The sequence below is a fragment of the Pseudomonas sp. Ma2-10 genome (genome assembly GCF_054330215.1).
This window is the reverse complement of record NZ_JBTEYL010000005.1, coordinates 110,246-167,916: the sequence shown is the minus strand read 5'-3', so window position 1 is coordinate 167,916 and position 57,671 is coordinate 110,246. Positions and strand designations below refer to the sequence as shown.

General features: G+C 59.2%; 48 protein-coding genes and 2 pseudogenes (2 of these 50 running past the window's edge). 21 read left to right on the top strand and 29 right to left on the bottom strand.

Annotated elements, in window-relative coordinates:
* The 3 genes from ACXPVS_RS09455 to ACXPVS_RS09445 form a co-directional block, all read left to right on the top strand.
* Positions 1 to 130: the end of an efflux transporter outer membrane subunit gene (locus ACXPVS_RS09455; RefSeq protein ID WP_458509685.1), read on the top strand. Its footprint begins 1,340 nt before the window's first position; 130 of the gene's 1,470 nt are visible here — the last part of the coding sequence; its start codon lies off the left edge, out of view; the stop codon is at positions 128 to 130.
* Positions 131 to 145: 15 nt separating this feature from the next.
* The gene (locus ACXPVS_RS09450) at positions 146 to 1,348 is read left to right on the top strand and encodes an HlyD family secretion protein (protein ID WP_458509684.1); all 1,203 of its coding nucleotides are present in this window, start codon (positions 146 to 148) and stop codon (positions 1,346 to 1,348) included.
* A 65-nt stretch (positions 1,349 to 1,413) separates the two neighbouring features.
* On the top strand, positions 1,414 to 2,943 hold the full coding sequence (locus ACXPVS_RS09445) for a DHA2 family efflux MFS transporter permease subunit (RefSeq protein WP_458509683.1): 1,530 nt from the start codon (positions 1,414 to 1,416) through the stop codon (positions 2,941 to 2,943).
* 62 nt (positions 2,944 to 3,005) lie between these two features.
* Here the strand turns inward: ACXPVS_RS09445 and lpxH are convergent, their stop codons facing one another.
* Both lpxH and ACXPVS_RS09435 read right to left on the bottom strand, forming a co-directional pair.
* Entirely contained in the window at positions 3,006 to 3,758 is a 753-nt protein-coding gene (lpxH, locus tag ACXPVS_RS09440) for a UDP-2,3-diacylglucosamine diphosphatase (RefSeq protein ID WP_458509682.1), read from the bottom strand.
* Positions 3,755 to 4,258 (bottom strand): peptidylprolyl isomerase, encoded by a 504-nt coding sequence (locus ACXPVS_RS09435; RefSeq protein ID WP_458509681.1) that lies wholly within the window; start codon positions 4,256 to 4,258, stop codon positions 3,755 to 3,757. Before ACXPVS_RS09435 ends, lpxH begins: the two co-directional genes overlap by 4 nt.
* 250 nt (positions 4,259 to 4,508) lie before the next feature.
* On the opposite strand from ACXPVS_RS09435, the gene ACXPVS_RS09430 reads away from it, so the two are divergent.
* Together ACXPVS_RS09430 and cysS are read left to right on the top strand one after the other, a co-directional pair.
* Positions 4,509 to 6,206 (top strand): glutamine--tRNA ligase/YqeY domain fusion protein, encoded by a 1,698-nt coding sequence (locus ACXPVS_RS09430; RefSeq protein WP_458509680.1) that lies wholly within the window; start codon positions 4,509 to 4,511, stop codon positions 6,204 to 6,206.
* A gap of 18 nt (positions 6,207 to 6,224) precedes the next feature.
* Positions 6,225 to 7,607 carry a cysteine--tRNA ligase gene (gene cysS, locus ACXPVS_RS09425; RefSeq protein WP_458509679.1) on the top strand — a complete coding sequence of 461 codons (1,383 nt, stop codon included), beginning with the start codon at positions 6,225 to 6,227 and terminating at the stop codon, positions 7,605 to 7,607.
* Between the two features lie 47 nt (positions 7,608 to 7,654).
* Here cysS and ACXPVS_RS09420 read toward each other — a convergent pair whose 3' ends face one another.
* A complete protein-coding gene (locus ACXPVS_RS09420; RefSeq protein WP_458509678.1) occupies positions 7,655 to 9,490 on the bottom strand; it encodes a sigma-54-dependent Fis family transcriptional regulator in 1,836 nt (611 codons plus the stop codon).
* A gap of 272 nt (positions 9,491 to 9,762) precedes the next feature.
* Here ACXPVS_RS09420 and ACXPVS_RS09415 point away from each other — a divergent pair, with 272 nt between their 5' ends.
* Genes ACXPVS_RS09415 through ACXPVS_RS09390 form a run of 6 tightly spaced genes read left to right on the top strand, consistent with a single transcriptional unit; the run spans position 9,763 to position 15,699 of the window.
* Positions 9,763 to 10,857: an ABC transporter ATP-binding protein gene (locus ACXPVS_RS09415; protein ID WP_458509677.1), complete on the top strand. Its 1,095-nt coding sequence runs from the start codon at positions 9,763 to 9,765 to the stop codon at positions 10,855 to 10,857.
* The gene (locus ACXPVS_RS09410) at positions 10,857 to 11,948 is read left to right on the top strand and encodes an ABC transporter ATP-binding protein (RefSeq protein WP_458509676.1); all 1,092 of its coding nucleotides are present in this window, start codon (positions 10,857 to 10,859) and stop codon (positions 11,946 to 11,948) included. The genes ACXPVS_RS09415 and ACXPVS_RS09410 overlap by 1 nt, the downstream gene beginning before the upstream one ends.
* 2 nt (positions 11,949 to 11,950) lie before the next feature.
* Positions 11,951 to 12,817, top strand: a complete 867-nt coding sequence (locus ACXPVS_RS09405; protein ID WP_458509675.1) for a carbohydrate ABC transporter permease — start codon at positions 11,951 to 11,953, stop codon at positions 12,815 to 12,817.
* Between the two features lie 8 nt (positions 12,818 to 12,825).
* Entirely contained in the window at positions 12,826 to 13,626 is an 801-nt protein-coding gene (locus ACXPVS_RS09400; protein ID WP_266017097.1) for a carbohydrate ABC transporter permease, read from the top strand.
* Between the two features lie 10 nt (positions 13,627 to 13,636).
* Positions 13,637 to 13,909 carry a DUF2160 domain-containing protein gene (locus ACXPVS_RS09395; protein WP_458509674.1) on the top strand — a complete coding sequence of 91 codons (273 nt, stop codon included), beginning with the start codon at positions 13,637 to 13,639 and terminating at the stop codon, positions 13,907 to 13,909.
* Positions 13,910 to 13,956: 47 nt separating this feature from the next.
* Positions 13,957 to 15,699 (top strand): ABC transporter substrate-binding protein, encoded by a 1,743-nt coding sequence (locus ACXPVS_RS09390; protein WP_458509673.1) that lies wholly within the window; start codon positions 13,957 to 13,959, stop codon positions 15,697 to 15,699.
* A 125-nt stretch (positions 15,700 to 15,824) separates the two neighbouring features.
* On the opposite strand, the gene ACXPVS_RS09385 is transcribed toward ACXPVS_RS09390, so the two are convergent.
* Positions 15,825 to 17,234: a heavy metal sensor histidine kinase gene (locus tag ACXPVS_RS09385; RefSeq protein WP_458509672.1), complete on the bottom strand. Its 1,410-nt coding sequence runs from the start codon at positions 17,232 to 17,234 to the stop codon at positions 15,825 to 15,827.
* Positions 17,231 to 17,905, bottom strand: coding sequence for a heavy metal response regulator transcription factor (locus ACXPVS_RS09380; protein ID WP_458509671.1), 675 nt, complete (start codon positions 17,903 to 17,905; stop codon positions 17,231 to 17,233). The genes ACXPVS_RS09385 and ACXPVS_RS09380 overlap by 4 nt, the downstream gene beginning before the upstream one ends.
* A 464-nt stretch (positions 17,906 to 18,369) precedes the next feature.
* Here ACXPVS_RS09380 and ACXPVS_RS09375 point away from each other — a divergent pair, with 464 nt between their 5' ends.
* The 5 genes from ACXPVS_RS09375 (at position 18,370) to ACXPVS_RS09355 (ending at position 24,855) form a co-directional block, all read left to right on the top strand.
* Positions 18,370 to 19,641: a TolC family protein gene (locus tag ACXPVS_RS09375; protein WP_458509670.1), complete on the top strand. Its 1,272-nt coding sequence runs from the start codon at positions 18,370 to 18,372 to the stop codon at positions 19,639 to 19,641.
* 49 nt (positions 19,642 to 19,690) lie between these two features.
* Positions 19,691 to 20,890, top strand: coding sequence for an efflux RND transporter periplasmic adaptor subunit (locus ACXPVS_RS09370; protein ID WP_458509669.1), 1,200 nt, complete (start codon positions 19,691 to 19,693; stop codon positions 20,888 to 20,890).
* A 64-nt stretch (positions 20,891 to 20,954) separates the two neighbouring features.
* Positions 20,955 to 24,107: a CusA/CzcA family heavy metal efflux RND transporter gene (locus ACXPVS_RS09365; RefSeq protein ID WP_458509668.1), complete on the top strand. Its 3,153-nt coding sequence runs from the start codon at positions 20,955 to 20,957 to the stop codon at positions 24,105 to 24,107.
* Positions 24,108 to 24,241: 134 nt separating this feature from the next.
* Positions 24,242 to 24,442: a co-regulatory protein PtrA N-terminal domain-containing protein gene (locus tag ACXPVS_RS09360; protein WP_458509667.1), complete on the top strand. Its 201-nt coding sequence runs from the start codon at positions 24,242 to 24,244 to the stop codon at positions 24,440 to 24,442.
* Between the two features lie 80 nt (positions 24,443 to 24,522).
* Positions 24,523 to 24,855 carry a DUF2790 domain-containing protein gene (locus ACXPVS_RS09355; protein WP_458509666.1) on the top strand — a complete coding sequence of 111 codons (333 nt, stop codon included), beginning with the start codon at positions 24,523 to 24,525 and terminating at the stop codon, positions 24,853 to 24,855.
* 130 nt (positions 24,856 to 24,985) lie between these two features.
* On the opposite strand, the gene ACXPVS_RS09350 is transcribed toward ACXPVS_RS09355, so the two are convergent.
* Entirely contained in the window at positions 24,986 to 26,311 is a 1,326-nt protein-coding gene (locus ACXPVS_RS09350; protein ID WP_458509665.1) for an OprD family porin, read from the bottom strand.
* Between the two features lie 480 nt (positions 26,312 to 26,791).
* Between ACXPVS_RS09350 and ACXPVS_RS09345 the strand changes: the two are divergent.
* From ACXPVS_RS09345 to ACXPVS_RS09330, 4 genes and pseudogenes are all read left to right on the top strand, one after another.
* Positions 26,792 to 27,067 (top strand): annotated as a pseudogene (locus ACXPVS_RS09345) (transposase); the annotation flags it as partial.
* 303 nt (positions 27,068 to 27,370) lie between these two features.
* Positions 27,371 to 28,741 carry a flavin-containing monooxygenase gene (locus ACXPVS_RS09340; protein ID WP_458509664.1) on the top strand — a complete coding sequence of 457 codons (1,371 nt, stop codon included), beginning with the start codon at positions 27,371 to 27,373 and terminating at the stop codon, positions 28,739 to 28,741.
* The gene (locus tag ACXPVS_RS09335; RefSeq protein ID WP_458509663.1) at positions 28,738 to 29,829 is read left to right on the top strand and encodes a hypothetical protein; all 1,092 of its coding nucleotides are present in this window, start codon (positions 28,738 to 28,740) and stop codon (positions 29,827 to 29,829) included. Before ACXPVS_RS09340 ends, ACXPVS_RS09335 begins: the two co-directional genes overlap by 4 nt.
* Before the next feature lie 15 nt (positions 29,830 to 29,844).
* Positions 29,845 to 30,138, top strand: coding sequence for a hypothetical protein (locus tag ACXPVS_RS09330; RefSeq protein ID WP_458509662.1), 294 nt, complete (start codon positions 29,845 to 29,847; stop codon positions 30,136 to 30,138).
* A 267-nt stretch (positions 30,139 to 30,405) separates the two neighbouring features.
* On the opposite strand, the pseudogene ACXPVS_RS09325 reads toward ACXPVS_RS09330, so the two are convergent.
* From ACXPVS_RS09325 to ACXPVS_RS09215, 23 genes and pseudogenes are all read right to left on the bottom strand, one after another.
* Positions 30,406 to 31,047, bottom strand: a pseudogene (locus ACXPVS_RS09325) (IS66 family transposase); the annotation flags it as partial.
* 63 nt (positions 31,048 to 31,110) lie between these two features.
* The gene (gene nuoN / locus ACXPVS_RS09320; RefSeq protein ID WP_458509661.1) at positions 31,111 to 32,574 is read right to left on the bottom strand and encodes an NADH-quinone oxidoreductase subunit NuoN; all 1,464 of its coding nucleotides are present in this window, start codon (positions 32,572 to 32,574) and stop codon (positions 31,111 to 31,113) included.
* A 7-nt stretch (positions 32,575 to 32,581) separates the two neighbouring features.
* Positions 32,582 to 34,114 (bottom strand): NADH-quinone oxidoreductase subunit M, encoded by a 1,533-nt coding sequence (nuoM, locus tag ACXPVS_RS09315; protein WP_458509660.1) that lies wholly within the window; start codon positions 34,112 to 34,114, stop codon positions 32,582 to 32,584.
* A gap of 39 nt (positions 34,115 to 34,153) precedes the next feature.
* A complete protein-coding gene (gene nuoL / locus ACXPVS_RS09310) occupies positions 34,154 to 36,007 on the bottom strand; it encodes an NADH-quinone oxidoreductase subunit L (RefSeq protein WP_458509659.1) in 1,854 nt (617 codons plus the stop codon).
* The gene (gene nuoK, locus ACXPVS_RS09305) at positions 36,004 to 36,312 is read right to left on the bottom strand and encodes an NADH-quinone oxidoreductase subunit NuoK (protein WP_007946416.1); all 309 of its coding nucleotides are present in this window, start codon (positions 36,310 to 36,312) and stop codon (positions 36,004 to 36,006) included. The genes nuoL and nuoK overlap by 4 nt, the downstream gene beginning before the upstream one ends.
* Positions 36,313 to 36,314: 2 nt before the next feature.
* Positions 36,315 to 36,818: an NADH-quinone oxidoreductase subunit J gene (nuoJ, locus tag ACXPVS_RS09300; protein ID WP_458509658.1), complete on the bottom strand. Its 504-nt coding sequence runs from the start codon at positions 36,816 to 36,818 to the stop codon at positions 36,315 to 36,317.
* A 9-nt stretch (positions 36,819 to 36,827) separates the two neighbouring features.
* A complete protein-coding gene (nuoI, locus tag ACXPVS_RS09295) occupies positions 36,828 to 37,373 on the bottom strand; it encodes an NADH-quinone oxidoreductase subunit NuoI (protein WP_458509657.1) in 546 nt (181 codons plus the stop codon).
* Between the two features lie 12 nt (positions 37,374 to 37,385).
* Positions 37,386 to 38,393: an NADH-quinone oxidoreductase subunit NuoH gene (gene nuoH, locus ACXPVS_RS09290; protein WP_028623953.1), complete on the bottom strand. Its 1,008-nt coding sequence runs from the start codon at positions 38,391 to 38,393 to the stop codon at positions 37,386 to 37,388.
* Positions 38,390 to 41,104 carry an NADH-quinone oxidoreductase subunit NuoG gene (gene nuoG, locus ACXPVS_RS09285; RefSeq protein ID WP_458509656.1) on the bottom strand — a complete coding sequence of 905 codons (2,715 nt, stop codon included), beginning with the start codon at positions 41,102 to 41,104 and terminating at the stop codon, positions 38,390 to 38,392. The genes nuoH and nuoG overlap by 4 nt, the downstream gene beginning before the upstream one ends.
* A 138-nt stretch (positions 41,105 to 41,242) precedes the next feature.
* Positions 41,243 to 42,598 carry an NADH-quinone oxidoreductase subunit NuoF gene (gene nuoF, locus ACXPVS_RS09280; RefSeq protein WP_458509655.1) on the bottom strand — a complete coding sequence of 452 codons (1,356 nt, stop codon included), beginning with the start codon at positions 42,596 to 42,598 and terminating at the stop codon, positions 41,243 to 41,245.
* A complete protein-coding gene (nuoE, locus tag ACXPVS_RS09275) occupies positions 42,595 to 43,092 on the bottom strand; it encodes an NADH-quinone oxidoreductase subunit NuoE (RefSeq protein WP_162438560.1) in 498 nt (165 codons plus the stop codon). Before nuoE ends, nuoF begins: the two co-directional genes overlap by 4 nt.
* 2 nt (positions 43,093 to 43,094) lie before the next feature.
* Entirely contained in the window at positions 43,095 to 44,879 is a 1,785-nt protein-coding gene (gene nuoC, locus ACXPVS_RS09270) for an NADH-quinone oxidoreductase subunit C/D (protein ID WP_348123403.1), read from the bottom strand.
* A gap of 72 nt (positions 44,880 to 44,951) precedes the next feature.
* Complete coding sequence (locus ACXPVS_RS09265; protein WP_458509654.1) at positions 44,952 to 45,626, bottom strand: NuoB/complex I 20 kDa subunit family protein; 675 nt, start codon at positions 45,624 to 45,626, stop codon at positions 44,952 to 44,954.
* Between the two features lie 10 nt (positions 45,627 to 45,636).
* Complete coding sequence (locus ACXPVS_RS09260; RefSeq protein WP_133100244.1) at positions 45,637 to 46,050, bottom strand: NADH-quinone oxidoreductase subunit A; 414 nt, start codon at positions 46,048 to 46,050, stop codon at positions 45,637 to 45,639.
* Positions 46,051 to 46,659: 609 nt separating this feature from the next.
* The gene (gene aceA / locus ACXPVS_RS09255) at positions 46,660 to 47,985 is read right to left on the bottom strand and encodes an isocitrate lyase (protein WP_235571037.1); all 1,326 of its coding nucleotides are present in this window, start codon (positions 47,983 to 47,985) and stop codon (positions 46,660 to 46,662) included.
* A gap of 474 nt (positions 47,986 to 48,459) precedes the next feature.
* Positions 48,460 to 49,221, bottom strand: coding sequence for a secretin N-terminal domain-containing protein (locus ACXPVS_RS09250; RefSeq protein ID WP_458509653.1), 762 nt, complete (start codon positions 49,219 to 49,221; stop codon positions 48,460 to 48,462).
* 159 nt (positions 49,222 to 49,380) lie between these two features.
* Positions 49,381 to 49,806: a GNAT family N-acetyltransferase gene (locus tag ACXPVS_RS09245; protein WP_458509652.1), complete on the bottom strand. Its 426-nt coding sequence runs from the start codon at positions 49,804 to 49,806 to the stop codon at positions 49,381 to 49,383.
* Positions 49,799 to 50,968: a ribosomal protein uL16 3-hydroxylase gene (locus tag ACXPVS_RS09240; RefSeq protein ID WP_458509651.1), complete on the bottom strand. Its 1,170-nt coding sequence runs from the start codon at positions 50,966 to 50,968 to the stop codon at positions 49,799 to 49,801. Before ACXPVS_RS09240 ends, ACXPVS_RS09245 begins: the two co-directional genes overlap by 8 nt.
* 86 nt (positions 50,969 to 51,054) lie before the next feature.
* Entirely contained in the window at positions 51,055 to 52,425 is a 1,371-nt protein-coding gene (purB, locus tag ACXPVS_RS09235; protein ID WP_458509650.1) for an adenylosuccinate lyase, read from the bottom strand.
* 126 nt (positions 52,426 to 52,551) lie between these two features.
* Entirely contained in the window at positions 52,552 to 53,175 is a 624-nt protein-coding gene (gene hflD, locus ACXPVS_RS09230; protein ID WP_458509649.1) for a high frequency lysogenization protein HflD, read from the bottom strand.
* The gene (gene mnmA / locus ACXPVS_RS09225) at positions 53,172 to 54,317 is read right to left on the bottom strand and encodes a tRNA 2-thiouridine(34) synthase MnmA (protein WP_458509648.1); all 1,146 of its coding nucleotides are present in this window, start codon (positions 54,315 to 54,317) and stop codon (positions 53,172 to 53,174) included. Before mnmA ends, hflD begins: the two co-directional genes overlap by 4 nt.
* Positions 54,318 to 54,376: 59 nt before the next feature.
* Positions 54,377 to 54,823 (bottom strand): NUDIX hydrolase, encoded by a 447-nt coding sequence (locus tag ACXPVS_RS09220; RefSeq protein ID WP_458509647.1) that lies wholly within the window; start codon positions 54,821 to 54,823, stop codon positions 54,377 to 54,379.
* Between the two features lie 90 nt (positions 54,824 to 54,913).
* Positions 54,914 to 57,139, bottom strand: coding sequence for an NADP-dependent isocitrate dehydrogenase (locus tag ACXPVS_RS09215; RefSeq protein ID WP_458509646.1), 2,226 nt, complete (start codon positions 57,137 to 57,139; stop codon positions 54,914 to 54,916).
* Positions 57,140 to 57,648: 509 nt separating this feature from the next.
* Here ACXPVS_RS09215 and icd point away from each other — a divergent pair.
* Positions 57,649 to 57,671 carry the 5' portion of an NADP-dependent isocitrate dehydrogenase gene (icd, locus tag ACXPVS_RS09210; protein ID WP_283180862.1) on the top strand. The gene runs 1,234 nt beyond the window's last position, so only the first 23 of its 1,257 coding nucleotides appear in the window; it begins with the start codon at positions 57,649 to 57,651; the stop codon falls past the right edge of the window.

The window sequence follows — 57,671 nt, the reverse complement described above, 5'->3', positions numbered from 1 at the left end:
GCGTCAGTTGGCCAATCTGAATGCCGAGCAGATCGACCTGTCGATCCAACTGATGCAGGCGCTGGGCGGCGGCTTCCAGGGCGAAACCCTGACCGCAGCCAACGCAACCCCAGCCACGCAGCACAACTAATTCAAGGTACTTGTCATGGCCACTGCCGATAAAACCCAATCCTCTGACAACGCTCAAGACACCAGCAATCCGCGCAAACGCAAAGTCATGCTGGTGCTGCTGGCGATCGTGGTGCTCCTCGCCGGTGTCGGCGTCTGGGGTTATCACCAGCTCTACGGTCGCTGGAACGAAAGCACCGACGATGCCTATGTGAGCGGCAACGTGGTGGAAATCACTCCGTTGGTCACCGGTACCGTGGTCAGCATTGGTGCCGACGATGGCGACCTGGTTCACGAAGGCCAGGTGCTGATCAACTTCGACCCGAACGACGCCCAAGTCGGTCTGCAAAGTGCCCAGGCCAACCTGGCCCGCACCGTGCGTCAGGTTCGTGGCTTGTACAGCAACGTCGACGGCATGAAAGCCCAGGTCAACGCTCAACAAGCTGAAGTGCAAAAGGCTCAGGACAACTTCAATCGCCGGAAAAACCTTGCCGCTGGCGGCGCGATTTCCCAGGAAGAACTGTCCCATGCTCGCGACGACCTGACCTCGGCGAAAAACGCCCTGGCCAACGCCAAACAGCAATTGAAAACCGCCAGTGCGCTTGTGGACGACACCGTGGTTTCGTCGCACCCGGACGTGATGTCCGCTGCCGCGCAACTGCGTCAGGCTTACCTGAATAACTCACGCAGCACGTTGATCGCGCCGGTCACCGGTTATGTCGCCAAGCGTTCCGTGCAACTGGGCCAACGCGTCCAGCCGGGCACCGCATTGATGGCGGTCATTCCGTTGGATCAGCTGTGGATCGACGCCAACTTCAAGGAAACCCAGCTGCGTGACATGCGCATCGGTCAGCCAGTGGAGATCGAAGCCGACCTCTACGGCAGCGACGTGAAATACAGCGGCACCATCGACAGCCTCGGCGCCGGCACCGGCAGCGCGTTTGCCTTGCTGCCCGCGCAGAACGCCACGGGTAACTGGATCAAGATCGTCCAGCGTGTGCCCGTGCGGATTCACATCAATGCCGAAGAACTGGCCAAGCACCCGTTGCGGGTCGGACTGTCGACTCAGGTCGATGTGAGCCTGCGTGACCAGAGCGGCCCGGTGCTGGCGCAACAGCCGCCGCAAAAGGCCTCGTTCAGCACCAATGTCTATGACCGTCAGTTGGTTGAGGCCGACGCGATGATCACTCAGTTGATCCACGACAACAGCGCCGCGGTCAGCAAAACCGTTCAACGCTGATTCGCCAATCCCTCAGCGGCGCCCGTGAAAAGGCGCCGCGCCCGCCGAGTTCCAAAGGATTCGCGATGAGCAATAACGCCTCTTTTACGCCGCCCAGCCTGTTGCTTAGCACTATCGGCCTGTCGCTGGCGACCTTCATGCAAGTGCTCGACACCACCATCGCCAACGTGGCGCTGCCGACCATTTCCGGCAACCTCGGCGTGAGTTCGGAGCAGGGCACGTGGGTGATCACGTCGTTCGCGGTGAGCAACGCTATCGCGCTGCCGCTGACCGGTTGGCTCAGCCGGCGCTTCGGCGAGGTGAAGCTGTTTCTGTGGGCGACGATTCTGTTCGTATTGGCCTCATTTCTTTGCGGTATCTCGACCTCGATGCCGGAGCTGATTGGCTTTCGGGTGCTTCAAGGTCTGGTGGCCGGTCCCCTCTACCCGATGACTCAAACGCTGCTGATTGCCGTCTATCCGCCTGCCAGGCGCGGCATGGCCCTGGCGTTACTGGCGATGGTCACGGTGGTGGCGCCGATTGCCGGTCCCATCCTTGGTGGCTGGATTACCGACAGCTATAGCTGGCCGTGGATTTTCTTTATCAACGTACCGATTGGTGTTTTCGCGGTGATGGTGGTGCGCCAGCAACTCAAGGCGCGGCCGGTGGAAACCAGTTACCAGCCGATGGATTACGTCGGTTTGATCAGCCTGATCATTGGCGTCGGCGCCTTGCAGGTGATCCTCGACAAGGGCAACGACCTGGATTGGTTTGAGTCGAACTTCATCCTCATTGGTGCAGCCATTTCGGTGATTGCGCTGGCGGTGTTCGTGATCTGGGAAATGACCGATAAGCATCCGGTGGTCAATTTGCGGCTGTTCGCTTACCGCAACTTTCGAATCGGCACCATCGTGTTGGTGTTGGGTTACGCCGGGTTCTTCGGGATCAACCTGATTCTGCCGCAATGGCTACAAACCCAGATGGGCTATACCGCCACCTGGGCGGGGCTGGCGGTGGCGCCCATCGGCATTCTGCCGGTGTTGATGTCGCCGTTTGTCGGCAAATACGCACACAAAGTCGACCTGCGGCTATTGGCCGGTCTGGCGTTCCTGGCGATAGGCCTGAGCTGCTTCATGCGTGCCGGGTTTACCAATGAAGTGGACTTCCAGCACATCGCCCTGGTACAGCTGTTCATGGGCATTGGCGTGGCGCTGTTCTTCATGCCGACCTTGAGCATTTTGATGTCGGACCTGCCGCCGAACCAGATCGCCGATGGCGCGGGCCTGGCGACGTTCCTGCGCACATTGGGCGGTAGCTTTGCGGCGTCGTTGACGACGTGGATCTGGATTCGCCGGGCCGATCAGCACCACGCCTATATGAGCGAAAGCATCAGCACCTATGAGCCAGCTACCCGCGAGGCGCTGAACAGCCTGGGCGGGGCGAGCAGTCCGGCGTATGCGCAACTGGATCATGTGCTGACCAGTCAGGCGTACATGCTCTCCACCGTGGATTACTTCACGTTGCTGGGGTGGGCATTCATGGGCTTGATTGTGCTGGTGTGGCTGGCGAAACCGCCGTTCTCGGCGAAGGCAGGGCCTGCGGCCTCCGGCCATTGAGTCAACCGCAGTCCCCGTGGGAGCGAGCAGGCTCGCTCCCACAAGGGTTTCGGGCTTGGCAGTTAGTTTGTGGGTGCCGCCAGTTGCGGCGGCGGGGTGAAGTCGAACGGTGCCAACGCAAACCCATTCTCATCCACCTGCAACGCCCACCCCTGACGATCCCAATCACCCAACACAATGCGCTTGGCCGCCTGTTCGCCAATCTGCAACTTGTGGATGGCCGGGCGATGGGTATGCCCATGGATCAAGGTCTTCACGCCATAGGCCTGCATGATCCGCGGCACTTCTTGCGGCGTGACATCAACAATGTCATTGGCCTTCATCCGCGTCTGCGCACGGCTTTCACTGCGCAGCTTGCGCGCCAGTTTATGGCGAGTCCGCAAAGGCAAGTGCCGCAGGATGAACAGGGTGATCGGATTACGCAGATAGCGACGCAGCTTCATATAAGCCTCGTCGCGGGTGCAGAGGCTGTCGCCGTGCATCAATAGCACCGGCTCGCCGTAGAAGGGCACGACACTCGGGTCTTTCAGCAATGTACAGCCGGCCTGTTCGCAGAAGGCCTGGCCGAGCATGAAGTCGCGATTGCCGTGCATCAGAAAAATGGCCGTGCCGCTGTCGCTAAGATTGCGCAGGGCCTGGCAGATGGAACGCTGGAACGGCGTCATGGCATCGTCGCCAATCCACGCCTCGAAAAAGTCGCCCAGGATGTACAGCGCACTCGCCGAGCGGGCGCGTCCGGCGAGCAAATCCAGAAACGCCCGGCTGATGTCCGGGCGCTCCTCTTCCAGATGCAAGTCTGAAATCAGCAGTATCACCCAATGATCTCGGCTTTCTCGATGATCACGTCTTCTGCTGGAACGTCCTGGTGGCCGGACTTCATGGTGGTGGAAACACCTTTGATCTTGTCGACCACGTCGGTGCCTGCAACGACTTTAGCGAATACCGCATAGCCCCAGCCCTGAGTGGTCTTGGCGCTGTGGTTCAGGAAGCTGTTGTCAGCCACGTTGATGAAGAACTGGGCGGACGCCGAATGCGGCTCCATGGTGCGCGCCATGGCCACGGTGTACTTCTCGTTCGGCAAGCCGTTGTCGGCTTCGTTCTGGATGCTCGGGCGCTTGTCTTTCTTTTCTTTCATGCCTGGCTCGAAACCGCCGCCCTGGATCATGAAGTTACCGATGACGCGGTGGAAAACAGTGTTTTCGTAGTGACCGGCGGTGACGTACTCGATGAAGTTGGCAACGGTCAGCGGTGCCTTTTCAGCGTTCAGTTCCAGGACGATGTCGCCATGGTTGGTGGTCAGTTTGACTTGGGTCATGATCGTACTCTTTCTATGAATTCGTGGGTTTCGGGGCGCTTGGGCCCGCAACCGGTCTGGCCTCTAACAGCCAAGGTACGCAGTTTAGCGCGACAGCCGCCAATTTCGAGGCTGTTTTTCATTTGCAGCCGATTAAATACAGCCGTTTGCAGGCCTGCTCTGTCAGCGACTTGACAGCATCGGCTATGATAGCGGCTTTGTTTTGTCAGGCCTTTCGTTCCGGCCACGCACTTGTACGTTCAAGGATCCTATGAGCAAGCCCACTGTCGACCCTACCTCGAATGCCAAGACCGGCCCAGCCGTGCCGGTCAATTTCCTGCGCCCGATCATCCAGGCGGACCTGGACTCGGGTAAGCGCACGCAGATCGTCACCCGTTTCCCGCCTGAGCCCAACGGCTACCTGCACATCGGTCATGCCAAGTCGATTTGTGTGAACTTCGGCCTGGCCCAGGAATTTGGCGGCGTCACGCACCTGCGTTTCGACGACACCAACCCGGCCAAGGAAGACCAGGAATACATCGACGCGATCGAAAGCGACGTCAAATGGCTGGGCTTCGAATGGTCCGGTGAAGTGCGCTACGCCTCGCAGTATTTCGACCAGTTGCACGACTGGGCGGTTGAACTGATCAAGGCTGGCAAGGCCTATGTCGATGACTTGAGCCCTGAACAGGCCAAGGAATACCGTGGCAGCCTGACCGAACCGGGCAAGAACAGTCCGTTCCGCGATCGTTCCGTGGAAGAAAACCTGGACTGGTTCGCCCGCATGAAGGCCGGTGAATTCAAGGATGGCGCACGCGTGTTGCGGGCCAAAATCGACATGGCCTCGCCGAACATGAACCTGCGCGACCCGATCATGTATCGCATCCGTCACGCTCACCACCACCAGACCGGTGACAAGTGGTGCATCTACCCGAACTACGACTTCACCCACGGTCAGTCGGACGCCATCGAAGGCATCACCCACTCGATCTGCACCCTGGAATTCGAAAGCCACCGTCCGCTGTACGAGTGGTTCCTCGAGAACCTGCCCGTGCCGGCGCAACCGCGTCAGTACGAATTCAGCCGTCTGAACCTGAACTACACCATCACCAGCAAGCGCAAGCTCAAGCAACTGGTCGATGAAAAGCACGTTTTTGGCTGGGACGACCCGCGCATGTCCACGCTGTCCGGCTTCCGCCGCCGTGGTTACACGCCGAAATCGATCCGCAACTTCTGCGAAATGGTCGGCACCAACCGTTCCGATGGCGTAGTGGACTTCGGCATGCTCGAATTCAGCATCCGTGACGACCTCGACCACAGCGCCCCGCGTGCCATGTGCGTGCTGCGTCCGCTGAAAGTCGTGATCACCAACTACCCGGAAGGCCAGGTCGAGCACCTCGAACTGCCGTGCCACCCGAAAGAAGACATGGGTGTACGCGTTCTGCCATTCGCCCGTGAGATCTACATCGACCGTGAAGACTTCATGGAAGAGCCGCCAAAAGGCTACAAGCGCCTGGAACCTGCTGGCGAAGTGCGTCTGCGCGGCAGCTACGTGATTCGCGCCGACGAAGCGATCAAGGATGCCGATGGCAACATCGTCGAACTGCGTTGCTCCTATGATCCGGAAACATTGGGCAAAAACCCTGAAGGCCGCAAGGTCAAAGGCGTGGTTCACTGGGTGCCGGCAGCGGCCAGCGTCGAGTGTGAAGTGCGTTTGTACGATCGCCTGTTCCGTTCGGCCAACCCTGAGAAGGCCGAAGACAGCGCCAGTTTCCTGGACAACATCAACCCTGACTCGCTGCAAGTGCTCACCGGTTGTCGTGCTGAACCCTCGCTGGGCAATGCACAGCCGGAAGACCGTTTCCAGTTCGAGCGCGAAGGTTACTTCTGCGCGGATATCAAGGACTCGAAACCAGGTCAGCCGGTATTCAACCGTACCGTGACCTTGCGTGATTCGTGGGGCCAGTGATTCAAGGAAACAAATAAAGTGCTAACGATTTACAACACGCTCACCAAGAGCAAAGAAGTCTTCAAGCCGCTGGATGGCAACAATGTGCGCATGTACGTCTGCGGGATGACCGTGTACGACTACTGCCACATTGGCCACGGCCGCAGCATGGTCGCGTTTGACCTGGTGACCCGCTGGTTGCGTTTCAGCGGCTACAACCTGACCTACGTACGCAACATTACCGATATCGAAGACAAGATCATCAATCGGGCCAAGGAGAACGGCGAGCCGTTTGACGTGCTGACCGAGCGCATGATCACTGCGATGCATGAGGACGAGGCACGCCTCAATATCCTCAAGCCCGACATGGAACCACGGGCCACCGATCATATTCCGGGCATGCTGAGCATGATCCAGACCTTGATCGACAAGGGTTATGCCTACGCCCCGGGCAATGGCGACGTGTATTACCGCGTCGCCAAGTTCATGGGCTACGGCAAGCTGTCGCGCAAGAAAATCGAAGACCTGCGCATCGGCGCGCGGATCGAAGTCGACGAGTCGAAACAGGACCCGCTGGACTTCGTGCTGTGGAAGGGCATCAAGCCGGGCGAGCCTAGCTGGCCTTCGCCTTGGGGCGCCGGTCGTCCGGGCTGGCACATCGAGTGCTCGGTGATGTCCACCTGCTGCCTCGGCGAGACCTTCGACATTCATGGCGGCGGCAGCGACCTCGAGTTCCCGCACCACGAAAACGAAATCGCCCAGAGCGAAGCGGCCACCGGCAAGACCTACGCCAACGCGTGGATGCATTGCGGCATGATTCGTATCAATGGCGAGAAGATGTCCAAGTCCTTGAACAACTTCTTCACCATTCGCGACGTGCTGGAAAAGTACCACCCGGAAGTCGTGCGTTATTTGTTGGTGTCGAGCCACTACCGCAGTGCGATCAACTATTCGGAAGACAACCTCAAGGACGCCAAAGGCGCACTCGAGCGTTTCTACCATGCGTTGAAAGGCCTGCCGAGCTTGGCGCCGGCTGGCGGCGAAGCCTTTGTCGAGCGTTTCACTCAGGTGATGAACGACGACTTCGGCACGCCGGAAGCCTGCGCGGTGCTGTTCGAGATGGTTCGCGAAATCAACCGTCTGCGCGAGAGCGATCTCAACGCGGCGGCGGGTCTGGCGGCACGCTTGAAGGAATTGGCTAGCGTGCTGGGCGTGTTGCAGCTTGAGGCGGATGACTTCTTACAGGCCGGCGCCGAAGGGCGTGTCGATGCGGCTGAGGTTGATGCGCTGATTGCCGCGCGCCTGGCCGCTCGTGCGGGTAAAGACTGGGCCGAATCCGACCGTATCCGCGACCAACTGACCGCGATGGGCGTGGTGCTGGAAGACGGGAAGGGTGGCACGACCTGGCGCCTGGCTGACTGATTGCTTCGTTGCTTGTGCCACTGATCGTTCCCACCGCGTGGGAACGATCAGTGGCCTGACTGGCGCAACCGCTTGTACAGGGTATTACGGCTAACCCCCAGTCGTCGGGCCAGGTGCGAGATATTGCCTCCCGCCGCCTGTAACTGCCGATTCAAGTCGTCGGCATCATTCAAATCCACCGCTAATGGCTCCGGTAAATCCACCGGCTCCATCTCCAAATCAACAAAGAAGTCATCCGGCAAATGCTCCGGCCGCACCGGTTGTTCCTCGGCCATGGCCAGCGCCACCTGCATCACGCTGCTGACCTGGCGCAAATTCCCCGGCCACGGGTGGCGCCCGAACAACGCCAATACCTCTCTGCTCAAACCGGCCCATTGGCTCGGCTCGCGGTGCTGTTCCCACAGGCGTTTGAACAAGGCCTCTTTATCACTGCGTTCTCTTAAGGGCGGCAGTTCGAGGGTCAAGCCACCAATCCGGTAATACAAGTCCTCGCGGAAGCGGCCGAGCTGAACCTGCTCGCGCAACGAGCGGTTGGTTGCCGAAATAATCCGGATATCCACCGGGAACAATTCGCTGCTGCCTACCGGTTGCACGCAACGCTCCTGTAACACTCGCAGCAGCCGGGCCTGAGTCGGCAACGGCATATCGCCGATTTCATCAAGGAACAGGGTGCCTTGGTCGGCCTTGCGGATCAGCCCGATGCTGCCTTTCTGGTTGGCGCCAGTGAACGCGCCTTTCTCGTAGCCAAACAGCTCAGACTCCACCAGTTCGGCGGGGATGGCTGCACAGTTGACGGCAATGAAAGGGTTTTTACTCCGAGAGCTGGCCTGATGCAGGGCTTTGACAAAGACTTCCTTGCCGACCCCGGTTTCGCCGTGGATCAACAATGGAATGTCTTTTTCTAGCAACCGCTCGGCCTGGCGCACGGCTTTTTCCACGCGGTTGTCACCGAAATGCAGGGAGTTGAGGCTGATCGCTGCCGGTGTCGCAACCGTGGGTTCTGCAAACAGCCGCGCCTGAACCCCTGTCTGTTTCGGTCGCTTCAACAGGCACTGGAAGCGGTTGCGTCCTGAGGTTTGCAAGGCGAAGGGCAGGCCGTCCGGCTGGTTCAACAACGCCAGCAGCGAGACCTTGAACAGGCTTTCGACACTGACCCGCGTCAGACTGATGCCCAGCAGGTTGTCGGCCCGCCGATTGGCCGACAGCACCTGACCGGTTTCATTGAAGATCAGCAACCCGGCCCATTGGCTGTCGAGATTGTTCAAGCCGGTGTTGAAGGTCAGCTGGAAATGCTGTCCATGGAACAGGTTGAGGATCAGCCGGTTTTCCACGGTCTGACTCATCATCTTGACCATGCCGAGCGTGTGGGACGGCGGCAGGTAGCTGTCGCTGGACACATCCAGCACCGCGATCATCTTGCGTTCGGCATCGAAAATCGGTGCGGCGGAACCGGTCATGAAACGGTTGGCCTTGAGGAAATGTTCGTCGTGCTCGATGTGCACGGCCTGTTCACAGGCCAGGGCGGTGCCGATCGCATTGGTGCCGCTGCAGCGTTCTATCCAGCTGGCACCGGCGCTGAAACCGCGGGTCAGGTTCGGCTCGATAAAACGCTGGGTACCCCAGGACGTCAGCACCTGGCCCTGATTGTCGGCGAGCATGATCAGGCAATTGGAGTTGCTGAGGATGTTCTCGTAGTACGGCAGGACTTCCTGGTGAGTGGTTTGCACCAGTGAGTGCTGGCTCTCCAGCAATTGCGCAATGCCCTCGGCCGGCAACTGATCGAACGCCGGCGCGCTCTGATGATTGAGGCCGAACGCGCGGCAACGGGACCAGGAGTCCTGGATGATGGCGTCGTGGGAGAGCGGCAAGGCGGGTGCGGCCATGGTCGGCAGTCTCTGAAAATGCTTTGTTGTTTTTGTTATGCGCCCGTCGTTGCGAGCCCAAAGCATCAGTAGAGTGTTGTTCACTATTGTTCATTGTCAACCGCCGGGTTGTTCAATTGTTCAGTCGAGGTTGTTCATTTCTGTTCAGCAACGAACGCGGTTTTTCTTCCTCTTCAAGGATTCTCAAGCCGGATCAACGGCTTGCAGTTTCTGGCACGAAAGTCGCTCTGTAGCTCCGGTCGCTTGACTCCAAAAATAAAAAAGGCCGAGCCATGTCATTAACCCTGGAGCACGTCACCCGCACCGTCGAAGGCCAGACCTGGATTGACGATGCGTGCCTTAGTTTCGAAGCCGGATCCTTCAACGTTTTGCTCGGGCGCACGCTGTCCGGCAAAACCAGTCTCATGCGCCTGATGGCCGGTCTGGACAAGCCCGACAGCGGCCGCATCCTGATGAACGGCGTCGACGTCACCCAGCGCCCTGTGCGCTTGCGCAACGTGTCGATGGTCTATCAGCAATTCATCAACTACCCGACCATGACGGTGTTCGAGAACATCGCTTCGCCATTGCGCCAGGGCGGCGTTTCCAATGAGCTGATCCAGAGCAAGGTGCTGGAAACCGCGAAGATGTTGCGCATCGAGAAATTCCTCCAGCGCCATCCGCTTGAACTCTCCGGCGGTCAGCAACAGCGCACGGCGATGGCCCGGGCGCTGGTCAAGGATGCCGAACTGATCCTGTTCGATGAGCCGTTGGTGAACCTCGATTACAAACTGCGCGAAGAATTGCGTCAGGAGATGCGCGAACTGTTCAAAGCTCGCCACACCATCGCCCTCTACGCCACCACCGAACCCAACGAAGCCCTGGCGCTGGGCGGCACCACCACCATTCTTCACGAAGGCCGGGTGATTCAGAGTGGCAAGTCTCCCGAGGTTTATCACCAGCCGCAAACCGTGCTGGCGGCGGAGCTGTTCTCCGAGCCGCCGATCAACCTGATGCCGGGGCGTATCGCCGGCAACGAAGTCAGCTTCGCCAATTTCGTGCACTTCCCGCTGAACGTCGACCTGCGGCCGGTGGGCGAGGGCGAATTCCGCTTTGGCGTTCGGCCCAGCCATATTTCGCTGGTGCCGAGCAACGACGATGACCTGGAACTGGCGGTGACCGTTGAGGTGGCCGAGATCAGCGGGTCGGAAACGTTCCTGCACGTGCGCAACGAACATTTCCTGTTGGTGCTGCACTTGCCCGGCGTTCACGAATACGACGTAGATGCACCGATTCGCATCTATATCCCGACCCATAAACTGTTTGTCTTTGATACGCAGGGGCGGCTGGTCCAGGCGCCCGGCCGCCGTATCGCGAGGGTTGCCTGATGGCCGAGATCCGCTTGCAGCACCTTGCTCACAGTTACAGCCGCACGCCGACGGGCCCCGAGGATTATGCGATTCGCGAAATGGATCACGTCTGGGAGCAGGGCGGTGCCTATGCCTTGCTCGGGCCTTCGGGCTGCGGCAAGTCGACGTTGCTCAACATCATTTCCGGGTTGCTGAGCCCGTCTCAGGGGCAGGTGCTATTCGACAGCAAAGTGGTCAACGAGCTGACCCCGGAGAAGCGCAACATCGCTCAGGTTTTCCAGTTTCCGGTGGTCTACGACACCATGACGGTGTTCGATAACCTGGCCTTCCCGCTGCGTAATCAGGGGATGGCCGAGGCGAAAGTTCACAGCAAGGTGCAGGAAATCGCCGAAGTCCTCGACCTCCAGACGCTGTTGAGCAAGAAGGCGCGCAACCTCAGCGCCGATGAAAAGCAGAAAGTCTCCATGGGCCGTGGGCTGGTGCGTGATGACGTGTCGGCGATCCTGTTCGATGAGCCGCTGACGGTGATCGATCCGCACCTGAAGTGGAAGCTGCGGCGCAAGCTCAAGCAGATCCACGAGCAGTTCAACATCACGATGGTCTATGTCACCCACGATCAGCTCGAAGCCTCGACCTTCGCCGACAAAATTGCGGTGATGTACGGCGGACAGATTGTGCAATTCGGTTCGCCGAGAGAACTGTTCGAGCGGCCGAGCCACACCTTTGTCGGCTATTTCATCGGCAGTCCGGGGATGAATCTGATCGAGGTACAGCCGCAGCCTGGCGGTGTCGGTTTCGCCTCGACCCATTTACCGCTTTGCGATGCTCAGCAGAAACGCGTCGCCGAGTCCGAGTGGAAAACCCTGAAAGTCGGCATCCGTCCGGAGTTCGTTCACGTGTGGGATGAGCCGTTTGATGAGGCGATGCAGGCACAGGTCGTACACGTCGAAGACCTTGGCACCTACAAGATCATCAGCCTGAACCTCGATGGCGCCCCTTTGAAAGTGCGCCTGGCCGAAGACAAGCCAGTGCCTGAGGGAACCGCCTACATCAGCTTCCCGGCTCAATGGTTGATGGTGTATGCCGACGAATATCTCTTGGAGACGTAGCCATGAACAAGGTGCAGAACAACAAGGCCTGGTGGCTGGTGTTGCCGGTGTTTTTGCTGGTGGCGTTCAGTGCGGTAATCCCGATGATGACCGTGGTCAACTACTCGGTGCAGGACATTTTCGACCAGTCCAGCCGCTACTTTGTCGGCGCCGACTGGTACAGGCAAGTGCTGCTCGATCCGCGCCTGCATGACTCATTGCTGCGCCAGTTCATTTACTCCGGCTGTGTGCTGCTGATCGAAATCCCGCTGGGCATCGCCATCGCCCTGACTATGCCGACCAAGGGCCGCTGGTCGTCGCTGGTGCTGATCATTCTGGCGATTCCGTTGCTGATTCCGTGGAACGTGGTCGGCACCATCTGGCAGATCTTCGGCAGGGCCGACATCGGGTTGCTGGGGTCGAGCCTCAATGCCATGGGCATCAGCTACAACTATGCGGCCAACACCATGGACGCCTGGGTCACGGTGCTGGTGATGGACGTCTGGCATTGGACCTCGTTGGTGGCGCTGTTGTGTTTCTCGGGGCTGCGGGCGATTCCGGATGTGTATTACCAGGCGGCACGGATTGATCGGGCATCGTCCTGGGCGGTTTTGCGACACATTCAGTTGCCCAAGCTCAAGAGCGTGCTGTTGATCGCGGTGATGTTGCGGTTCATGGATAGCTTCATGATCTATACCGAACCGTTCGTGCTCACGGGCGGTGGGCCGGGCAATGCCACGACGTTCCTCAGTCAGACCCTGACGCAAATGGCGATCGGTCAGTTCGACCTCGGCCCGGCGGCGGCTTTCTCGCTGGTGTACTTCCTGATCATCCTGTTGGTGTCCTGGCTGTTCTATACGGCCATGACTCACTCTGACGCCAACCGCTGAGGCCCGCCATGAGCAAGAGAAAGCTGATTCCGTTGCTGATCTACATCCTGTTCCTGCTGGTGCCGATCTACTGGCTGCTGAACATGTCCTTCAAGAGCAACACTGAAATCCTCAGCGGCCTGACGTTGTTTCCGCAGGATTTCACCTTCGCCAACTACAAGGTGATCTTCACCGATCCGGCCTGGTACACCGGTTACCTCAACTCGCTGTACTACGTGAGCCTGAACACGGTGATTTCGCTGAGTGTGGCATTGCCGGCCGCGTATGCGTTCTCGCGCTATCGGTTCCTCGGTGACAAGCACCTGTTTTTCTGGCTCCTGACCAATCGCATGGCACCGCCGGCGGTGTTTTTGCTGCCGTTCTTCCAGCTGTATTCCTCGATTGGATTGTTCGACACCCACATCGCCGTGGCACTGGCTCACTGCCTGTTTAACGTGCCGTTGGCGGTGTGGATCCTCGAAGGTTTCATGTCTGGCGTGCCCAAGGAGATCGACGAAACCGCCTACATCGACGGCTACAGTTTTCCCAAGTTCTTCGTGAAGATTTTCATTCCGCTGATTGGTTCAGGAATCGGTGTGACGGCGTTTTTCTGCTTCATGTTTTCCTGGGTCGAACTGCTGCTGGCGCGAACGCTGACCTCGGTCAATGCCAAACCGATTGCGGCGGTCATGACGCGCACGGTCTCGGCGTCGGGCATCGACTGGGGCGTGCTGGCGGCGGCCGGGGTATTAACCATCCTGCCAGGCATGCTGGTGATCTGGTTTGTTCGCAACCACGTGGCCAAGGGCTTTGCCCTGGGCCGGGTCTGAGGAGCTGATGATGGAATGGATGAGTTGGACCACCCCCACAGCGACGTTCTTTGTTGTCATTGGCCTGATTCTGGCGGGTATGACGACTTGGGAACTGTGTTCGCCGAGCATTCTTCGGCGTGGTTTGTTGCCGATTGCCACCACCCGTGGCGATCGGTTGTTTATCGGTCTTCTCGGCAGCGCCTACCTGCATTTGCTGGTAATCGGCGTCACCGACTGGAGCATCTGGGTGGCGTTCGCGTTGTCCCTGGTGTGGCTGTTGGCTGTGATGCGTTGGGGCTAGTCGAATCGCTCGGCAAAGTTGCTCCGAAACCCTAAAAGGAGGTCTCTATGTTCGACAAAAACAATAAGCTGCGACATAGCATTTCATTGGCAGCCCTGCTGGCACTCAGCGGTTTGAGCGCAACTGCCTGGGCGGATGCCTACGAAGACGCGGCGAAAAAATGGATCGGCAGCGAATTCAAACCGTCCACCCTGACGGCCGATCAGCAGCTTGAGGAATTGAAGTGGTTCATCAAGGCCGCCCAGCCGTTTCGCGGCATGGACATCAAGGTCGTCTCGGAAACCCTGACCACCCACGAATATGAGTCCAAGGTGCTGGCCAAGGCCTTTACCGAAATCACCGGGATCAAAGTGACCCACGACTTGCTGCAAGAAGGCGACGTGGTGGAAAAACTGCAGACGGTGATGCAATCGGACAAGAGCATCTATGACGGCTGGGTCAACGACTCGGACTTGATCGGCACGCACTTTCGATACGGCAAGACTGAATCGATCACTGACTTGATGGCGAACGAAGGCAAGGATTTCACTTCGCCGACCCTGGACATCAAAGACTTCATCGGCATTTCCTTCACGACAGCTCCCGACGGCAAGATCTACCAATTGCCCGATCAACAGTTCGCCAACCTCTACTGGTTCCGTGCGGACTGGTTTGAGCGTGCGGACTTAAAAGCCAAATTCAAGGAAAAGTATGGCTACGAGTTGGGCGTGCCAGTGAACTGGTCGGCCTATGAAGACATCGCCAAGTTCTTCAGCGAAGACGTCAAGGAAATCGACGGCAAGCGGGTCTTCGGGCACATGGATTATGGCAAGAAAGATCCGTCCCTGGGCTGGCGCTTCACCGATGCCTGGTTCTCCATGGCCGGTGGCGGCGACAAAGGCTTGCCTAACGGTTTGCCAGTGGACGAGTGGGGCATTCGTGTCGAAGACTGCCATCCGGTCGGTTCCAGCGTGACGCGCGGCGGCGATACCAACGGCCCGGCAGCGGTGTTTGCCACCACCAAATACGTCGAGTGGCTGAAGAAGTACGCGCCACCGGAAGCGGCAGGCATGACCTTCTCCGAGTCCGGTCCGGTACCGTCCCAGGGCAACATCGCCCAGCAGATTTTCTGGTACACCGCATTCACGGCCGACATGACCAAGCCAGGTCTGCCAGTGGTGAATGCCGATGGCACGCCGAAATGGCGCATGGCGCCATCGCCGCGCGGGCCGTACTGGGAAGAGGGCATGAAACTGGGGTATCAGGACGTGGGTTCCTGGACGTTCATGAAGTCCACGCCTGAGAAGCAGAAACTGGCGGCCTGGCTCTATGCGCAATTCGTGACGTCGAAAACCGTGTCGCTGAAGAAAACTATCGTCGGCCTGACCCCGATTCGCGAATCGGACATCAACTCGCAAGCGATGACGGATCTGGCGCCGAAACTCGGTGGCCTGGTCGAGTTCTACCGCAGCCCGGCCCGCGTGCAATGGACGCCGACCGGGACCAACGTGCCGGACTATCCGCGTTTGGCGCAACTGTGGTGGAGCCACATCGCCGAAGCGGCCAGCGGCGAGAAAACCCCGCAACAGGCGCTTGACGGCCTGGCCAAGGACCAGGACGCAATCATGAGCCGCCTGGAACGCTCCAAGGCCCAGGCCACCTGTGCGCCGAAAATGAACCCGGAACGCGACGCGCAATATTGGTTCGATCAACCGGGCGCGCCAAAACCGAAACTGGCCAACGAGAAACCGAAGGGCGAGACCGTGAACTACAACGAACTGCTGAAATCCTGGGCGGATGCGCGTAAGTAAAGGCTAAACCGCAAAAGGCGAATGGCACCGTGAGGTGCCGTTTTTTTTGGCGCCTGATCCATTGCAATTGCGAGCAAACCTGCGAAGGGTCCTGCCTGGACAATGGAGGTCTGGAGCCTGACACCTCAGTGCGCCACTCCCTCAACCGCAGGAAATCCCAACCTGAACACTGTCATCGCCCCCGGCAAGCTCTTCACCTCGGCCACTCCCTGATGCAGGCTCATGATCGATCGCACAATCGCCAACCCCAGCCCGGTGCTGCCTTGTGAACGCGAGCGGCTGCTGTCGACCCGGTAGAACCGATCAAACAGGTGCGGTAGATGCTGCGCCTCAATCCCTGCGCCAGGGTTGCTGACCAACAATGAAACCTGGGTCGCGCCGCGCTCAATCAGCAGCGTCACGGTTTGCCCGACCGGGCAGTGGCGCAGCGCGTTGGACAGCAAATTCGAGATCGCCCGTTGAATCATCAGCCGGTCACCCATCACCCGCGCGCTGCCGACCACGTTCAGATGGATCTGCTTGTCCTGCGCCGACAGGGAAAACATCTCGGCGACTTTCCAGGCTTCTTCTTCCAGGGCAATCGACTCGAACGGCGCGAGCGCCGACGGGTGAGTGACCTGTGCCAGAAACAGCATGTCCGAGACAATGCGCGCCACGCGCTCCAGCTCTTCAGTGCAGCAAACCAGCACATCCTTGTACTCATCCACGCTGCGTTCGCGGGACAACGTCACCTGTGCCTTGCCCATCAAATTGTTGATCGGCGTACGCAACTCATGCGCCAAATCATCAGAGAACTGCGATAGCTGCTGCACGCCGGCGTCGAGGCGGTGCAGCATGAAGTTGATGCCCTGCGCCAGTTCGCTCAGCTCCTGGGGCATGTTCACCACCGACAGCCGATGAACCAGATCCTGGGTCGAGACCATCGCTGCCACTTTGCGAAATTCGCGCATCGGTGCCAGGCCGCGCTGGACCGCCCCCCAGGCACTCAGTCCGATAAAGATCAGCAGCAACGGTAAGGCAATCAGGGTCGAGCGCAGATAGGCGCTGAGCAGAGCCTCATCGTGGGCGTTGTCGATCGACAGCAGCACCGGAACGCGGGTGCCGTCCTTGAGGCTGATCAGCCTGGACGCCGTGAGGAATTTCGCCCCTTTGGCGTCAGTGCTGGTGGTGTAGGCCAACTCATCGCTGACTGCCCGCACCGCCTTCAATTCAAGTCGTGGATCGGCCATGCCGCTGCCGGATTTAAGCAGTGGTGCGCGCAGGTTGGCGTGGTCGTAAATCGTTAGCGTGAGGTTGTCATGCCCCATGACTTGATCAAGCAGGATGTGCGGTTTCGTGCTGATTTCGCGGGTGTCGGTGTACAGCGACAGGCTGTGTTCAACCTGCTCCATTTTCTTTTCCAGACTGTCCCTGGATAACGCGTTCAGCTCATGGGTCAGGGCGAAATACGCCAGGATCGCCAGGAACACCACCAGCAGCGCGCCGAGAATACTGACCGTCAGCCCCAGCCGCATCGACAGGCTGGCCGGCTTCATTCCCGCGACTCCAGCACGTAGCCGACACCGCGCAGGGTGTGGATCAATTTGTTGTCGAACGGGTCATCGATCTTCGCCCGTAAACGCCTGATCGACACTTCGACCACGTTGGTGTCGCAGTCGAAGTTCATGTCCCACACCAGCGAGATGATTTGGGTACGGGTCAGCACTTCGCCGGACTGGCGCATCAACAAATGCAGCAGGGCGAACTCCTTGGTGGTCAGGTCGATGCGCTGTTCGCCACGAAATGCACGATGACGGCAAGGGTCGAGTTCCAGGTCGGCGACTTTCAGTACCTGCGGCGCCGGGATGTTCTCGCTGCGGCGCATCAACGTGCGTACCCGTGCCAGCAATTCCGGAAACTCGAACGGCTTGAGCAGATAATCGTCGGCGCCCAGATCGAGGCCACGAATCTTGTCAGCCAGGCGACCGCGTGCGGTGAGCATCATCACCCGCGTGGAGTGAGTGCGCCGCAGTTGTTCCAGTACGCCCCAGCCGTCCAGTGCCGGCAGATTCACATCCAGAATGATCAAGTCATAAACCTGTTGTTGTGCCAGATGCAATCCATCGGCGCCATTGGCGGCGTGATCAACGATATAACCACTTTCCGTCAGTCCCTGATGTAAGTATTCGGCAGCTTTAAGCTCGTCCTCGACGACAAGGATTCGCATGATCAATCACCACGTTCATTGAATGGATATTTAATTAAGGTGGTCGGGAAAGTTATTGTTTTTGTAAGGGCTTCCGGACGGGTTTGAATAACGAACAACTATTTTCCTACAGTGTTTTCTCCGTTTGCAGGCGGGCAAGGTAAAGGCTGTAGTGACTACAGGGTCAACCGGTAACTCGGTATTGAGGCTTTAAAACAGCGGTCTGCGACAGCCTGTCGCAGAGGGCGGGAACAAAATTCCATCTGCCTCATGAGTGCTGAGCTGAGGCAAGTACTGTTCGGCGGATGAAGGTGCATCATTTGTTTCTTTGTATTGCTAGTTAGGTGTTTGCACTTTGCATGCTAGAGCAAAATAACAGGGCGCAACCGTGGATAACGGATTTGTAATGTTTCAGTCACCTTGTCGATAAGTTCAAAACTCTACCGTGGCAGTCTCGAAAACGCTTGATTAAAGGAAGTACTCCATTGCCCGGTTTAAGAGAACTGACGGCGCGCTCACGTCTGAAAAAAACTGCGTGGGTGGTCATGGTCGGCGGCGGTTTGTTGCTGGCCTGCGTGCCTCTCGCGAATGCATCGACCCTGACCCTCGATCAGGCCCTGCAAACCGCATTCGCCGGCAACCCGGATCTGGCAGCGGCGCAATGGGAAATCGGCATCGCCGAAGGTGACCGCCAGCAGGCCGGTCTGATCCCCAACCCCGAAGTATCATGGGAAGCCGAGGACACCCGCCGCGATTCGCGCACCACCACAGTGATGCTCAGCCAGCCGATTGAACTGGGCGGCAAGCGCCGCGCGCGGATAGATGTCGCCAGCCGCGCCCAGGACGCCGCCGGGATCGAACTGGAGCGCAAGCGCAATGCCTTGCGCGCCGATGTGATTCAGGCGTTCACCAGCGCCCAGACTGCGCAGCAACGCTTGCAGTTGTTTGGCCAGTCACTGCAACTGGCCGAGCACGGTTTGCGCGTGGCGTTGGGGCGGATCGAGGCGGGCAAGTCGTCGCCGGTCGAAGGTACACGTGCGCAAGTGCAGCGCGCTGAAGTGCGACTGGCACTGGGTCGCGCGCAGCGCGATCGGGCCAACGCCTATCAGCAACTGGCGCAGGTCATGGGCGCACCGTTACCGACTTCGACCACCGTGCAGACGGGCACGCAAAGCATGCCCGCCGTGCCGCCGCCGACCCGCTTGCTGGAGCGCTTGAACGAGACCGCCGAGCTGCGGTTGGCCACGTTGCAGATCGATCAGCGCCAGGCATCGTTGGGACTGGAGAAGGCGCAACGGATTCCCGACTTGACCGTGAGCATCGGCAGTCAGTACCGCGAACTGGAGCGCGAGCGGGTCAACGTGGTCGGGCTGTCGATGCCGATTCCGCTGTTCAACCGCAATCAGGGCAACGTGCTGGCGGCAGCACGCCGTACCGATCAGGCGCGGGATCTGCGCAATGCCACTGAGCTGCGCTTGCGCACCGAAATCCAGACCAGCCTTGAGCAATGGCAGACCGCCAACGGCGAAGTCCAGGCGTTCAACCAGACCATCCTGCCTGCCGCACAAAGTGCAGTGGACAGCGCCACGCGCGGCTTCGAAATGGGCAAGTTCGGTTTCCTCGACGTGCTCGACGCCCAGCGCACCCTGATCAGCGCCCGCACCCAATACATCCAGGCTGTTGCCGAGGCAACGGAGGCGCGGGTGCGCATCGAACGCATTTTCGGTGACCTCGGCACACTCGCCGTCAGCCCTTGAATTTCACCTTTCAGAACACTGCGCGATGACAGGGCGCAGAGGAGTTTCCATGGATAAAAAACTGATCGTTGGCGCGGTGGCGACGTTGGCGCTGGGCCTTGGTATTGGCTCGATGTGGGCGGGCAACGGGCCCATCGATGCCCACGCCGATGACGCGGCGGAGCATGCGGACCACGCCGAAGAAGGCGCTGCAGCCGACGGTGAACATGCCGAAGGCGAAGAGGGGCATTTGACGTTGAGTGCCGAGCAGATCGCGGCGGCGGGCATTCAACTGGCCGAAGCGCGGGCGCAAAGCATCCGCCTCGGTTTGTCGTTCCCCGGCGAAGTGCGCTTCGACGAAGACCGCACCGCTCACGTCGTACCGCGGGTACCAGGGGTGGTCGAGTCGGTGTCGGTCAATCTCGGACAGTGGGTGAAGAAGGGCCAACTGCTGGCGGTGATCGCCAGTCAGCAGATATCCGATCAGCGCAGCGAACAGGCTGCGGCGCAACGGCGCTTGGCCTTGGCGCGCACCACCTACGAGCGCGAGAAGCAGTTGTGGCAGGACAAGATTTCCGCCGAACAGGATTTGTTGCAGGCGCGTCAGGCGCTGGAAGAGGCCGAAATCGCCGTGAACAACGCCCGGCAAAAAATCAGTGTGCTCAGTGGCAGCGTGGTTGCCACCGGCGGCAATCGTTATGAACTGCGCGCGCCGTTCGACGGCATGGTGGTGGAAAAACACCTGACGCCAGGAGAGGTGGTCGACGAAACCACGGCGGCGTTCACGCTCTCGGACTTGTCGCGAGTGTGGGTGACCTTCGGCGTTTCGCCCAAGGATCTGAACAAAGTGCAAGTGGGCAAAGCGGTCACCGTCAGCGCCCCGGAACTCAATGCGCAAGTCGCGGGCACGGTGGCTTACGTCGGCAGTTTGCTCGGCGAACAGACCCGTACCGCCACCGTTCGCGTCACCTTGGAGAACCCTCAAGGTTCGTGGCGTCCTGGGTTGTTCGTCACCGCACGGGTCGCCACCGACAGCCGTCAGGCCAAAGTGGCGGTGCCGGAAGCTGCGATCCAGACCGTCGAGGACAAACCCACAGTGTTCGTGCGCATCGACGACGGCTTCGAGGCGCGGGCCGTGGAACTGGGCAGTCGTGCAGCGGGGCAGGTGGAAATTACGCAAGGGCTGGAGGCGGGTGCGCAAGTCGCTGCGGTCGGCAGCTTCGTTCTCAAGTCGGAACTGGGCAAGGCCTCGGCCGAGCACGCGCATTGAAGAAGCTCGTTGAAACGCCCACTAAAGATGCCCATCGATTCGCCCCCTCGACGAGAAGGTTCTCATGTTCGAACGCCTGATCCAGTTTGCCATCGAGCAGCGCATCATCGTGCTGCTCGCCGTTCTGCTCATGGCCGGCCTCGGGATCGCCAGTTATCAAAAACTGCCGATCGACGCCGTGCCCGACATCACCAACGTCCAGGTGCAAATCAACACCGGCGCCGCCGGCTTCTCGCCGCTGGAAACCGAGCAGCGCATCACCTTCCCGATTGAAACCGTCATGGCCGGTCTGCCGGCGCTGGAGCAGACCCGTTCGCTGTCGCGTTCGGGGCTGTCGCAAGTCACGGTGATTTTCAAGGACGGCACCGACCTGTTCTTCGCCCGGCAGTTGGTCAACGAGCGGCTGCAGATCGCCAAGGAGCAATTGCCCGAAGGCACCGAAGCGGCGATGGGGCCGATTTCCACAGGCCTCGGCGAGATCTTCCTGTGGACCGTGGAAGCCAGGGACGGGGCGCTCAAGGACGATGGCAGCGCTTACACGCCGACGGATTTGCGGGTGATTCAGGACTGGATCATCAAGCCGCAACTGCGCAACGTCCCTGGTGTGGCCGAGATCAACACCATCGGCGGCTTTGCCAAGGAATACCAGATCGCCCCTGATCCGAAACGGCTGGCAGCCTACAGGTTGACCCTCACTGACCTGATCACAGCGCTGGAGCGCAACAACGCCAACGTCGGCGCGGGGTCCATTGAGCGCAACGGCGAGCAGTTGCTGATTCGTGCGCCAGGGCAAGTGGCGAGCACCGAGGACATCGCCAACATCGTCATGGCCAACGTCGATGGCACGCCGATCCGGGTGAAGAACGTCGCCACCGTGGACATTGGCCGCGAACTGCGCAGCGGCGCGGCCACGGAAAACGGCCGCGAGGTGGTGCTCGGCACCGTGTTCATGCTGATCGGTGAAAACAGCCGCACCGTGTCCCAGGCCGTCGCCAGCAAACTGGAACAGATCAACCGTTCGCTGCCCAAAGGCGTGATCGCGGTGCCGGTGTACGACCGCACGCACCTGGTGGACAAAGCCATTGCCACGGTGAAAAAGAACCTGATCGAAGGCGCGATTCTGGTGATCGCGATTCTGTTTCTGTTCCTCGGCAACATCCGCGCGGCATTGATTACCGCGATGGTGATTCCGCTGTCGATGCTGTTTACCTTCACCGGCATGTACAGCAACAAGGTCAGCGCCAACCTGATGAGCCTGGGCGCACTCGACTTCGGCATCATCGTCGACGGCGCGGTGGTGATCGTCGAAAACACCCTGCGACGGCTGGCCCATGCGCAGCAGCATCACGGGCGTTTGCTGACCCGTTCGGAGCGTTTTCATGAAGTGTTTGCGGCGGCCAAAGAGGCTCGGCGACCGCTGATTTTTGGCCAGTTGATCATCATGGTTGTGTACCTGCCGATCTTCGCGCTGAGTGGCGTAGAAGGGAAAATGTTCCACCCGATGGCGTTCACCGTAGTCATCGCCTTGCTCGGCGCCATGCTGCTGTCGGTGACCTTTGTACCGGCCGCGATTGCGCTGTTCGTCACCGGCAAGGTCAAGGAATCAGAGGGCATGGTGATGCGCGGCGCGCGCCGGGTGTATGCGCCGGCGCTCGCGTGGGTGATGAGCCATCGCGCCGTGGCGGTGGGCGCGGCGTTGGGCGTGATTGTGCTCAGCGGCGTGCTGACCAGTCGCATGGGCAGCGAGTTCGTGCCGAGCCTCAGCGAGGGCGATTTTGCCTTGCAAGCGTTGCGCGTGCCGGGCACCAGCCTCACGCAATCGGTGGACATGCAGCAGCGTCTGGAAACCCTGATCCTCGGTAAAGTGCCGGAAGTCGAGCGCGTGTTTGCCCGCACCGGTACCGCGCAAATCGCCTCCGACCCTATGCCGCCGAACATCTCCGACAGCTACGTGATGCTCAAGCCAAAAGAGCAATGGCCGGACCCGGGCAAGTCCCGCGAAACCCTGATGGCGGAACTGCAACAGACCGCCGCGACGTTGCCAGGCAGTAACTATGAACTGTCGCAGCCGATTCAGTTGCGCTTCAACGAACTGATCTCCGGCGTGCGCAGCGACGTCGCGGTCAAAGTGTTCGGCGATGACATGGATGTGCTCAACGCCACCGCGTCGAAGATTGCCGCCGCCATGCAGAAGGTCAATGGCGCCTCCGAGGTCAAAGTCGAACAAACCACCGGCCTGCCGGTCCTGACCATCAACATCGACCGCGACAAGGCGGCGCGTTACGGGCTCAACGTCGGCGATGTGCAGGACACTATTGCCGTCGCAGTGGGGGGGCGTAAGGCCGGCACATTGTATGAAGGCGACCGGCGTTTCGACATGGTGGTGCGGTTGTCCGATGCCATGCGCAAGGACATCGAAGGTCTGTCGGCGCTGTTGATTCCGGTGCCGGCACCGCTCAATGGGGCGGCTGATCAGATTGGTTTCATTGCCTTGAAAGAAGTCGCCAGCCTTGATCTGGTGCTCGGGCCGAATCAGGTTAGCCGCGAAAACGGCAAGCGCCTGGTGATCGTCAGCGCCAACGTGCGGGGGCGCGATATCGGTTCGTTCGTCAAAGAGGCGGGCGAGGTAATCGAGCGAGAGGTGCAGGTGCCTGCGGGTTACTGGACCCGTTGGGGCGGGCAGTTCGAGCAACTGCAATCGGCGGCCAAGCGTCTGCAGATCGTGGTGCCGGTGGCGTTGCTGCTGGTGTTCGGGTTGCTGTTCATGATGTTCAACAATCTCAAGGACGGCTTGCTGGTGTTCACCGGGATTCCGTTTGCGTTGACCGGCGGGGTCATGGCGTTGTGGCTGCGGGACATTCCGCTGTCGATCTCGGCAGGCGTGGGCTTCATCGCGCTCTCGGGGGTAGCGGTGCTCAACGGGCTGGTGATGATCGCGTTCATCCGCAATCTGCGTGAGGAGGGGCGTTCGCTGTCTGATGCTATCAACGTAGGCGCGCTGACACGTCTGCGCCCGGTGTTGATGACCGCGCTGGTGGCGTCTCTGGGCTTTATTCCGATGGCGCTGGCGACGGGTACTGGCGCGGAAGTGCAGCGACCGTTGGCGACGGTGGTGATTGGCGGGATTCTGTCCTCGACCATCCTGACGCTGCTGATCTTGCCGGCGCTGTATCAGCTCGCCCATCGCCGGGACGAAGACGCAGACCCACCTAAATAGGTGATCCCCCTGTGGGCGCTAGCCTGCTCCCACAGTTTTTTTGGCACATGACGGATATGTAATTTGTGCGCCACCGTTATGAAAGGTTCGGATTGTTACCTTGATCCCGTCAGCTACTAAACGAGGAATCAAACATGAAATTCGCACAAGCCAGTGCCTTTACAGCCGCGTTGGTGATGTCTTCTCTGGCCATGGCTGAAGGCGGCGGCGATCGGACCTTCGAAAAAATGATGGTCGCCAATGATCGCTCCGTAGAGCTGTTCGTCGCCAAGGAACAAGCCCGCGATCCGGTCGTCGTCAATGAAAAGAAAGACGACAACACCAAAGACTTGTAAGCGCATCGCACTTGAACAAGCCCGTCATCGAGTCCCGATAGCGGGTTTTTTTTATGAGCCAGGATTGGAAGGAAATGAATATGAAAGTACTTAAGTCAATGACGTTCGCCAGTGTGCTGGCCATGTCTCTGAATGTGTTTGCCGGGGGGGGTGGTGACCGGACGTTCGAGCGGGCGCTGAGTGCCAATACCCAAGCCATGGAACAGTACGCGGCCGCCCAGGGCAAACCGGTGCCAGTGGTCAAGGACTACGAATACGGAATGAAGCTGGACGTGGTGAAAGTGGTGAGCATTGTGCGCCCGTCGGCTGCCTGTGCCGTAGTCCCCGCCGCCATGACCTACGAAGACTCCAAGGGTCAACTCAACACCATCAAATACACTGTGGCGGGGGATTGTCGCAACCGTGGCGGCTGACACCGCCCTGATGGCCAGGACCGGATACCCTTAGGCGCACATAAAAAAGGCGCCCCGAAGGACGCCAAAGATTCACCTCTTACCAAAGGAGCAAGGAGCTTCTAAAGGTGAATGTGTATCAACCGCTCGGTCAGAGAATCGCCAACGGGTACTCGACAATCACTCGCACTTCATCCAGATCCGATTCAAACGCCGTGGCGCGCGTCGTGGCCTGTCGCAAACGCAGCGACAGGTCTTTCATCGAACCACTCTGCACCACATATTTGACTTCGACATCACGCTCCCAGCGCTTCTGGTCGGTCAGGGGATTGCCGTCAGCGTCGCGCCGCATGTACACGGCGTTGGCGTTGGAGTAATCGGCGTCGGTGCCTCGGGCGTAACGCGTCATGAACGATAGCCCCGGCACCCCGTAAGTGGTCATGTCGAGGTCGTAGCGCACCATCCACGAACGTTCCTTTGGCGAGTTGAAGTCGCTGTACTGGATGGAGTTGTCGAGGAAGATCGAGTCGGATTGACGCAGGTAATCGAAGTCGTCATTGCCGTTGTTGCGCTGGTGCGAAAGAGCAACGGAGTGCGCTCCGAGTTTCACCCCGACCCGACCGCTCCAGATGTTGTTGTCGAACGTGCCGAGCAGTTGTTTGCCTTCGTCGACAGCCTTGTAATAGTTCAGGCCACCAAACAGCGACAGGTCATCCGACAGCGGATAGGTCCAGGCAGTGCCCGCGTAGTACTGATTCCAGGCATCCTTGAGGCGGCTGGAGTACAGGCTGAAACTGAGGTTCTTGTTCAGTGCATAGTCGCCGCCGCCGTAAGCGATCCAGGGCGAATTTACCGGGCCGGCATAAAACGTGGCGAAGTTCTCGCGCATGTCGCTGGACACGGGTTGGCTCATCGCATGCAACCGACCGCCCTGAACCGACAGACCCTCGATGCTGGTGTTGACCGCCGTCACACCGCGAAAGCTCTCCGGCAGCAATCGCGAGTCACCTGCCGCCACCACCGGGTTGGCCGGGAACACGTCACCGACCTTGACCACCGTATCGAAGGCTCGCACTTTGGCGGCGCCACCAACCTTGGTGTACTCATCCCGCGCCTCGCCAAAACGGTTGACTGGCAGCACATCAAACGAGCTACGGCCACCGTTGCGCCCGTCACCGGTGTCGAGCTTCAAGCCGATCATCGCAAACGCATCGACACCGACGCCGACGGTGCCTTGGGTAAACCCGGATTCGAATTTGCTGATCAGCGCATGGGCCCAGGCTTCGGAATAACCATTGCCGGTGGGGCTGGACTGGCCGTTGCGGTGATCACGGTTGAAGTAGAGATTTCGGTTGAGCACCGTCAGGCTGCTGCCCTCGATAAACCCTTCGGCTTTATCATCCGCCATCACCATGGACGGCCCGGAACAGACCACCACCGCTAAAGCGGCCATCGATATTTTTTTATTGTTAACCATCAATCACTCCTTGGGTTCGCCAGAACGGGAACGTGCTTCGGCGTGGGTTTTATTGTTCGGCGCAGAAGGCACGCCGGCATGGTCCCGTGTGACATCGTTGCACGCTGCGGATAACGCCAAGGTGATGCGAAAATTACAATTTCGTTATGTGGGTGGAGTAAAAGCCCTAAGCATTCAGGTCAGGGTTGCGAGCTGATCGATCGTCTGCCAAAAGTGCTCAACCAGATACATCGCGAACACCGACCTGGAGAGATTGAGCGGGTTACAGCGGGGAGGAACCTGCGATTTATCATTCGCTCTCAGGCCTACAACTGTAAGGGGCCGGCAAATACACCTGGCCGACCTCTACATACCAAGACCCAGGGATGCCGAAAGTCCGGATGTATGAGTGCAATCTCTACCATTGAGCCATCACCGATTGAAAGCTTGGCAACCCGGGGGCGTCCATGTGTGTGCGGGGGGTGGCAGGTGACTGCCGTCCCTACCGCGACCGGTGGTCGAAAATTCTATCCGCTGGAAACCATGTTGCGCATTCATCTGCTGCAACACTGGCCCTCCCTGAGCGACCCGACGATGGAAGCGCTGTATGAAATCACGGCAATGCGCCAGTTCGCACGCCTGACCCTCAGCGCGCCTATCTCCGAAGACACCACGATCATGACCTTCCGGCACCTGCTGAAAATACATAAGTTGGCCCATGCGATCTTCACCATCATCAATGGTTATTTGCAGGAAAAAGGCTTCTCCCTAGGTCAGGTGTGTTAACGTTCTGACCGGTTTCAAGCATTTTTTCTCCTGTTTGACCGGATCGAACGCTGCCTTCCAGCGTTTTCTCGAGAACCCTCGCTTCATTGGTGGCCTGCCCACCCCCGGCCTTCTGTTTCACCGACAGATGCAGCCTTCATCACATTGCGCCATCGGTTAAGCCGTTTTTAGTGCGCATCACTCAGAGCTTGATGGCCCGACCGATACCGGTACGAGCGTCACTCTTTTCCGCGCTCAGTCGTCGCTAGGGCCAAGATCCCGCGTGCGATGAAGCGCCTGAAGAAAGGAGTCTTTATGACTTTTAGAGTTGCCATTCTTGGCGCCGGCCCTAGCGGCTTGGCACAGTTACGTGCTTTCGAAGCCGTCCGTTGCGACGACGCTGAATCCCCCGAGATCGTTTGCTACGAAAAGCAGAGTGACTGGGGCGGTCTGTGGAATTACACCTGGCGCACCGGGTTGGATCTGTATGGCGAGCCCGTCCACGGCAGCATGTACCGGTATCTCTGGTCAAACGGCCCCAAGGAATGTTTGGAGTTCGCCAATTACAGCTTCGAAGAACACTTCGGCCGGCCAATTCCTTCCTACCCGCCACGCGCCGTGTTGCGTGACTACATCATCGGCCGCGCAGCTAAAAGCAACGTGCGCCAACACATACGCTTCAATACAGCGGTGCATTGGGTTGCCTATGACGAGAGCACCGGCAAGTTCACAGTCACCGTGCGCGACCTCAAGCAAGATCAACTGATCACCGAAGAATTTGATCACGTCATTGTCGCCACTGGGCACTTTTCGACCCCCAACGCTCCTTACTTCGAAGGCTTGGAGCAGTTCCCCGGTCGCGTATTGCACGCACATGATTTCCGCGATGCGTGCGAGTTTCAAGGCAAAAATTTGCTGTTGGTTGGCAGCAGTTACTCGGCAGAAGACATTGGCACGCAGTGCCACAAGTACGGTGCCAAGACGGTTACTTTCAGCTATCGCACCAAGCCTATGGGCTTTGATTGGCCAGAATCCTTTGCCGAAGTACCGTTGCTCACCCGTGTGGTCGGCAAGACCGCGCATTTTAAGGATGGCACCAGCAAAGAGGTCGACGCGATCATCTTGTGCACCGGGTATCGGCATCACTTCCCGTTCCTGCCCAACGAGCTGACGCTGACCACACGCAACCGGCTCTACCCCGAAGGTTTGTACAAAGGCATAGTGTCTTTGGCCAATCCGAAGCTAATGTTCCTCGGCATGCAGGACCAGTACTACACCTTCAACATGTTCGATGCCCAGGCTTGGTATGCCCGCGACATTATGCTTGGCCGTATCAAGCTGCCAGCGGAACAAGTCATGGCCAGCGACACCCGTGAATGGGTGGCCCGCGAAGAGCAAGTGGCCGATCCTTTTGAAGCCATCGACTATCAGGCCGCCTACATACTCGATCTGCTTGAGCCGACCGATTACCCGCCTTTCGATGTTCTCACCGTGGCTGATATTTTCAAGGAGTGGGAGCATCACAAAGCAGCGGACATCCTCGGTTACCGCAATAAAAGCTACCGCTCCGCGCTGACCGGCACCCTGGCTCCCGTGCATCACACATCGTGGATGGATGCGATGGACGATTCACTGGAAGCCTTCCTGCACGGCAAGCAATCGAAACCAGCAAAGGCATCTACATGAATGCGCCAAGCCTAAGTCAGGCTCGGTCGCGTTTCACCGCCAGCAGCATCCGCTGGGGTTTCATGTGGGCATTGTGGTGCGCTGTGCTTTGGGGGGCTTGGTATGTGCCAGGCTCCGCCGTTTGGTTCGAAGCGCCCTATGTAGATCTGAAGTACGACACCAATGCCGAGTTCTTGCTGGCGGCAGCGGTGTTGACCACCTTCAACGCCATTGCCGTGTTGTTCTTCCTGTTCGTTTGGAACGGGGTGCTGGGCAAGTGGGGCGAGTACGTTCGCACCATCAAACAGATGCGTTACATCTCTAAGTGGTTCTTCATCGGCGCCATTTTTGGCGGCCCGATGGCCATCTTTGGCTCGTATTTGGCGATCGGTTATATCGGCGGGGCCTTCGCGGCTATTTCCGCATTGATGTACCCCATCATCGGCGCAACGCTGGCCAGGTTCTGGTACCAGGAGAAAATCACCCGGCGCGCAGCCGTGGGTATTTTCATCATCTTGGCCGGCGGTGTGACGGTCTATGCACCCGGCATCATTGCTGAAATCACCGGCACCGGTGACACCGGCTGGCTGGGCTATTTAGGCGGTGCAATGGCTGCTGTTGGCTGGGGTGTAGAAGGCGCAATCGCCGGTCGCGGGCTCGATGTTGCCGATCCGGATGTAGGTATTACGGTGCGTTTTACCGCCGAAGTGCTGTATTGGGTCGCCCTGATTTTGCCGGCCATCTATTTGTTTACCGATCAACCGGTAGTCGAACTAGTGGTCGCCACATTCAATTGGGCCGCCATCGGCTGGCTGACGTTAGCAGGAGTGACTTTCGCCTTCTGCTACGTCTCTTGGTATAAGTCGTTCCCTCTGATTGGCGTCGGCCGCGGGCAAGCAATTGCTGCGCTGTATGGTTTGTTTGCGGTGATCTTCCTCGCCGCCTTCACGCTGAAGTTTCCCGAATGGAACTTCTTGGCTGGTTTGGTGCTGTTTGTGGCGGGCGGGTTTGTGATGTTCACCGAAAGTGATGAGGTGCTCGAAGTAGTACGCGCCGTATCAACTGACAGCAAAAAAACTAGCATCGCCGTAGATGCAGTTAACTCGTGATGATTGGAGCAGGCCATGAATAAGCTGCATATGAAGGGCCGCATTCTCCAGTTGATCAACGATCAGCAGGACGTCGGCATCTGGGACTGGCAAATCACCGATGCGCTGATGAGTGAATACGGTCTCAGCGGTGCCTACTGGCGCGGCAACACTCGCGTCACCCTGACAGACCTGTTCTCCAGCGGCATCATCGAAAGTGTTGAGGAGATGCTAGATGACCAAGCCTATTTTGGTGCCGGCCGAGTGCTGTTCAAGTTCAGGGTTAACGATTTTGGTCGCCAACGCATGCGCGACACTGCGCTGGCCTGATGGTTGTTGCCACTTACTATTATCATTAAGGAAGCACTATGTCTGATTTCTGGGGTTTTCCGGGGGCCGACATGCTCGCAGTCGCCCTTATTATCGTGCTTAGCAGCTTTGCGCTGTATCAGGCGCGGACTTTTGTGACGAAGCTGTAGTTTTGTATGGCGGCTGCTGCCACTTTCCGCGTCCTAACGTGGTGAATCGCCTCCGGGTTTCTAGACACGCACAAGCTTCGGAGATATGGAAGCGTCCGCCGAAGTCACCTTGCATGACTCAGGCAGATACCCACCGATGCCGCAGCAGTTGGTCGATCTCACTCGCCCGTTTGCCGCTGCGAAGTGATCCAGCAAACAACCAGTTAGAACGTCCAAGTGCCCACGGCCTGATCTGGTTTTCGACTGGATTGTTGTCTATGGGCACCGCCCCATCGACCAGGTAGCGCGTCAGCGCTACCCCGCGTTTAAGGCTGTAATCCAAGGCTTTGGCCGTTGCTGATCCGTTGGGCACAAGATCGCGCGGGGCCAACATCCAGTGGTGCAGTGCTTTGGCCAGCGGCGCTGCTTTTTCTTGCCGTATTTGACAGCGATCTTCGTCACTCATGTCTCGCACTTACCGCTCAACTTCGTACAAACCGCCAATCGAGTGCAACGCCTGTTCTGCCAACTGACTTTTATTCGCGGCATGCAGATCGAAAAACTTGCGGCGGGCGTGAGCCATGCAGCCGATTTCGATCATGCTTTTCTCGAACCCAGCGTTGTAACCAGCAAAGTCGTCGCACACCAGCTTGCCATTCCACGAGCCGAGGAAGTTAGCCCTGCGATTGGCAAACAGATAAGCACAGTGCGGCTTCGCCGCACCGAATACTGCGATCACTCTGGCCAGCGCAGTTTCGGTATGGTGAAGAAACTGTGAAGGCCTGACCGCAAAAACGGCACCCGAAGGTGCCGTTTCTGTTTACTGCCGAGTGTCGCTACACGATCAACCTGCCAGTACTGCCTGTTGAACCAGGACCAGCAACGGTTGTGGGTACAGGCCGAGGAAGAACGCCAGTGCGGCAATGGCCAGCAGCATCACGCCGCCTGCCTTCTGTTCCCAGTGCAGTTGCGCATCGTGGCGACGCAGGTTCGGCTCGATCAGGAACAGCGTGACCATGACGCGCAGGTAGTAGAAGACGCCGATGGCGCTGCCCAGTACCAGGGAACCAACCAGCCACCATTGGTGCGACTCGACACCGGTAGCGATGATGTAGAACTTGCCGATGAAGCCCGCGGTCAGCGGGATACCGGCCAGGGACAGCATCATCACGGTGAGTACGGCGGTCAGGTACGGACGGCGCCAGAACAGGCCGCGGTACTCGTACAGGGCATCCGCGTCACGGCCGTTGTACGGCGAGGACATCAGGGTGATCACACCGAACGCGCCGAGGCTGGTGATCACGTAGGTGACCAGGTACACGCCGATGGCTTCTACGGCCAGCCCCTTGCTGGCCACCAGGGCGATCAGCAGGTAACCGAAGTGAGCGATGGACGAGTAACCCAGCAGACGCTTGAGGTTGCTCTGGGTCAGTGCCAGCAGGTTACCGAACAGGATCGACGCAATGGCGATGATGGTCAGCACGTCGCTCAGGACACCACTGCTCGCCGCTGGCGAGATCTGGAACAGACGCACCATCACCGCAAACACAGCCACTTTCGAAGCGGTGGCCAGGAACGCGGCCACCGGTGCCGGAGCCCCTTCGTAAACGTCCGGGGTCCAGAGGTGGAACGGCACCAGCGACAGTTTGAACGCCAGGCCGACCAGCATCATGCCCAGGCCCAACTGAGCCAGCGAGCTTGGTAGGCCGGTGGCCGCGAGGGCCTGGCCGATGCCAGCGAAGCTCAGGCTGCCGGAGTCGGCATACAGCAAGGCCATACCGAACAACAGGAACGCGGAACCGGCGGCCGACAGCACCATGTACTTGATACCGGCTTCCAGCGAACGCTTGTTGAAGAAGGCGTAAGCCACCAGACCGTAGACCGGCACCGACAACAGTTCCAGACCGATGAACAACCCGGCCAAGTGTTGCGCGCTGACCAGCACCAGCCCGCCGAGGGCCGACATCAGAATCAGCAGGTACAGTTCTTCGCGGTTGCCTGGGTAACCCGAACCGCCATCGCCGAGGTAGGCGTGGGCGAGGGTGACACACGCGAGGGTGGCGACCAGGATCAGCGCCATGTACAAAAGGGCGAAGTTATCGACTTGCAGCAATGGGGTCACAGCCAGAGGCGCGACCTTCAGGGCAGGCAGGATCGACAGCAGCGCCAGGTTCAGACCCGCCACGGAAATCAGGAAGGTCTGCGAGTGGTTGCGGCGCCAGGCGATCGCCAGCATCACCACGATGATCGTGACGGTGGTGATCAACAGCGGCGCGAGCGCGATAAAGTGTTGAGTTGTGAATTCCATAGCGCTCTTACCGGGCCGAAGCGAGTTGAGTGAAGGCGGTGCTCAACCACTGCTGCACGCCATGCATCGTCGCGGCAGAAGTGTCGAGGAACGGCTGCGGGTACACGCCGAGGTAAATCAGCAGTACCGCCAGACCGACCACCATGATCAGTTCGCGAGCATCCATGCCATGCAACACCGCGTCCGACTTGGACGGGCCGAAGTAGGCACGGTGGATCATGATCAGCGAGTAGACCGAACCGAACACCAGGCCGGACGTCGCGATCGCGGTGATCCATGGTGCTGCGGCGAAAGTGCCCATCAGGATCAGGAACTCACCGACGAAGTTACCGGTACCCGGCAAGCCCAGGGACGCGGCGGCGAAGAACAGGCTGATGGCCGGCAGGTAAGCGATCTTCGACCACAAACCGCCCATCTGACGCATGTCACGGGTGTGGGTGCGTTCGTATAGCTGACCACTCAGGATAAAGAGTGCAGCGGCCGAAACACCGTGCGCCAGCATCTGCATCACCGCGCCCTGCAGCGCCAGTTGGCTGCCGGAGTAGATGCCGATCAACACGAAGCCCATGTGGGAAACGGAGGAGTAGGCGATCAGACGCTTGATGTCGGTTTGGGCGAAGGCCAGGAACGCACCGTAGAAGATCCCGATCAGACCCAGGGTCATGGCGAACGGCGCGAACTCGGCCGAGGCATTCGGGAACAGCGGCAGGGCGAAACGCAGCAGACCGTAAGCAGCCGTTTTCAACAAGATACCGGCCAGGTCGACCGAACCTGCTGTCGGCGCCTGGGCGTGAGCGTCAGGCAACCAGGAGTGGAACGGCACCACTGGCAGCTTCACTGCGAAGGCGATGAAGAAGCCGAGCATCAGGATGTACTCGGTGGTCAGCGACATCTTGGTTTTCAACAGGTCGGCGTAGTTGAAGGTAATCACGCCGGTGTCGTTGAAGTTGACCAGGACCAGACCCAGGATCGCCACCAACATGATCAGGCCGGACGCCTGAGTGAAGATGAAGAACTTGGTCGCCGCATAGATCCGGGTTTTCTTGCCGTCCGAAGAACTGTGACCCCAGAGCGCGATGAGGAAGTACATCGGCACCAGCATCATTTCCCAGAAGAAGAAGAACATGAACAGGTCGAGGGCGAGGAACACGCCGACGACACCGCCCAGGATCCACATCAGGTTCAAGTGGAAGAAGCCAACGTGACGCTGGATCTCTTTCCACGAGCAGAGTACCGAGAGGATACCCAGCAGACCGGTCAGCAGGATCATCAACAGCGACAGGCCGTCGAGGGCCAGGTGCACGCTGATGCCGAAGCGCTCGATCCAGATGTGCTTGAACTCAAGCGCCCAGACCGGATCGGCGCCAGGCGCCGGAGCAAATGAATAATTACCGTGGGCCCACAGCCAGAGGCCGAGTGCGAGTTCCAGGGTCATGGTCAACAGCGCAATCCAGCGGGGGAGGGTAGCGCCGAAGCGCTCACCCATCCAGCACAGCAGGCCGCCGATGAAGGGGATCAGGATTAGCCAAGGCAGAATCATGACGGGCTCAATTCCTTTCGCAAGTTCGCAAGGTTCATATCAGACCGCTACCAGCACGATGGCGCCGATGACCAGCACGGAGCCGGCTGCCATCGAGGCCGCGTACCAACGCAGTTGACCGGTTTCGGTACGGCTCAGGGCGGTGTGACCACCTTTGGCCATACGCGGGATCAGACCGATGGTCTGGTCAAGCGGGTCTTTGCGCAGTGCGTGGCTGATCGCAAGGTATGGCTTGACGAACAGTTTGTCGTAGATCCAGTCGAAGCCCCAGGCAGCGAACCACCAGGCCGAAAGGAAGCGGCCGATGCCGCTGTTGGCGATTGCAGTGACCAAACGACGCTTGCCGAGGAACAGCAGCGCGGCCAGCAGGATACCCGCCAGGGCGATGGCGCCCGAGGCGATTTCCAGACTGTGCTTGGCTTCGCCGCCGGCATGGCCGACGCTCTCCGGCAGCACGCCGTGCAGCGGTGGAACGATCATCGCGCCGACGAAGGTCGACAGAACGATCAGCACCGACAGTGGCAGCCAGTGAGCGATGCCGTGACCGGCGTGAGCTTCGGTCTGCGCTTCACCGTGAAACGCGATGAAGATCAGGCGGAAGGTGTACAGCGAGGTCATGAACGCGCCGACCAGGCCTGCGTACAGCAGACCGTGGTTGCCGCTGGCGAACGCTTCCCAGAGGATTTCGTCCTTGGAGTAGAAGCCTGCGGTGACCAGTGGCAGGGCCGACAGAGCCGCGCCGCCGACGATGAAGCTGGCGTAGGCCAGTGGCAGCTTCTTCCACAGACCGCCCATCTTGAAGATGTTCTGCTCGTGGTGGCAGGCAACGATCACCGCACCGGACGCAAGGAACAGCAGCGCCTTGAAGAAAGCGTGGGTCATCAGGTGGAAGATTGCGCCGTCCCACGCACCCACGCCCAAGGCCAGGAACATGTAGCCGATCTGGCTCATGGTCGAGTAGGCGAGGATACGTTTGATGTCGGTCTGAACCAGTGCGGCAAAACCGGCGAGTACCAGGGTCACACCGCCGACAACGCCAACCAGGTGCAGGATATCCGGCGCCAGGGCAAACAGACCGTGAGTACGGGCGATCAGGTAGACACCGGCGGTCACCATGGTTGCGGCGTGGATCAGTGCCGAAACCGGAGTAGGGCCGGCCATCGCGTCCGCCAGCCAGGTTTGCAGCGGCAGTTGCGCGGATTTACCGACAGCGCCGCCCAGCAGCATCAGGGTCGCCATGACCATCCAAAAGTCGCCGGCCTGGAATTTCTGTGGCGCCAGAACCAGCAGTTCCTGGATGTTCAGCGTGCCCAGTTGCGCGAACAGGATGAACAGGCCGATGGCCATGAACACGTCACCGATGCGGGTCACGACAAAGGCTTTCAGTGCCGCGTTACCGTTGTTGCGGTTGCTGTAGTAGAAACCGATCAACAGGTACGAGCACAAGCCCACGCCTTCCCAACCGAAGTACAGGAACAACAGGTTATCGCCCAGGATCAGAAACAGCATGCTGGCGATAAACAGGTTGGTGTAGGCGAAGAAACGCGAGTAACCGGCTTCACCGCGCATGTACCAGGACGCGAACAGGTGGATCAGGAAGCCGACGCCGACCACCACACCGAGCATGGTCAGGGACAGACCATCCAGGTACAGCGCGAAGTTCGGCGTAAAGCCTTCAACCGCCATCCACTGCCACAACACTTGCGTGTAGTGACCGCCTTCAGGTGGCGCAACGTTGAACTGCCAGATCACGTAAGCCGTGACGATGGCCGACAGGCCAATGGAGCCAACGCCGATCAACGCCGAAAGGTTTTCCGAGAAGCGGCCGCGTGAAAACGCCAGCAGCAGGAAACCTATGAGAGGGAATACGAAAGTCAGATAGAGAAGATTCATCCGCGCATCTCGCTGGCAGCGTCGATATCGAGAGTGTGGAAGCGGCGATACAGCTGCAACAGAATCGCCAGGCCAATACTGGCCTCGGCGGCTGCCAGGCTGATCACCAGGATGAACATGATCTGTCCATCCGGCTGCGCCCAGCGGCTACCGGCAACGATGAAGGCCAGTGCGGAGGCATTCATCATGACCTCCAGGCTCATCAGCACGAAGAGAATGTTGCGGCGGACCATCAGGCCGACCAGACCGAGGCAGAACAGGATGCCGGCGACGGCAAGACCATGCTCCATAGGGATAGCAGGCATCGTCATTGCTCCTTGGCTTCGTTGCGGCCCAAGTGGAACGCCGTGACGGCTGCGGCGAGCAGCAACATCGAGGCGAGTTCGACCACCAGCAGATAAGGACCGAACAAGCTGATGCCCACGGCCTTGGCGTCTATGGTGGTGTGGCCGATGGCCTGACCGCTGGAGTGGCTGAACAGCACGTACAGCAGTTCAACCAGCAGCAGGGTGCCGAGCGCGACCGGGCCGATCCAGATGCCGGGCTTGAGCCAGACGCGCTCTTGCTGAACCGAGGCCGGGCCCAGGTTCAGCATCATCACCACGAACACGAACAGCACCATGATGGCGCCAGCGTAGGCGATCACTTCCAGCACACCGGCGAACGGCGCGCCGAGGGCGAAAAACGTCATCGCCACGGCAATCAGCGAAATGATCAGGTAGAGCAGGGCGTGCACAGGGTTGGTGTTGGTGATCACGCGAAGCGTGGACACAACCGCGATACCCGATGCGAAATAGAAAGCGAATTCCATCTTTCTTCCTTAAGGCAGCAAGCTCTTCACGTTGATCGGTTCGGCTTCATTCTGCGCGGCGCCTTTGGGCTTACCGGCAATCGCCATACCTGCAACACGATAGAAGTTGTAATCAGGGTTTTTGCCGGGGCCGGAGATCAACAGATCTTCTTTCTCGTACACCAGGTCCTGACGTTTGAACTCGGCCATCTCGAAATCCGGTGTCAGCTGGATCGCGGTGGTCGGGCAGGCTTCCTCGCAGAGGCCGCAGAAAATGCAGCGCGAGAAGTTGATACGGAAAAACTCCGGGTACCAGCGACCGTCATCGGTTTCAGCTTTCTGCAGCGAGATGCAACCAACCGGGCAGGCCACGGCGCACAGGTTGCACGCTACACAACGCTCTTCGCCATCAGGGTCACGGGTCAGGACAATACGGCCACGGTAGCGCGGCGGCAGGTAGACCTGCTCTTCCGGGTACTGCAGCGTGTCACGCTTGCGGAAGGAATGGCCGAAGATCATCACCAGGCTGCGAAGCTGGGTGAAGAAGCCATGCACGATGTCAAAAATGTACTTCATGATTCTCTATCCTCACTGAGCCGCGACGGCGGGCGTGTTGAGCAACACGATCGCAGCGGTCACCAGCATGTTGACGAGGGTCAGCGGCAGGCAGAACTTCCAGCTGAAATCCATCACTTGGTCATACCGTGGGCGCGGAATGGAAGCGCGCAGCAGGATGAAGATCATGATGAAGAACGCGGTTTTCAGCGCAAACCAGATGAACGGGATCTGCGGCAGAATGCCGAACGGACCGTGCCAGCCACCGAAGAACAAGGTCACCAGCAGCGCCGATATCAACACGATGCCGATGTACTCCCCGACGAAGAACATGCCCCATTTCATGCCGGCGTATTCAATGTGGTAACCGTCGGCCAGTTCCTGCTCCGCTTCCGGCTGGTCGAACGGGTGACGGTGAGTCACGGCGACGCCGGCAATGAAGAAGGTCAGGAAACCGAAGATCTGCGGAATGATGAACCACAGGTTCTGCGCCTGATATTCGACGATGTCGCGCATGTTGAACGAGCCAACCTGGATCACGATGCCCATCAACGACAGGCCCATGAACACTTCGTACGACACGGTTTGCGCGGAGGCCCGCAAGCTGCCCAGCAGGGCGAACTTGTTGTTACTCGACCAGCCGGCGAACAACACGGCATACACCGACAGACCGGCCATGGCGAAGAAGAACAGGATGCCGATGTTGATGTCCGCCACACCCCAGGTCGGGGTGATCGGGATGATCGCGAAGGCAATCAGCAGGGCGCTCATGGCCACGACCGGTGCCAGGGTGAAGATCATCTTGTCGGCAAACGGCGGGGTCCAGTCTTCCTTGAAGAACATCTTGATCATGTCGGCTGCAATCTGGAACGCGCCGAACGGGCCGACGCGGTTCGGACCGTAACGGTCCTGCCAGAGGGCGAGCAGACGACGCTCGACCCAGCTCAGCAGCGCGCCGCACACCACAACGGCGAGCAGAATCACGATGGCCTTGAGGACCGCGATGATCACGTCAATTACTTCAGGCGTGAACCAAGTCATTGAGCTGCCTCCTGCAGACCGTCAACGGATTTGCCGAAAATCGCCGGTGGAATGCCGGCGATACCGGCTGGCAACGCGACCAGACCGGCACCCAGCTCTTCGTTGATGCGCAGCGGCAGACGCAGGGTCTGGCCGGCTACGCTCAAGCTCAGCATGGCGCCGTCATTGACACCCAAACGGTCGGCTTCGGATTTGGCCAGCGACACATAAGCGGCCGGGATGCGTTCCTGAACCGGCGCGGCTTTGGAAGAGTTCTCTTCACTGCCGAACAGGTGGAAGAACGGCACAACCTGCCAGGTGCCCGGCGCCGGGTTGAACGCGCGAGGAACACTGGCAAACCAGTTCAGCGAATCACCGGTGCTTTCGATCAGGCGAGTGCCCGGGTCGCCAGCGCGGATGTGACCACCGACTTCGTCCTGGAACTTGTTCCAGGCTTGCGGCGAGTTCCAGCCCGGAGACCAGGCGAATGGCACTTGCTGACGCGGTTCGACCGAGCCCGAGTAACCTTCCATGGAGAACGAGAACGCGGTGTCGTTGTCTTGGGAAGTCCGCGGTTCGTGCACGCTGATGTCGGCGCGCATGGCGGTCCGGCCGCTGTAACGCAGCGGTTCACGAGCCAGCTTCAGTCCCTTGATGCGGAACGCGGCGGACGGTGCGGCACTGACAATGCCGGCCAATTGCGCAGTGCTTGCGGCACAAGCAGCGGTGACGTGGTCCAGTTGGGTCCAGTCGATCGGCTGGTTCAACAGGGTGGAGCGCAGGGCATGCAGCCAGCGCCAGCCTTCGTGAACCATGATGCTCGCATCCAGATAAGTCGGGTCGAAGACCTGGAAGAAGCGCTGGGCGCGACCTTCCTGGCTGACCAGCGTACCGTCGCCTTCAGCGAAGCTGGCGGCTGGCAGAACCAGGTGCGCGCGATCGCTGGTGGCGGTTTTCTGATGGTCGGCCACGATCAGCACTTTCGCGGCGGTCAGGGCGGCATCGACCTTGGCTTTGTCGGTACGGGTGTACAGATCGTTTTCCAGTACGACGATGGCGTCGGCACGGCCGTCGATGACGGCTTGCAGCGCGGCGTCGACCGATTCGCCACCGAGCATGGCCAGGCCGAGGCTGTTGGCCTCTGGCACGATCAGGCTGATGGAACCGTTCTTCTCGCGCTGCTTCAAGGCTTTGGCGATGTTCGCGGCGGCTTCGATCAATGCCTTGGAACCCAACGAGGTGCCGGCAATGATCAATGGACGCTTGGCCGCGAGCAGGGCGTCGGCAATGCGCTTGGCCAGCTCGAGGGCTTCAGCATCCAGGCCTTCAACCGCTGGAGCGCTGGCGTCGAGGGCGTGAGCCACGGCGAAACCGATGCGGGCCAGGTCGTCTGGCGCGGCGTGAACGCATTCTTCAGCGATGTCGTCGAGCTTGGTTTCAGCCAGGCTGGCGATGAACAGCGGGTTCAGAGCGTTCTGACCGATGTTCTTCACCGCAGCGTCGAGCCAAGGCTGAACGCGCATGGCGTCGGCCATGTCTTCGGCCTTGCCTTTGACCGATTGGCGCAGGGACAGGGCCATGCGCGCAGCGGTCTGGGTCAAGTCTTCACCGAGGACGAAGATTGCATCGTGGTCTTCGATGTCGCGCATGTTCGGGATCGGCAGCGGGCTGTCTTTGAGCACCTGCAAGACCAGACGAATGCGTTCCAGCTCAGCCGCTTCGATACCGGAGTAGAAGTGCTCGGCGCCGACCAGTTCGCGCAACGCGTAGTTGCTTTCGAGGCTGGCACGCGGCGAACCGATACCGACGATGTTACGACCGCGCAGCAGGTCGGCGGCTTTATCCAGCGCTTCGTCGAGGCCCAGCTTGGCGCCGTTGGCCAGCAATGGCTGACGCGGGCGGTCTTCGCGGTTGACGTAGCCATAGCCGAAACGGCCACGGTCGCACAGGAAGTACTGGTTTACCGAACCGTTGAAACGGTTTTCGATACGACGCAGTTCACCGTAGCGCTCGCCCGGGGAGATGTTGCAACCGCTGGAGCAGCCATGGCAGATGCTCGGCGAGAACTGCATGTCCCACTTACGGTTGTAGCGCTCGGAGTGAGTCTTGTCGGTGAACACACCGGTCGGGCAGACCTCGGTGAGGTTGCCGGAGAACTCGCTTTCCAGGGTGCCGTCTTCAACGCGACCGAAGTACACGTTGTCGTGGGCGCCGAATACACCGAGGTCGGTGCCGCCGGCGTAGTCCTTATAGAAACGCACGCAGCGGTAGCAAGCGATGCAGCGGTTCATTTCGTGGGAAATGAACGGGCCCAGTTGCTGATTCTGGTGAGTGCGCTTGGTGAAGCGGTAACGGCGCTCGTTGTGGCCGGTCATTACCGTCATGTCTTGCAGGTGGCAGTGACCGCCTTCTTCACAGACCGGGCAGTCGTGAGGGTGGTTGGTCATCAGCCATTCAACGACGCTGGCGCGAAACACTTTCGCTTCTTCGTCGTCGATGGAGATCCAGCTGCCGTCGGTGGCAGGGGTCATGCAGGACATGACGATCCGACCACGCTTGTCGTTTTCGTCGGTGTACTGCTTGACCGCGCACTGGCGGCAAGCGCCAACGCTGCCTAGGGCTGGGTGCCAGCAGAAATAAGGGATATCGAGGCCTAGCGACAGACATGCCTGTAACAGGTTGTCTGCCCCATCGACTTCGAGCTCTTTGCCGTCTACGTGGATAGTGGCCATGGTTCAAAGTTCTTCGTTGGCCCGGTGTCAGCGGGCGTGGCTAATGGAATCTTGTTATTCGCGTGAATCAACACAGCCGCTTGCGGCGTCATCACACGAAAAGGCGAAGGGCACGGACCCTTCGCCTTTTTTAAGCGTTTACGCGCCGACTACGATCGGCCTTGCCAGAGGCGGGACGACGGCGCTGGTAGGCGCGATGCCGGCTTCGAACTCATGGCGGAAGTATTTGATTGCGCTGCCCAACGGCTCCACGGCGCCCGGTGCGTGAGCACAGAAGGTCTTGCCCGGGCCGAGGAAGCCGACCAGACCCAGCAGGGTCTCGATATCGCCGGCTTGCCCTTCACCGTTCTCGATAGCGCGCAGAAGCTTGACGCTCCACGGCAAACCGTCACGGCACGGGGTGCAGAAACCGCAGGATTCGCGGGAGAAGAACTCTTCCATGTTGCGCAGCAGGGACACCATGTTGACGCTGTCGTCCACCGCCATGGCCAGGCCGGTACCCATCCGGGTGCCCACCTTGGCGATGCCGCCGGCGTACATTTGTGCGTCCAGGTGTTCCGGCAACAGGAAACCGGTACCGGCGCCGCCAGGCTGCCAGGCCTTGAGCGTGAAGCCGTCGCGCATGCCCCCGGCGTAGTCTTCGAACAACTCGCGACCGGTAACGCCGAACGGCAACTCCCACAGGCCCGGGTTCTTGACCTTGCCGGAGAAGCCCATGAGCTTGGTGCCCATATCCTCACTGCCGACCCGGGCCAACGATTTGTACCAGTCCACGCCGTCGGCGATGATCGCCGGCACGTTGCACAGGGTTTCAACGTTGTTCACGCAGGTCGGCTTGCCCCACACGCCAACGGCGGCAGGGAAGGGCGGCTTGGAACGCGGGTTGGCGCGTCGGCCTTCGAGGGAGTTGATCAGTGCGGTTTCTTCGCCGCAGATGTAACGCCCGGCGCCGGTGTGGACGAACAGCTCGAAATCGAAGCCGCTGCCCAGGATGTTTTTACCCAGCAGGCCCGCTGCCTTGGCTTCTTCCACGGCACGGTTCAGGTGCTTGGCGGCGGTGGTGTACTCGCCACGCAGGAAGATGTAGCCACGGTAGGTTTTCAGCGCGCGAGCACTGATCAGCATGCCTTCAATCAGCAGATGGGGCAGTTGCTCCATCAGCATGCGGTCTTTCCAGGTGTTCGGTTCCATCTCGTCCGCGTTGCACAGCAGGTAGCGGATGTTGATGGATTCGTCTTTGGGCATCAGGCCCCACTTAACGCCAGTGGGGAAACCTGCACCGCCGCGACCCTTCAAGCCTGCGTCTTTCACGGTCTGGACGATGTCGTCCGTGGCCATGTCGGCAAAGGCTTTGCGCGCAGCGGCGTAACCGTTCTTGGCCTGGTACTCGTCGAGCCACACGGCTTCGCCGTCGTCACGCAGACGCCAGGTCAGCGGGTGAGTCTCGGCCGAACGCTTGATGCGGTTGGCTGGACCGAAGGAAGTCAGGGTCATACGTAGCCCTCGAGCAATTTGGCAACACCGGCAGGCTGCACATCACCGAAAGTGTCGTCGTCGATCATCAACGCCGGCGCCTTGTCGCAGTTGCCGAGGCAGCAGACCGGCAGCAAGGTGAAACGACCGTCGGCGGTGGTCTGGCCCAGGCCGATGCCCAGATTGCTCTGGATTTCGCTGACTACGGATTCATGCCCGCCGATGTAGCAGACCATGCTGTCGCAGACGCGAATGATGTGACGGCCCACTGGCTGACGGAAGATCTGGCTATAAAACGTCGCCACGCCTTCAACGTCACTGGCGGGAATGCCGAGCATTTCGCCGATGGCGTACAGGGCGCCATCAGGCACCCAGCCACGTTCCTTCTGGACGATTTTCAGGGCTTCGATCGACGCCGCGCGCGGGTCTTCGTAGTGATGCAGCTCGTGCTCGATGGCCGAGCGCTCGGTTTCGCTCAGGGCGAAACGGTCTGTCTGGATAAGCGTGCTATTCATGCTTAGCGGTCCACGTCGGCCATAACGAAATCGATACTACCCAGGTACGCGATCAAGTCCGCGACCATGCTGCCTTTGATCACCGAAGGGATCTGCTGCAGGTGCGGGAAACTTGGGGTGCGAATCCGGGTGCGGTAGCTCATGGTGCCGCCATCGCTCGTCAGGTAATAACTGTTGATGCCCTTGGTCGCTTCGATCATCTGGAAGGATTCGTTGGCCGGCATGACCGGGCCCCACGAAACTTGCAGGAAGTGCGTGATCAGGGTCTCGATGTGCTGCAGGGTGCGCTCTTTGGGTGGCGGCGTGGTCAGCGGGTGATCCGCCTTGTACGGGCCTTCCGGCATGTTGCGCATGCACTGCTCGATGATCTTCAGGCTCTGGCGCATTTCTTCGACACGCACGATGCAACGGTCGTAGGCATCGCCATTGGCCGCCAGCGGCACTTCGAATTCGAAGTTCTCGTAACCGGAGTACGGTCGAGCTTTACGCAGGTCGAAATCGCAACCGGTCGAACGCAGGCCGGAACCGGTGACGCCCCATTCCAGGGCCTCTTTGGTGTTGTAGGCGGCGACACCGATGGTCCGGCCACGCAGGATGCTGTTGTCCAGTGCGGCTTTCTGGTATTCGTCCAGACGCTTTGGCATCCACTCGATGAAGTCTTTCACCAGTTTTTCCCAGCCGCGCGGCAGGTCGTGAGCGACGCCACCGATGCGGTACCAGGCCGGGTGCAGACGGAAGCCGGTAATGGCTTCGATCACCGTGTACGCCTTCTGACGGTCGGTGAACGTGAAGAACACCGGGGTCATGGCACCGACGTCCTGGATGTAAGTCCCCAGGAACAGCAGATGGCTGGTGATCCGGAAGAACTCGGCCATCATGATGCGGATGACGTCGACCTTCTCAGGCACCTTGATGCCGGCCAGCTTCTCGACCGAGAGCACGTACGGCAGGTTGTTCATCACGCCGCCGAGGTAGTCGATACGGTCGGTGTACGGAATGAAGCTGTGCCAGGACTGACGCTCGGCCATCTTCTCGGCACCACGGTGGTGATAACCGACGTCCGGAACGCAGTCGACGATCTCCTCACCGTCCAGCTGCAGAATGATGCGGAACGCACCGTGCGCGGAAGGGTGGTTAGGGCCGAGGTTGAGGAACATGTAGTCCTCGTTCGCACCGGAACGCTTCATGCCCCAGTCTTCAGGCTTGAAGCGCGCGGCTTCTTCCTCAAGCTGTTGCTTGGCCAGCGTCAGGCTGAACGGGTCGAATTCGGTGGCACGGGCCGGGAAGTCCTTGCGCAGCGGGTGACCTTCCCAGGTCGGCGGCATCATGATGCGGGTCAGGTGAGGGTGACCTTTGAAGTCGATGCCGTACATGTCCCAGACTTCACGCTCGTACCAGTTAGCGTTCGGCCAGATGCCGGTAACGGTCGGTACGCTGAGGTCGCTCTCGGACAAGGCGACCTTGATCATTACGTCACTATTACGTTCGATCGACATCAAGTGATAGAACACAGTGAAGTCGGCGCCGCTAGGCAGCCCTTGACGCTTGGTGCGCAGACGCTCGTCCACGCCGTGCAGGTCATAGAGCATGACGTACGGCTTGGGCAGGTTACGCAGGAAAGTCAGGACTTCGACGAGTTTGGCACGGGCAACCCAAAGCACCGGCATGCCGGTGCGGGTAGGCTGGGCGGTGAACGCCTCGGGGCCAAAACGGTTGTTCAGTTCGACGACCACATCCTGGTCGTCTGCCTTATAAGGCGGGATGTACAGAGCACTGCCTGTAGTCATGGTTATTTATCGCTTTCGGTCAACGTAAAGAATGAAGCCAGTGTCTGGTTCTTAAAAAGAAGCAAATCTGGATCAGACTTCGTCGGGGCTGCGCAGGTTGGTGACTGCGATTCGCTGTTCGCGGCGCGCATCCTTTTGCGAAGGCATCTCGGCGCGGTACACGCCTTGATCGCCGACGACCCAGGAAAGCGGACGACGCTCCTGTCCAATCGACTCTTGCAAGAGCATCAAGCCTTGCAAAAAAGCTTCAGGGCGGGGCGGGCAGCCAGGCACGTAGACGTCCACGGGCAGGAACTTGTCCACCCCTTGAACGACAGAGTAGATGTCGTACATGCCACCGGAGTTGGCGCACGAACCCATGGAGATAACCCATTTCGGTTCGAGCATTTGCTCGTAGAGACGCTGAATGATCGGCGCCATCTTGATGAAGCAGGTACCGGCGATAACCATGAAATCCGCCTGACGCGGCGATGCCCGGATAACCTCGGCGCCAAAGCGCGCGATGTCGTGGGGCGCCGTGAAGGCGGTGGTCATTTCCACGTAGCAGCACGAAAGACCGAAGTTGTACGGCCACAGGGAGTTCTTACGCCCCCAGTTGACCGTGCCGTTAAGCACGTCTTCGAGCTTGCCCATGAAAATGTTTTTGTGGACTTGATCTTCTAACGGATCGGAAACGGTTTCCCGTTCGCCAATCGGATACTGCTCGTTAGGAGCATCGGGGTCGATCCTGGTGAGATTGTATTGCATTGCCAAAGCCTCATTGTTTCAGCTTCGCTTGCCGCTTACGACGAGCTTCCGGAGCCCAGTCAAGGGCGCCCACTCGGAATAGGTAGACAAGGCCTGCCAACAGAATTGCTATGAAAACGAGAGCTTCGACGAATCCGGTCCAGCCGCTTTCGCGGACGGACACAGACCAGGCAAAGAGAAAAAGGGCTTCGATATCGAAGATCACGAAGAGCATCGCGACCAGATAGAATTTTGCAGAGAACCGTAGACGGGCGCCACCTGTAGGCAGCATGCCGGATTCGAACGGTTCGTTTTTGCTGCGGCCCCAGGCTTTTGACCCGAGGAGGCTGGAAACGCCAAGCATGAAGGCACAAAGGCCGACAACGCCCAGAAGGAAAATGGCAAAGCCCCAGTTGTGGGCCATGAGTCCTGTCGCTTCGGGCATGCTGGTAATCCTTAACAGAGAGCAAAGGTCTCTGAGCTTGAAAAAGAAACAACGCAGTGACGATATGTCGCAGCAATCAATCCCGCTGATTTTATGGCACAACACCGTGCAAGTAAAATTCCTATAGCGAAATTATTTATAGGAATAAGGACATCGCGCACCTCCAAAACCCTGTAGCCCATGCGGTTAGGGCATTAGCCGGCATTTCATTAATTATGTTTTGTAGGGAATGTAACGAACATAGTTAAGGCTAAATGATAATCAGTATTGTTTGCGGTGGCTTTTAAACTGTTAAACGGGATGAGGTTCGCAAAGTTGTCTTATATGTGCATGACTGCAAGTAGCGAGCGGGGTCGTTTTACCGTGTTTTCCTGATCAGGAAACGGCTTTGGATCAATGATTTTGAGCACCGAACCTGGCAAGGACGCGATCCCTGTAGCCGCCGAAGGTTGCGCTTGCCCGGTGAGCGTCAAGACGGTATCTACAGGGTGCGTGGCGCAAGAAACTCCAGTCAAAAAAACGCCCCGAACCAGTCGGGGCGTCAGATGTGCGACGTTGCGGTTAGCTTTCTATTCGGTCCGCAACGGCCGTTTGCTCAGGCGAATCAGATCAGTGGAACTGTTCTTCTTCAGTCGAACCGGTCAGCGCGGTCACCGAAGACGAGCCACCTTGAATCACGGTGGTCATGTCGTCGAAGTAGCCGGTGCCCACTTCCTGCTGGTGAGCCACGAAGGTGTAACCCTTGGAGGCGTCAGCGAACTCTTGCTCTTGCAGCTTCACGTAGGCTGTCATGTCGTTACGGGCGTAGTCGTGCGCCAGGTTGAACATGCTGTGCCACATGTTGTGAATGCCGGCCAGGGTGATGAACTGGTGCTTGTAGCCCATGGCGGACAGTTCGCGCTGGAACTTGGCGATGGTCGCGTCGTCCAGGTTTTTCTTCCAGTTGAAGGACGGCGAGCAGTTGTACGACAGCAGTTGGTCCGGGTATTCCTTTTTGATCGCTTCAGCGAAGCGACGAGCCTCGTCCAGGTCCGGCTTGGCGGTTTCGCACCAGATCAGGTCGGCGTACGGAGCGTAGGCCAGGCCGCGAGCGATGGCCTGATCCAGACCGGCGCGTACTTTGTAGAAGCCTTCCTTGGTGCGCTCGCCAGTCACGAATGGCTGATCATATGGGTCGCAATCAGAGGTCAGCAGGTCCGCCGCGTTAGCGTCGGTGCGGGCCAGAATGATGGTCGGTGTGCCGGCAACGTCAGCTGCCAGGCGAGCTGCGGTCAGCTTTTGTACGGCTTCCTGGGTTGGAACCAGTACCTTGCCGCCCATGTGGCCGCACTTTTTAACCGACGCCAGCTGATCTTCGAAGTGAACGCCTGCGGCGCCGGCTTCGATCATGCTTTTCATCAGTTCGTAAGCGTTCAAAACACCACCGAAACCGGCTTCAGCGTCAGCCACGATTGGAGCGAAGTAATCGATGTAACCCTGGTCGCCCGGGTTTTTACCGGCTTTCCACTGGATCTGGTCGGCGCGACGGAACGAGTTGTTGATGCGTTTGACCACGGTTGGAACGGAGTCCACTGGGTACAGCGACTGATCGGGGTACATGGATTCAGCAGAGTTGTTATCTGCTGCTACTTGCCAACCCGACAGGTAGATAGCCTGGATACCGGCTTTAACCTGTTGTACTGCCTGGCCGCCGGTCAGGGCGCCCATGCAGTTGACGAAGTCTTTCTCTGGACGGAAGGAAGGATGTGCGCCCTGTGTCACCAGTTTCCACAGCTTGTCAGCACCCATTTTTGCAAAGGTGTGCTCGGGTTGCACCGAGCCACGCAGGCGGACCACGTCAGCAGCGGAGTAATCGCGAGTTACGCCTTTCCAGCGTGGGTTTTCAGCCCAATCTTTTTCGAGGGCTGCAATTTGCTGTTCGCGTGTCAGTGCCATGGGAAAAAACCTCGTCGCGTCTTGTATGGAAAGTGGTTCTGCGGTGGAAATTCAAGCGCTCGCAAACCAGAAGCTTAGGTGGTCAAGTCGGATTCGGCGGGGATGGCGACGGGATGAACGATGGGCTCGAGGGGAAGTGAGCAGGTAAGGGCGAACTGGCGAGCGCATTCGGGCGTCGTGGGCCTTGGTGCGAACTTCAGTGTGGAGCCGGGTTACCTAATTACGCTTCCGTCCCTCGGGACAACTTCGTTCCAGTCGGCAACCTCGTCAAACACACCTTGTGGGCGGTACAGACACGAAGCGGCTCGCGGGGTAATTGCGAGCATCGCCTCGAAGGCCCTTGCCAGGGCCCCTGATTAGCGGGAGCGAGGCCATCATGCCTTTGCTTTTTTGTATCGTCAAACGTTTTGTAGTGCTTTTGTTGCGGCACTACATCTTTGGTCTAATACGACTAATCAGTCAGTTTTTGGTGGTTTAGTCCAAAGTATCGACTTTCACCCGCAGGGTCATGTCATCTCGGCCCTGAGTCGAGTAGCTGCGGGTTTGGCCCTGTTTGTCGGCCTGAGTCTGGCGGTTCACGCCGGCCAGAGTGATCCATTCACCCAGTCGTCCTGTGACAGTTGTGTCGGTACTTTGCACATTCACTACATCGGGACGTTCCTGGCTCATGCGGTCACGATTGGTGCTGATCGCCAGGTGAACAATATCGCCGGTGATGCTGGCGGTGACGTAGAAGCCCTGGGTGACGTTGCGGTACTCGGTCTGGCTTCGCAGGTCGCCGTAGGAATCGGTCTGAGTGCTAGTGAGCGGAACGCTCTGGCCGACCTGGATCAGTGCCGGCGTCCCTTCGCTGGCCTGGATCTGCTGAATCCCGCCGTCACGGCTGTCGGTGCTGCGGTTGATGATGCGGGTATGGCTCGGTTTGGAACCATTTACCGAGTAACCCTGATCGCCCTGGACGTTGTTTTCGTTGGTGTCGACAGTGATCAGCAGGCGCTTGGCGACGACGTCGAGTTGGGAGATCAGGGCCTTAAGTTCGTCGATCTTGCGCTGATCGGCCTTGACGATTAGTTGGTTTCCGTAGGCGCTGACCTGGCCGTCCTGACCGATGAAATTCTGCGCCATCGGCAGCATGTCGTCGCTGGTGCGGTAGTTTAGCGGCACGATCTCGGTGGCGGCCATGATCGAAAAGCTGCAGGCCAGCAGCAGTGTGGTGAGCAGGGTGCGTAGGGACATATCCGTTATCTCCGACATCTTGAAGTGTTGATATTGCCAGTTTGTCGGCCCGACGTGGAGCAAGTTGAATTGTAGGCAGCAAAACGCCCCGGCATCCGACGATGGCGAGGCGTTTTGTGGTGTTCTTCAGGGCCTGCTCGCGAAGGGTGCGGCTCGGTATTAAGCCGAATGACGCACCATGTCCACATGCGGAATGCCTGCTTCCAGGAATTCCTCGCTGACCAGGCTGAAGCCCAGGCGCTCATAGAACGCCGTGGCCTGTACCTGTGCGCTCAGCATCTGCTGCTTCAGCCCGCGCTTCTCGGCTTCACCGATCACTGCTTGCATCAGCGCATCGCCGACTTTCAATCCGCGCCAGTCTTTCAGTACCGATACCCGGCCGATTTGGCCATCGGGCAGTAGGCGGGCGGTGCCAACCGGAAAGTCGCCTTCGAAGGCCAGAAAATGCACCGCCGTCGCGTCATCAGCATCCCACTCCAGTTCGGGTGGAACGGATTGCTCGGCGATGAATACTGTCTCACGAATGCGCCGGATCTCGGCGTTGTCCTTTTGCCAGTCTGCGACACGTACGTGAATTTTATTCATCAGCAAACCCCAGGCTTCCTTGCTTGATCAGTTCACACAGCAGGCCGCGACCGTCTTCGTCACTCAGCCAGTCGCCGAGATTGTCGACGTGCAGCGCGTCCGCGGCGCAAATCATCTTCAGCAGCTCGCGCAATTTGCCTGGCAGGTAACGGCTCTGGCCGCTGGCGAACAGCAGCAGGTCGTCATCGACTTCGGACCAGGCCAGGCGCGCGCTCGGGTTGCGGATCAGCACTGCACCTTGCTCAAGGCTGGCGAGCAGGTCGTCTTCTTCGATCTCTTCCGGACCCGCCACCAGTTCCGGGTAGCGCGGCTCGGTCATGAATTGGCCGAACCAGGTCAGCAGCAGGCGCTCGTCGCTCATGTGCTCGGCGAGCAGGCCTTTCAAGCGATCAAGGGCGTCGTGCTGGATCTGATGTGGGTCGGCCGCAGGCAGGGCGTCGGCGTCGGTGTAACGCTCTTCGTCCGGCAGGAACTGGCTGAGGAAATCGGTGAAGTGGGTCAGCACTTCAGCGGCGCTCGGCGCGCGGAAACCGACCGAGTAGGTCAGGCAATCATCAACGGCAACGCCGCAATGGGCCAGGCGCGGCGGCAGGTAGAGCATGTCGCCCGGTTCCAGAACCCATTCGTCGGTGGCTTCAAAGTCGGCAAGGATGCGCAGGTCGGCGTGTTGCAGCAGCTTGCTCTCGGAGTCGCACATCTGGCCGATTTTCCAGTTGCGCTTGCCGTGACCTTGCAGCAGGAACACGTCGTAGTTGTCGAAGTGAGGGCCGACGCTGCCACCCGGGGCGGCGAAGCTGATCATCACGTCGTCGATGCGCCAGCTCGGCAGGAAGCGGAAGTTTTCCAGCAGTTCAGCGACTTCCGGTACGAATTGGTCGACCGCTTGAACCAGCAGGGTCCAGTCGCGTTCCGGCAATTTGCTGAATTCGTCTTCGGCGAACGGGCCGCGGCGCAATTCCCAAGGGCGCTCGCCGTGCTCGATGACCAGGCGCGATTCGACTTCTTCTTCCAGCGCCAGGCCGGCCAGTTCGTCGGCGTCGATCGGGCTTTCGAATTCAGGAATCGCCTGGCGGATCAGCAGGGGTTTTTTCTGCCAGTAGTCGCGCAGGAACTCGCGCGCCGTGATGCCGCCCAGAAGTTGAAGAGGAATATCAGGATTCATGTGTAACCTATTGAAAAAAAGCACTTTTAAGACGGGAATAAAAACGCCCGGCGCTGCCGGGCGTCTCAAAAGGGTAAAGCGGTAGATCAGATGCGCTTGGCTTGCTCTACAGCGTTACCGATGTAGTTCGCCGGGGTGAGCAATTTCAGCTCGGCCTTCGCGGCGGCTGGCATGTCCAGGCCGTCGATGAAAGTTTGCAATGCTTCAGGGCTGATGCCCTTGCCACGGGTCAGCTCTTTCAGTTTTTCGTACGGGTTTTCGATGTTGTAGCGACGCATCACGGTCTGGATTGGCTCGGCCAATACTTCCCAGCATGCGTCCAGGTCGGCAGCAATCTTCTGAGCGTTGAGCTCGAGTTTGCTGATGCCTTTGAGGCTGGCTTCGTACGCGATCACGCTGTGGGCGAAGCCGACACCGAGGTTGCGCAGTACGGTGGAGTCGGTCAGGTCACGCTGCCAGCGAGAGATTGGCAGCTTGCTCGCCAGGTGCTGGAACAGTGCGTTGGCAATGCCCAGGTTGCCTTCGGAGTTTTCGAAGTCGATCGGGTTGACCTTGTGCGGCATGGTCGAGGAGCCGATTTCGCCAGCGATGGTGCGCTGCTTGAAATAACCCAGGGAGATGTAGCCCCAGATGTCGCGGTCGAAGTCGATCAGGATGGTGTTAAAGCGCGCGATCGCGTCGAACAGTTCGGCAATGTAGTCGTGCGGTTCGATCTGCGTGGTGTATGGGTTGAAGCCCAGGCCCAGTTCGTCTTCGATGAAGGCGCGGGCGTTCTCTTCCCAGTCGATCTCAGGGTAGGCCGACAGGTGGGCGTTGTAGTTGCCGACAGCGCCATTGATCTTGCCCAGCAGCGGTACGGCAGCGACCTGAGCGATTTGACGCTCCAGACGGTAAACCACGTTCGCCAGTTCCTTGCCCAAGGTGGTCGGCGAGGCCGGTTGACCGTGGGTGCGCGACAGCATTGGCACGTCAGCGAAACGGATGGCGAGTTCGCGGATGGCGTCGCAGGTCTGGCGCATCAGCGGCAGCATCACGTCATCGCGGCCTTCGCGCAGCATCAGGGCGTGGGACAGGTTGTTGATGTCCTCGCTGGTGCAGGCAAAGTGGATGAATTCGCTGACAGCGGCCAATTCCGGCAGCTTGGCCGCTTGCTCTTTGAGCAGGTACTCAATGGCTTTGACGTCGTGGTTAGTGGTGCGCTCGATCTCTTTGACGCGCTCGGCGTGCTCCAGAGCGAAGTTTTCCGCGAGGGTGTTCAGAACAGCGTTGGCTTCGGCGGAGAACGCCGGCACTTCGCTGATGCCAGGGTGAGCGGCCAGGCGCTGGAGCCAGCGCACTTCAACCAGAACGCGAGCACGGATCAAGCCGTATTCGCTGAAAATTGGGCGCAGGGCCTGGGTTCTGCCGGCGTAGCGGCCGTCAACAGGGGAAACCGCAGTGAGCGAAGAAAGCTGCATGGGGTGTTCTCGGACAGTCGGGCAACGAAATGGGGCGCGTATCATACATGAAAAAATCCGCTGGTCCGTTGCCAACTGACCAGCGTCTTACGCGTTACAAATTACAAAAGGTATTGCGGGCGCGGTTCAGCTGCTGCGCATCAGCGGGTAAAGCTCTTTCAGCAATTTGCGACGGCTGATCACCAGCTGCCAGCGATGACCGCCCAGCTGCCGCCACAGGCGTGCCGATCGAATCCCGGCCAGCAGCAGGGCGCGGATTTTCGAAGCATTGCTTGGTTGCTGCAGGTTGCGCATGTCGCCGTGGACCTGAATGCGTTGGCGCAAGGTGCTCAGGGTGTCCTGGTACAGCGCGCCGCAGGCCGCGATCACGTTTTCGTGCGCCGGGCCGAAGTGCTCGACCTGAGACTGAATCTGCGGCAAGCGCTTGCCGATCACCTCAAGCATATCGTTGCGTTTGGCCAGCTGGCGCTCAAGCCCGAGCATCGCCAGTGCATAGCGCAGCGGCTCGCGCTGAAGGGTGCTTGGGTCGCGTTCCAGGGCGCCGATCAATGCGCGGTAACCTTCACGCAGATTGATGTCGTCGCCGCCGTACACCTCCAGGGTGTCTTTGGGGTCGCGAATCAGCAGGCTGCCGAGCATGCACGTCAGGCCGGCTTCGGCGGTCTGGCCGGTCTTGGCGATCTTGTCGACCAGGACAGCGGCGAGGAACACGCCGCCCAGTGCCGTCAGTTGCTCCTGAGTCGGGTTCATTGCGGCTGGCCTGTAGAAGTGCCCTTGCTGGTCCACGGTTCTGCAATTTCGATCACGCCGCCGCCGAGGCAGATTTCACCGTCGTAGAACACCACGGACTGGCCTGGGGTGACCGCGCGTTGCGGGTCATCGAAGGTTGCGCGGTAGCCGGTGGCGGTTTGTTCCAGCGTGCAGGGTTGATCGCTCTGGCGATAGCGGACTTTGGCCGTCAGCTTGCGCGGCTCAGTCAGGTCGATCGGGTTGACCCAATAGATGTCCGAGGCGAGCAGGGCGCGGGAGAACAGATATGGGTGGTCATTGCCCTGGCCAACGATCAGCTCGTTGTGCTCCAGGTCTTTGATCAGCACGTACCACGGCTCGTCACCGGCGTCTTTCAAACCGCCGATGCCCAGGCCCTGGCGCTGGCCGATGGTGTGGTACATCAAACCGTGGTGACGGCCGATAACTTCACCTTCGGTGGTCTTGATCTCGCCCGGTTGGGCCGGCAGGTACTGCTTGAGGAAGTCGCTAAAGCGGCGTTCGCCGATAAAGCAGATCCCGGTGGAATCCTTTTTCTTTGCGGTGGCGAGTTCGTGTTTCTCGGCAATTGCGCGGACTTCGGGTTTTTCCAGCTCGCCGACCGGGAACAGGGTCTTGGCGATCTGTTCACCGCCGACGGCGTGCAGGAAGTAACTCTGGTCCTTGTTCGGGTCCAGGCCCTTGAGCAGCTCGGTGCGGCCATCGATGTCGCGACGACGCACGTAGTGACCGGTGGCGATCAGGTCGGCGCCAAGCATCATGGCGTAGTCGAGGAACGCCTTGAACTTGATCTCGCGGTTGCAGAGGATGTCCGGGTTCGGCGTGCGACCGGCCTTGTATTCGGCCAGGAAGTGCTCAAATACGTTGTCCCAGTACTCGGCAGCGAAGTTGGCGGTGTGCAGCTTGATGCCAATCTTGTCGCACACCGCCTGCGCATCCGCCAGGTCATCCATGGCGGTGCAGTATTCCGTTCCATCGTCTTCTTCCCAGTTCTTCATGAACAGGCCTTCCACCTCATAACCCTGCTCGATCAGCAGGAGAGCGGAAACGGAAGAGTCCACGCCGCCGGACATGCCGACAATGACGCGCTTCTTTTGTGTGTCAGAAGGGGCTGGATCACGCATAGGGATTCAATGAGTGTCTTGAAAAAGGACGCGATTCTAACAGGCCAAAGCCCGCAAGGCTAAAGAGAAGGGCGGATCAGTTCGAGACTGAAGTGTTGACCGTCCAGATAATCATCGATACAGCGGATGATCAGCTCACTGCGCCAGTTGGCGCGCTGGGCCAGCAATTCGTCACGCGTCAGCCATTTTGCTCCGACAATGCCGTCGTCCAGTTGATAGTCAGGACGGTGTTTCAAGGCTTTGGCGGTGAAGCAGACCCGCTGGTAGGTCACGCCGTTGCTCGGCGCGGTATAGAGGTAAATCCCCACCACGCCGGTCGGCTCGACATCCCAGCCGGTTTCCTCAAGGGTTTCGCGCGCGGCGGCTTCGATCAGGGTTTCGTTCGGGTCCAGGTGGCCGGCGGGCTGGTTGAGCACCGCTCGTCCGCCCTTGAGTTCTTCGACCATCAAGAAGCGGCCATTGTCTTCGACGATTGTGGCGACGGTGATGTGGGGTTGCCAAGTCATGAAATATCCTCCGGTCATCAAACTGTAGGCGTGGGTGCTGGAAACAGAAACCCCGGCACGGGGCCGGGGCTTCTTTGCATCCTTACAACCTTAAACCAACGCAGCGATCGCGGCGTTGAAGGTGTTGCTCGGGCGCATGGCCTTGCTGATCAGCTCGGCATTGGCGTGGAAGTAACCGCCGATGTCCACGGGCTTGCCCTGAACGGCGTTGAGCTCGGCAACGATGGTTGCTTCGTTCTCGGTCAGGGTCTTGGCCAGTTCGCCGAACTGCGCTTGCAGTGCAGCGTCTTCGGTCTGGGCGGCCAGGGCTTGAGCCCAGTAAAGCGCCAGGTAAAAGTGGCTGCCGCGGTTGTCGATGCTGCCGACTTTGCGCGATGGCGACTTGTTGTTGTCCAGGAACTGGCCGGTGGCCTGATCCAGGGTCTTGGCCAGCACCAGCGCTTTAGGGTTGTTGTAGGTAACACCCAGGTGCTCAAGGGAGGCGGCCAGGGCCAGGAACTCGCCCAGGGAGTCCCAGCGCAGGAAGTTCTCTTCCAGCAGTTGCTGAACGTGCTTGGGTGCCGAGCCGCCGGCGCCGGTTTCGAACAAACCACCGCCGTTCATCAGTGGCACGATCGACAGCATCTTGGCGCTGGTGCCCAGTTCCATGATCGGGAACAGGTCAGTCAGGTAATCGCGCAGTACATTGCCGGTCACCGAAATGGTGTCCTTGCCTTCGCGGGTACGGCCTAGGGTGAGCGCCATCGCGTCGACGGGCGACATGATGCGGATGTCCAGGTCTGCGGTGTCGTGATCTTTCAGGTAGGCCTGAACTTTCTCGATCACCACGCCGTCGTGGGCGCGCATTGGGTCCAGCCAGAAGATCGCTGGCGTGCTGCTCGCGCGAGCACGGTTGACGGCCAGTTTGACCCAGTCCTGGATCGGCGCGTCTTTGGTCTGGCACATGCGGAAGATGTCGCCGGCTTCAACCGACTGTTCCAGCAGGGTGCGGCCAGCGCCGTCAGAAATCCGAACCACACCGTTGGCTTTAATCTGGAAGGTCTTGTCGTGCGAGCCGTACTCTTCAGCTTTTTTCGCCATCAGGCCAACGTTTGGCACGCTGCCCATGGTGGTTGGATCGAAAGCGCCGTGCAGCTTGCAGTCTTCGATTACTGCCTGGTAGATGGTGGCGTAGCAGCGATCCGGAATCACAGCCTTGGTGTCGTGCAACTGGCCGTCAGTGCCCCACATTTTGCCGGAGTCACGGATCATCGCCGGCATCGAGGCGTCGACGATAACGTCGCTCGGCACGTGCAGGTTGGTGATGCCTTTGTCGGAATTGACCATGGCCAACGACGGACGAACGGCGTAGACCGCCTGGATGTCCGCTTCGATCTGCGCTTGCTGTTCCGCCGGTAAAGCCTTGATGCGTGCGTAAAGGTCGCCGATGCCGTTGTTCAGGTTGAAGCCGATCTGTGCCAACACGTCAGCGTGCTTGGCCAGTGCGTCTTTATAGAACTCGGCAACGATCTGGCCGAACATGATCGGGTCGGAGACCTTCATCATGGTGGCTTTGAGGTGAACCGACAGCAGCACGCCTTTGGCTTTAGCGTCTTCGATCTCGGCAGCGACGAAGCTGCGCAGGGCGTTTTTGCTCAGTACCGCGCAATCGAGGATCTCACCGGCTTGCACGGTGGTTTTTTCTTTCAGGACGGTGGTGGTGCCGTCTTGAGCGATCAGTTCGATTTTGACGGCGTCAGCAGCGTCGATCAGGGCAGCTTTTTCGCTGCCGTAGAAATCGCCGGTGCTCATGTGCGCAACGTGGGACTTGGAGTCCGTAGCCCAGGCGCCCATTTTGTGCGGGTGCTTGCGCGCGTAGTTCTTGACCGACAGCGGTGCACGACGATCGGAGTTGCCTTCGCGCAGAACCGGGTTCACGGCACTGCCCTTGATCTTGTCGTAACGCGACCTGGCGAGCTTGTCGGCGTCGCTGGTCACGGTTTCCGGGTAGTCAGGCAGTGCAAAGCCTTGGGCTTGCAGTTCCTTGATCGCGGCTTGCAGTTGCGGAACCGAGGCGCTGATGTTCGGCAACTTGATGATGTTGGCTTCAGGCGTAACGGCCAGGTCGCCCAGTTCGGCGAGGTGGTCGGCTACGGCTTTGTCACCCAATTGCTCGGGGAAGCTGGCCAGGATGCGCCCTGCAAGAGAGATATCGCGGGTTTCCACGGCGATATCAGCGGAGGCGGTGAAGGCCTCTACGATAGGCAACAGTGAATAGGTGGCGAGGGCGGGAGCTTCGTCGGTGAAGGTATAGATGATCTTCGAGCGGGTGGGCATATTCGGATTAACTCTCTCTTCTTTGCTAAAGCGTGCGCAGAAAACCTCGAGGGGCGCCGGGTAAGCGCGTTCGTTCAAAGTCATCCATGAGCCGAATGTCGAGATTTCTTCGCGGTGATGTTGGGTGCATCAGTCGAGCGTCAAGCGGGTGGACTGCGGTAACAGTCCTGCTTTTCGGGCCCAAAGTCTCGGCTACTTATTCAGTTGCAGGAGAGGTCGGCCGTCGTGACTCTGCGGTCAGCGGGCGGCATTATACATAGGTAGCTGGCAATCTGCCGATGGTTCATATCCAGCGATTGTCGTCCATTGGTCTAAAGGTCGCAGGGGCGAGCGGGGCGTAGAGTCTTGCACCGTGCTTGAGTTTGGCGCTTTTCCCTTTGCTTTCAGGCTTGTACGTCGCGAACTGTGCAGCTTTGCGGCAGATGGTTGGAACATAGGGTTTGCGTGCCGATTTAACTGGGGTACGCTCGAACGAAGCCAGATGTTCAATCCAAACAATGGAGTTCAGCATGGGATACAAGAAGATTCAGGT

Excerpts from the sequence above, each read along its gene's own strand:
- ACXPVS_RS09450 (WP_458509684.1), top strand. The coding sequence starts at position 146 with ATGGCCACTGCCGATAAAACCCAATCCTCTGACAACGCTCAAGACACC.
- ACXPVS_RS09445 (WP_458509683.1), top strand. The coding sequence starts at position 1,414 with ATGAGCAATAACGCCTCTTTTACGCCGCCCAGCCTGTTGCTTAGCACT.
- ACXPVS_RS09435 (WP_458509681.1), bottom strand. The coding sequence starts at position 4,258 with ATGACCCAAGTCAAACTGACCACCAACCATGGCGACATCGTCCTGGAA.
- ACXPVS_RS09430 (WP_458509680.1), top strand. The coding sequence starts at position 4,509 with ATGAGCAAGCCCACTGTCGACCCTACCTCGAATGCCAAGACCGGCCCA.
- ACXPVS_RS09420 (WP_458509678.1), bottom strand. The coding sequence starts at position 9,490 with ATGGCCGCACCCGCCTTGCCGCTCTCCCACGACGCCATCATCCAGGAC.
- ACXPVS_RS09415 (WP_458509677.1), top strand. The coding sequence starts at position 9,763 with ATGTCATTAACCCTGGAGCACGTCACCCGCACCGTCGAAGGCCAGACC.
- ACXPVS_RS09410 (WP_458509676.1), top strand. The coding sequence starts at position 10,857 with ATGGCCGAGATCCGCTTGCAGCACCTTGCTCACAGTTACAGCCGCACG.
- ACXPVS_RS09405 (WP_458509675.1), top strand. The coding sequence starts at position 11,951 with ATGAACAAGGTGCAGAACAACAAGGCCTGGTGGCTGGTGTTGCCGGTG.
- ACXPVS_RS09400 (WP_266017097.1), top strand. The coding sequence starts at position 12,826 with ATGAGCAAGAGAAAGCTGATTCCGTTGCTGATCTACATCCTGTTCCTG.
- ACXPVS_RS09395 (WP_458509674.1), top strand. The coding sequence starts at position 13,637 with ATGGAATGGATGAGTTGGACCACCCCCACAGCGACGTTCTTTGTTGTC.
- ACXPVS_RS09390 (WP_458509673.1), top strand. The coding sequence starts at position 13,957 with ATGTTCGACAAAAACAATAAGCTGCGACATAGCATTTCATTGGCAGCC.
- ACXPVS_RS09385 (WP_458509672.1), bottom strand. The coding sequence starts at position 17,234 with ATGAAGCCGGCCAGCCTGTCGATGCGGCTGGGGCTGACGGTCAGTATT.
- ACXPVS_RS09380 (WP_458509671.1), bottom strand. The coding sequence starts at position 17,905 with ATGCGAATCCTTGTCGTCGAGGACGAGCTTAAAGCTGCCGAATACTTA.
- ACXPVS_RS09370 (WP_458509669.1), top strand. The coding sequence starts at position 19,691 with ATGGATAAAAAACTGATCGTTGGCGCGGTGGCGACGTTGGCGCTGGGC.
- ACXPVS_RS09365 (WP_458509668.1), top strand. The coding sequence starts at position 20,955 with ATGTTCGAACGCCTGATCCAGTTTGCCATCGAGCAGCGCATCATCGTG.
- ACXPVS_RS09360 (WP_458509667.1), top strand. The coding sequence starts at position 24,242 with ATGAAATTCGCACAAGCCAGTGCCTTTACAGCCGCGTTGGTGATGTCT.
- ACXPVS_RS09355 (WP_458509666.1), top strand. The coding sequence starts at position 24,523 with ATGAAAGTACTTAAGTCAATGACGTTCGCCAGTGTGCTGGCCATGTCT.
- ACXPVS_RS09350 (WP_458509665.1), bottom strand. The coding sequence starts at position 26,311 with ATGGTTAACAATAAAAAAATATCGATGGCCGCTTTAGCGGTGGTGGTC.
- ACXPVS_RS09340 (WP_458509664.1), top strand. The coding sequence starts at position 27,371 with ATGACTTTTAGAGTTGCCATTCTTGGCGCCGGCCCTAGCGGCTTGGCA.
- ACXPVS_RS09335 (WP_458509663.1), top strand. The coding sequence starts at position 28,738 with ATGAATGCGCCAAGCCTAAGTCAGGCTCGGTCGCGTTTCACCGCCAGC.
- ACXPVS_RS09330 (WP_458509662.1), top strand. The coding sequence starts at position 29,845 with ATGAATAAGCTGCATATGAAGGGCCGCATTCTCCAGTTGATCAACGAT.
- nuoN (WP_458509661.1), bottom strand. The coding sequence starts at position 32,574 with ATGGAATTCACAACTCAACACTTTATCGCGCTCGCGCCGCTGTTGATC.
- nuoM (WP_458509660.1), bottom strand. The coding sequence starts at position 34,114 with ATGATTCTGCCTTGGCTAATCCTGATCCCCTTCATCGGCGGCCTGCTG.
- nuoL (WP_458509659.1), bottom strand. The coding sequence starts at position 36,007 with ATGAATCTTCTCTATCTGACTTTCGTATTCCCTCTCATAGGTTTCCTG.
- nuoK (WP_007946416.1), bottom strand. The coding sequence starts at position 36,312 with ATGCCTGCTATCCCTATGGAGCATGGTCTTGCCGTCGCCGGCATCCTG.
- nuoJ (WP_458509658.1), bottom strand. The coding sequence starts at position 36,818 with ATGGAATTCGCTTTCTATTTCGCATCGGGTATCGCGGTTGTGTCCACG.
- nuoI (WP_458509657.1), bottom strand. The coding sequence starts at position 37,373 with ATGAAGTACATTTTTGACATCGTGCATGGCTTCTTCACCCAGCTTCGC.
- nuoH (WP_028623953.1), bottom strand. The coding sequence starts at position 38,393 with ATGACTTGGTTCACGCCTGAAGTAATTGACGTGATCATCGCGGTCCTC.
- nuoG (WP_458509656.1), bottom strand. The coding sequence starts at position 41,104 with ATGGCCACTATCCACGTAGACGGCAAAGAGCTCGAAGTCGATGGGGCA.
- nuoF (WP_458509655.1), bottom strand. The coding sequence starts at position 42,598 with ATGACCCTGACTTCCTTCGGTCCAGCCAACCGCATCAAGCGTTCGGCC.
- nuoE (WP_162438560.1), bottom strand. The coding sequence starts at position 43,092 with ATGAATAGCACGCTTATCCAGACAGACCGTTTCGCCCTGAGCGAAACC.
- nuoC (WP_348123403.1), bottom strand. The coding sequence starts at position 44,879 with ATGACTACAGGCAGTGCTCTGTACATCCCGCCTTATAAGGCAGACGAC.
- ACXPVS_RS09265 (WP_458509654.1), bottom strand. The coding sequence starts at position 45,626 with ATGCAATACAATCTCACCAGGATCGACCCCGATGCTCCTAACGAGCAG.
- ACXPVS_RS09260 (WP_133100244.1), bottom strand. The coding sequence starts at position 46,050 with ATGCCCGAAGCGACAGGACTCATGGCCCACAACTGGGGCTTTGCCATT.
- aceA (WP_235571037.1), bottom strand. The coding sequence starts at position 47,985 with ATGGCACTGACACGCGAACAGCAAATTGCAGCCCTCGAAAAAGATTGG.
- ACXPVS_RS09250 (WP_458509653.1), bottom strand. The coding sequence starts at position 49,221 with ATGTCCCTACGCACCCTGCTCACCACACTGCTGCTGGCCTGCAGCTTT.
- ACXPVS_RS09245 (WP_458509652.1), bottom strand. The coding sequence starts at position 49,806 with ATGAATAAAATTCACGTACGTGTCGCAGACTGGCAAAAGGACAACGCC.
- ACXPVS_RS09240 (WP_458509651.1), bottom strand. The coding sequence starts at position 50,968 with ATGAATCCTGATATTCCTCTTCAACTTCTGGGCGGCATCACGGCGCGC.
- purB (WP_458509650.1), bottom strand. The coding sequence starts at position 52,425 with ATGCAGCTTTCTTCGCTCACTGCGGTTTCCCCTGTTGACGGCCGCTAC.
- hflD (WP_458509649.1), bottom strand. The coding sequence starts at position 53,175 with ATGAACCCGACTCAGGAGCAACTGACGGCACTGGGCGGCGTGTTCCTC.
- mnmA (WP_458509648.1), bottom strand. The coding sequence starts at position 54,317 with ATGCGTGATCCAGCCCCTTCTGACACACAAAAGAAGCGCGTCATTGTC.
- ACXPVS_RS09220 (WP_458509647.1), bottom strand. The coding sequence starts at position 54,823 with ATGACTTGGCAACCCCACATCACCGTCGCCACAATCGTCGAAGACAAT.
- ACXPVS_RS09215 (WP_458509646.1), bottom strand. The coding sequence starts at position 57,139 with ATGCCCACCCGCTCGAAGATCATCTATACCTTCACCGACGAAGCTCCC.